The organism is Nocardiopsis sp. NPDC006139, assembly GCF_040614155.1.
Classification (GTDB): Bacteria; Actinomycetota; Actinomycetes; order Streptosporangiales; family Streptosporangiaceae; genus Nocardiopsis; species Nocardiopsis changdeensis.
Map to the genome: position 1 here is coordinate 1 of NZ_JBEXTT010000032.1, position 55,723 is coordinate 55,723.

At 73.5% G+C, this 55,723-nt stretch carries 53 protein-coding genes and 3 tRNA genes (1 of these 56 cut by a window edge); 14 read left to right on the forward strand and 42 right to left on the reverse strand.

The genetic code is table 11. The features are described 5' to 3' along the window. From ABZ249_RS29505 to ABZ249_RS29520, 4 genes are all read right to left on the reverse strand, one after another. Positions 1-2,098: ATP-dependent DNA helicase (locus ABZ249_RS29505; RefSeq protein ID WP_355269322.1), on the reverse strand; the 2,098-nt coding region annotated here is incomplete at its 3' end. A 64-nt stretch (positions 2,099-2,162) separates the two neighbouring features. Next, positions 2,163-2,636 carry an SRPBCC family protein gene (locus tag ABZ249_RS29510; protein WP_220559672.1) on the reverse strand — a complete coding sequence of 158 codons (474 nt, stop codon included), beginning with the start codon at positions 2,634-2,636 and terminating at the stop codon, positions 2,163-2,165. Then, the gene (locus tag ABZ249_RS29515; RefSeq protein ID WP_220559671.1) at positions 2,633-2,986 is read right to left on the reverse strand and encodes a metalloregulator ArsR/SmtB family transcription factor; all 354 of its coding nucleotides are present in this window, start codon (positions 2,984-2,986) and stop codon (positions 2,633-2,635) included. Before ABZ249_RS29515 ends, ABZ249_RS29510 begins: the two co-directional genes overlap by 4 nt. Before the next feature lie 120 nt (positions 2,987-3,106). Beyond that, on the reverse strand, positions 3,107-4,036 hold the full coding sequence (locus ABZ249_RS29520; RefSeq protein ID WP_355269324.1) for a helix-turn-helix transcriptional regulator: 930 nt from the start codon (positions 4,034-4,036) through the stop codon (positions 3,107-3,109). Positions 4,037-4,140: 104 nt separating this feature from the next. On the opposite strand from ABZ249_RS29520, the gene ABZ249_RS29525 reads away from it, so the two are divergent. Then, a complete protein-coding gene (locus ABZ249_RS29525) occupies positions 4,141-5,628 on the forward strand; it encodes an MFS transporter (protein WP_355269326.1) in 1,488 nt (495 codons plus the stop codon). Positions 5,629-5,850: 222 nt separating this feature from the next. Here the strand turns inward: ABZ249_RS29525 and ABZ249_RS29530 are convergent. From ABZ249_RS29530 to ABZ249_RS29550, 5 genes are all read right to left on the reverse strand, one after another. Next, a tRNA-Ala gene (locus tag ABZ249_RS29530) sits at positions 5,851-5,923 on the reverse strand. 113 nt (positions 5,924-6,036) lie between these two features. Further along, entirely contained in the window at positions 6,037-6,885 is an 849-nt protein-coding gene (locus ABZ249_RS29535; RefSeq protein ID WP_355269328.1) for an energy-coupling factor transporter transmembrane component T, read from the reverse strand. Beyond that, positions 6,872-8,590, reverse strand: coding sequence for an ATP-binding cassette domain-containing protein (locus ABZ249_RS29540; RefSeq protein WP_355269330.1), 1,719 nt, complete (start codon positions 8,588-8,590; stop codon positions 6,872-6,874). The genes ABZ249_RS29535 and ABZ249_RS29540 overlap by 14 nt, the downstream gene beginning before the upstream one ends. Then, positions 8,587-9,513: a cell division protein FtsQ gene (locus ABZ249_RS29545; RefSeq protein WP_355269332.1), complete on the reverse strand. Its 927-nt coding sequence runs from the start codon at positions 9,511-9,513 to the stop codon at positions 8,587-8,589. Before ABZ249_RS29545 ends, ABZ249_RS29540 begins: the two co-directional genes overlap by 4 nt. 39 nt (positions 9,514-9,552) lie before the next feature. After that, complete coding sequence (locus tag ABZ249_RS29550; RefSeq protein ID WP_355269334.1) at positions 9,553-11,244, reverse strand: HAD-IA family hydrolase; 1,692 nt, start codon at positions 11,242-11,244, stop codon at positions 9,553-9,555. Positions 11,245-11,418: 174 nt separating this feature from the next. Between ABZ249_RS29550 and ABZ249_RS29555 the strand changes: the two genes are divergently transcribed. Both ABZ249_RS29555 and ABZ249_RS29560 read left to right on the forward strand, forming a co-directional pair. Then, complete coding sequence (locus ABZ249_RS29555; RefSeq protein ID WP_355269336.1) at positions 11,419-12,423, forward strand: LacI family DNA-binding transcriptional regulator; 1,005 nt, start codon at positions 11,419-11,421, stop codon at positions 12,421-12,423. Beyond that, complete coding sequence (locus tag ABZ249_RS29560) at positions 12,420-12,599, forward strand: hypothetical protein (protein WP_355269338.1); 180 nt, start codon at positions 12,420-12,422, stop codon at positions 12,597-12,599. The genes ABZ249_RS29555 and ABZ249_RS29560 overlap by 4 nt, the downstream gene beginning before the upstream one ends. A 51-nt stretch (positions 12,600-12,650) precedes the next feature. Here ABZ249_RS29560 and ABZ249_RS29565 read toward each other — a convergent pair whose 3' ends face one another. Genes ABZ249_RS29565 through ABZ249_RS29575 form a run of 3 tightly spaced genes read right to left on the reverse strand, consistent with a single transcriptional unit; the run spans position 12,651 to position 15,312 of the window. After that, positions 12,651-13,457, reverse strand: coding sequence for an ABC transporter permease (locus ABZ249_RS29565; RefSeq protein ID WP_220559663.1), 807 nt, complete (start codon positions 13,455-13,457; stop codon positions 12,651-12,653). After that, positions 13,454-14,440 carry an ATP-binding cassette domain-containing protein gene (locus ABZ249_RS29570; RefSeq protein WP_355269340.1) on the reverse strand — a complete coding sequence of 329 codons (987 nt, stop codon included), beginning with the start codon at positions 14,438-14,440 and terminating at the stop codon, positions 13,454-13,456. The genes ABZ249_RS29565 and ABZ249_RS29570 overlap by 4 nt, the downstream gene beginning before the upstream one ends. Continuing rightward, positions 14,437-15,312: an alpha/beta hydrolase gene (locus ABZ249_RS29575; RefSeq protein ID WP_355269342.1), complete on the reverse strand. Its 876-nt coding sequence runs from the start codon at positions 15,310-15,312 to the stop codon at positions 14,437-14,439. Before ABZ249_RS29575 ends, ABZ249_RS29570 begins: the two co-directional genes overlap by 4 nt. Positions 15,313-15,664: 352 nt before the next feature. On the opposite strand from ABZ249_RS29575, the gene ABZ249_RS29580 reads away from it, so the two are divergent. After that, positions 15,665-16,162 (forward strand): SRPBCC family protein, encoded by a 498-nt coding sequence (locus ABZ249_RS29580; RefSeq protein ID WP_355269344.1) that lies wholly within the window; start codon positions 15,665-15,667, stop codon positions 16,160-16,162. 238 nt (positions 16,163-16,400) lie between these two features. Here the strand turns inward: ABZ249_RS29580 and ABZ249_RS29585 are convergent. Then, positions 16,401-16,473, reverse strand: a tRNA-Ala gene (locus tag ABZ249_RS29585). 163 nt (positions 16,474-16,636) lie between these two features. Here ABZ249_RS29585 and ABZ249_RS29590 point away from each other — a divergent pair. Continuing rightward, positions 16,637-16,930 (forward strand): co-chaperone GroES, encoded by a 294-nt coding sequence (locus ABZ249_RS29590; protein WP_220565614.1) that lies wholly within the window; start codon positions 16,637-16,639, stop codon positions 16,928-16,930. Between the two features lie 52 nt (positions 16,931-16,982). On the opposite strand, the gene ABZ249_RS29595 is transcribed toward ABZ249_RS29590, so the two are convergent. Then, positions 16,983-17,579: a TetR/AcrR family transcriptional regulator gene (locus ABZ249_RS29595; protein WP_220559661.1), complete on the reverse strand. Its 597-nt coding sequence runs from the start codon at positions 17,577-17,579 to the stop codon at positions 16,983-16,985. Positions 17,580-17,729: 150 nt separating this feature from the next. On the opposite strand from ABZ249_RS29595, the gene ABZ249_RS29600 reads away from it, so the two are divergent. Beyond that, positions 17,730-19,502 (forward strand): ABC transporter ATP-binding protein, encoded by a 1,773-nt coding sequence (locus ABZ249_RS29600; RefSeq protein ID WP_355269422.1) that lies wholly within the window; start codon positions 17,730-17,732, stop codon positions 19,500-19,502. Positions 19,503-19,574: 72 nt separating this feature from the next. Here the strand turns inward: ABZ249_RS29600 and ABZ249_RS29605 are convergent, their stop codons facing one another. Both ABZ249_RS29605 and ABZ249_RS29610 read right to left on the reverse strand, forming a co-directional pair. Beyond that, a complete protein-coding gene (locus tag ABZ249_RS29605) occupies positions 19,575-19,991 on the reverse strand; it encodes a nuclear transport factor 2 family protein (protein ID WP_220559660.1) in 417 nt (138 codons plus the stop codon). Between the two features lie 39 nt (positions 19,992-20,030). After that, entirely contained in the window at positions 20,031-21,074 is a 1,044-nt protein-coding gene (locus ABZ249_RS29610) for an FAD-dependent monooxygenase (RefSeq protein WP_355269347.1), read from the reverse strand. Between the two features lie 53 nt (positions 21,075-21,127). Between ABZ249_RS29610 and ABZ249_RS29615 the strand changes: the two genes are divergently transcribed. Further along, positions 21,128-21,676, forward strand: a complete 549-nt coding sequence (locus tag ABZ249_RS29615; RefSeq protein WP_355269349.1) for a TetR family transcriptional regulator C-terminal domain-containing protein — start codon at positions 21,128-21,130, stop codon at positions 21,674-21,676. Positions 21,677-21,685: 9 nt separating this feature from the next. On the opposite strand, the gene ABZ249_RS29620 is transcribed toward ABZ249_RS29615, so the two are convergent. From ABZ249_RS29620 to ABZ249_RS29635, 4 genes are all read right to left on the reverse strand, one after another. Next, entirely contained in the window at positions 21,686-22,597 is a 912-nt protein-coding gene (locus ABZ249_RS29620; protein ID WP_355269351.1) for a carbohydrate ABC transporter permease, read from the reverse strand. Then, entirely contained in the window at positions 22,594-23,442 is an 849-nt protein-coding gene (locus ABZ249_RS29625; protein WP_355269424.1) for a sugar ABC transporter permease, read from the reverse strand. Before ABZ249_RS29625 ends, ABZ249_RS29620 begins: the two co-directional genes overlap by 4 nt. 165 nt (positions 23,443-23,607) lie before the next feature. Further along, complete coding sequence (locus ABZ249_RS29630) at positions 23,608-24,918, reverse strand: ABC transporter substrate-binding protein (protein WP_355269353.1); 1,311 nt, start codon at positions 24,916-24,918, stop codon at positions 23,608-23,610. A 208-nt stretch (positions 24,919-25,126) separates the two neighbouring features. Then, complete coding sequence (locus tag ABZ249_RS29635; RefSeq protein ID WP_355269355.1) at positions 25,127-25,549, reverse strand: VOC family protein; 423 nt, start codon at positions 25,547-25,549, stop codon at positions 25,127-25,129. A 99-nt stretch (positions 25,550-25,648) separates the two neighbouring features. Between ABZ249_RS29635 and ABZ249_RS29640 the strand changes: the two genes are divergently transcribed. The 4 genes from ABZ249_RS29640 to ABZ249_RS29655 all read left to right on the forward strand — a co-directional run bounded on the left by ABZ249_RS29640 (position 25,649) and on the right by ABZ249_RS29655 (position 28,901). After that, positions 25,649-26,647: a WYL domain-containing protein gene (locus ABZ249_RS29640; protein ID WP_355269357.1), complete on the forward strand. Its 999-nt coding sequence runs from the start codon at positions 25,649-25,651 to the stop codon at positions 26,645-26,647. A 115-nt stretch (positions 26,648-26,762) separates the two neighbouring features. Further along, entirely contained in the window at positions 26,763-27,470 is a 708-nt protein-coding gene (locus tag ABZ249_RS29645; RefSeq protein WP_355269359.1) for a helix-turn-helix domain-containing protein, read from the forward strand. A 50-nt stretch (positions 27,471-27,520) separates the two neighbouring features. Then, complete coding sequence (locus ABZ249_RS29650) at positions 27,521-28,339, forward strand: alpha/beta hydrolase (RefSeq protein ID WP_355269361.1); 819 nt, start codon at positions 27,521-27,523, stop codon at positions 28,337-28,339. Position 28,340: 1 nt separating this feature from the next. Continuing rightward, a complete protein-coding gene (locus tag ABZ249_RS29655) occupies positions 28,341-28,901 on the forward strand; it encodes a dihydrofolate reductase family protein (protein ID WP_355269363.1) in 561 nt (186 codons plus the stop codon). Between the two features lie 25 nt (positions 28,902-28,926). On the opposite strand, the gene map is transcribed toward ABZ249_RS29655, so the two are convergent. The 6 genes from map to nadD form a co-directional block, all read right to left on the reverse strand. Further along, the gene (gene map / locus ABZ249_RS29660) at positions 28,927-29,703 is read right to left on the reverse strand and encodes a type I methionyl aminopeptidase (RefSeq protein ID WP_355269365.1); all 777 of its coding nucleotides are present in this window, start codon (positions 29,701-29,703) and stop codon (positions 28,927-28,929) included. An 83-nt stretch (positions 29,704-29,786) separates the two neighbouring features. Continuing rightward, a complete protein-coding gene (locus tag ABZ249_RS29665; protein WP_355269367.1) occupies positions 29,787-30,290 on the reverse strand; it encodes a pyridoxamine 5'-phosphate oxidase family protein in 504 nt (167 codons plus the stop codon). Positions 30,291-30,691: 401 nt separating this feature from the next. Further along, positions 30,692-30,764: transfer RNA gene (locus tag ABZ249_RS29670), tRNA-Ala, on the reverse strand. 80 nt (positions 30,765-30,844) lie between these two features. Next, entirely contained in the window at positions 30,845-31,468 is a 624-nt protein-coding gene (locus tag ABZ249_RS29675; RefSeq protein WP_355269369.1) for a histidine phosphatase family protein, read from the reverse strand. Positions 31,469-31,508: 40 nt separating this feature from the next. Further along, positions 31,509-31,907: a ribosome silencing factor gene (gene rsfS, locus ABZ249_RS29680; protein ID WP_355269371.1), complete on the reverse strand. Its 399-nt coding sequence runs from the start codon at positions 31,905-31,907 to the stop codon at positions 31,509-31,511. Positions 31,908-31,924: 17 nt separating this feature from the next. Continuing rightward, positions 31,925-32,542: a nicotinate-nucleotide adenylyltransferase gene (nadD, locus tag ABZ249_RS29685; RefSeq protein ID WP_355269373.1), complete on the reverse strand. Its 618-nt coding sequence runs from the start codon at positions 32,540-32,542 to the stop codon at positions 31,925-31,927. A 354-nt stretch (positions 32,543-32,896) separates the two neighbouring features. On the opposite strand from nadD, the gene ABZ249_RS29690 reads away from it, so the two are divergent. Further along, positions 32,897-33,946, forward strand: a complete 1,050-nt coding sequence (locus ABZ249_RS29690; protein WP_355269375.1) for a M48 family metallopeptidase — start codon at positions 32,897-32,899, stop codon at positions 33,944-33,946. A gap of 81 nt (positions 33,947-34,027) precedes the next feature. Here the strand turns inward: ABZ249_RS29690 and ABZ249_RS29695 are convergent, their stop codons facing one another. The 4 genes from ABZ249_RS29695 to ABZ249_RS29710 form a co-directional block, all read right to left on the reverse strand. Further along, complete coding sequence (locus tag ABZ249_RS29695) at positions 34,028-34,759, reverse strand: alpha/beta hydrolase (RefSeq protein WP_355269377.1); 732 nt, start codon at positions 34,757-34,759, stop codon at positions 34,028-34,030. A gap of 119 nt (positions 34,760-34,878) precedes the next feature. Then, a complete protein-coding gene (locus ABZ249_RS29700) occupies positions 34,879-35,850 on the reverse strand; it encodes a hypothetical protein (RefSeq protein ID WP_355269379.1) in 972 nt (323 codons plus the stop codon). A gap of 284 nt (positions 35,851-36,134) precedes the next feature. Beyond that, on the reverse strand, positions 36,135-37,409 hold the full coding sequence (locus ABZ249_RS29705) for a glutamate-5-semialdehyde dehydrogenase (protein WP_355269381.1): 1,275 nt from the start codon (positions 37,407-37,409) through the stop codon (positions 36,135-36,137). 173 nt (positions 37,410-37,582) lie between these two features. After that, a complete protein-coding gene (locus ABZ249_RS29710; RefSeq protein ID WP_220559642.1) occupies positions 37,583-38,029 on the reverse strand; it encodes a type II toxin-antitoxin system PemK/MazF family toxin in 447 nt (148 codons plus the stop codon). Positions 38,030-38,218: 189 nt separating this feature from the next. Between ABZ249_RS29710 and ABZ249_RS29715 the strand changes: the two genes are divergently transcribed. Both ABZ249_RS29715 and ABZ249_RS29720 read left to right on the forward strand, forming a co-directional pair. Continuing rightward, positions 38,219-39,043 carry an SDR family NAD(P)-dependent oxidoreductase gene (locus ABZ249_RS29715; RefSeq protein ID WP_355269384.1) on the forward strand — a complete coding sequence of 275 codons (825 nt, stop codon included), beginning with the start codon at positions 38,219-38,221 and terminating at the stop codon, positions 39,041-39,043. Continuing rightward, positions 39,040-39,789, forward strand: a complete 750-nt coding sequence (locus ABZ249_RS29720; RefSeq protein ID WP_355269386.1) for an SDR family oxidoreductase — start codon at positions 39,040-39,042, stop codon at positions 39,787-39,789. The genes ABZ249_RS29715 and ABZ249_RS29720 overlap by 4 nt, the downstream gene beginning before the upstream one ends. Positions 39,790-39,834: 45 nt before the next feature. Here ABZ249_RS29720 and ABZ249_RS29725 read toward each other — a convergent pair whose 3' ends face one another. From ABZ249_RS29725 to mreD, 12 genes are all read right to left on the reverse strand, one after another. Continuing rightward, positions 39,835-40,722 carry an alpha/beta hydrolase gene (locus tag ABZ249_RS29725; RefSeq protein ID WP_355269388.1) on the reverse strand — a complete coding sequence of 296 codons (888 nt, stop codon included), beginning with the start codon at positions 40,720-40,722 and terminating at the stop codon, positions 39,835-39,837. Positions 40,723-40,808: 86 nt separating this feature from the next. Further along, a complete protein-coding gene (locus ABZ249_RS29730; RefSeq protein WP_355269390.1) occupies positions 40,809-41,330 on the reverse strand; it encodes a hypothetical protein in 522 nt (173 codons plus the stop codon). 75 nt (positions 41,331-41,405) lie between these two features. Then, positions 41,406-42,569, reverse strand: a complete 1,164-nt coding sequence (gene proB, locus ABZ249_RS29735; protein ID WP_355269392.1) for a glutamate 5-kinase — start codon at positions 42,567-42,569, stop codon at positions 41,406-41,408. A 92-nt stretch (positions 42,570-42,661) separates the two neighbouring features. Then, a complete protein-coding gene (gene obgE, locus ABZ249_RS29740) occupies positions 42,662-44,026 on the reverse strand; it encodes a GTPase ObgE (RefSeq protein WP_355269394.1) in 1,365 nt (454 codons plus the stop codon). A gap of 132 nt (positions 44,027-44,158) precedes the next feature. Then, positions 44,159-44,419, reverse strand: a complete 261-nt coding sequence (gene rpmA / locus ABZ249_RS29745; RefSeq protein WP_073380480.1) for a 50S ribosomal protein L27 — start codon at positions 44,417-44,419, stop codon at positions 44,159-44,161. 13 nt (positions 44,420-44,432) lie between these two features. Next, entirely contained in the window at positions 44,433-44,744 is a 312-nt protein-coding gene (gene rplU / locus ABZ249_RS29750) for a 50S ribosomal protein L21 (protein ID WP_220565608.1), read from the reverse strand. 355 nt (positions 44,745-45,099) lie between these two features. After that, positions 45,100-48,171 carry an Rne/Rng family ribonuclease gene (locus ABZ249_RS29755; protein ID WP_355269396.1) on the reverse strand — a complete coding sequence of 1,024 codons (3,072 nt, stop codon included), beginning with the start codon at positions 48,169-48,171 and terminating at the stop codon, positions 45,100-45,102. Positions 48,172-48,332: 161 nt separating this feature from the next. Continuing rightward, complete coding sequence (locus ABZ249_RS29760) at positions 48,333-49,088, reverse strand: TIGR03936 family radical SAM-associated protein (RefSeq protein ID WP_355269426.1); 756 nt, start codon at positions 49,086-49,088, stop codon at positions 48,333-48,335. 873 nt (positions 49,089-49,961) lie between these two features. Further along, positions 49,962-51,899, reverse strand: coding sequence for a TIGR03960 family B12-binding radical SAM protein (locus tag ABZ249_RS29765; RefSeq protein ID WP_355269398.1), 1,938 nt, complete (start codon positions 51,897-51,899; stop codon positions 49,962-49,964). 91 nt (positions 51,900-51,990) lie between these two features. Continuing rightward, positions 51,991-53,160, reverse strand: coding sequence for a rod shape-determining protein RodA (gene rodA, locus ABZ249_RS29770; RefSeq protein WP_355269400.1), 1,170 nt, complete (start codon positions 53,158-53,160; stop codon positions 51,991-51,993). A 3-nt stretch (positions 53,161-53,163) separates the two neighbouring features. Continuing rightward, positions 53,164-55,272, reverse strand: a complete 2,109-nt coding sequence (mrdA, locus tag ABZ249_RS29775; protein WP_355269402.1) for a penicillin-binding protein 2 — start codon at positions 55,270-55,272, stop codon at positions 53,164-53,166. A 2-nt stretch (positions 55,273-55,274) separates the two neighbouring features. Then, a protein-coding gene (gene mreD / locus ABZ249_RS29780; RefSeq protein WP_355269404.1) for a rod shape-determining protein MreD crosses the window boundary here: on the reverse strand, positions 55,275-55,723 show its 3' portion. Its footprint extends 124 nt past the window's final position; only the last 449 of its 573 coding nucleotides appear in the window; its start codon lies off the right edge, out of view; the stop codon is at positions 55,275-55,277.

Below are 55,723 nucleotides of genomic sequence, written 5' to 3' on the forward strand. Positions count from 1 at the left end.
CTACGCCGACCGGTCGAACGGCCGCCAGGAGATCACCCCGATCCACCCGGAGCTCAAGGACGCCCTGGAGCCGATCCTCGCCGAGACCTTCCACCACCTGCGGGTCGGTGGTGCCCCAGTACGGCGGCAGCGAGGCGCGCAGGAACCCGCCGTAGCGGGCGGTGGCCAGCCTCGGGTCCAGGACCGCGATGACGCCCCTGTCCTCGGTGGAGCGCAGCAGGCGCCCCGTGCCCTGGGCCAGCAGCAGGGCGGCGTGGGTGGCCGCCACCGACAGGAAGCCGTTGCCGCCGTGGGCGGCCACGGAGCGCTGGCGGGCCGAGGCCAGCGGGTCGTCCGGGCGCGGGAACGGGATGCGGTCCACGATCACCAGCGACAGCGACGGTCCCGGCACGTCCACCCCCTGCCACAGCGACAGGGTGCCGAACAGGCAGGCGTTCTCGTCCTCGGAGAACCGGCGGACCAGCTGGCCGGTGGAATCCTCCCCCTGGCACAGCAGCGGGTGGTCCAGGCGCTCGCGCAGTTCGTCGGCGGCCTGCTGGGCGGCGCGCATCGAGGAGAACAGCCCCAGGGCGCGGCCGTCGGCGGCCTCGATGAGCTCGGTGATCTCGTCCAGGTACGCCGGGGAGAGCCCGTCCCGGCCGGGCGGTGGCAGGTGGGCGGCGACGTAGAGGATGCCGCTGCGGGCGTGGTCGAACGGGGAGCCGACGTCCAGCGCCCGCCACCGGGGCTCGCCCGCGGCGCGGTGCGGGCCGTCCTCGGCGTCGCCCCCGCCGGTCGCGGCGGCGCGCTCGGCCTCCGCCCGCTCCTGGCCGACCTCCCGGCCCAGCCCCCACTGGCGGGCCAGCGAGGAGAAGGAGCCCCCCAGGGTGAGGGTGGCGGAGGTGAGGACCACGGTGCGGTCGCCGAAGAGCTTCTCGCGCAGCAGCCCGCCCACGGCCAGCGGGGCGACGCTCAGCGCGGGACGGCGCCCCGGGGCCTTGGTGAGCCACACGACGTCGGTGCGGTCGCGCAGCGCGGGCTCGAAGGACTCCAGGACGCGCACCGCGGTGTCGTGGACCTCGGTGAGGGCGGCCAGGGCCAGGCGGCGCTCGCTGGCGGCCTCGGCCTCCTGCTCGCCGGGCGAGGGCCCGATGGCGGTGACGCACGCCGCGGCGGCGTCGCGGACGACCGCGACCGCCCCGGCCAGCCCCTCGTCGATGTGGTCGATGCGCCCCTCGGGGGCGTCGGCGAACATCAGCGCCAGGCCCTCGCCGGCCTCGGTCAGCCGCTCGGCGACCATGGGCTCGATGAGGCGGCCGGCGCGTTTGGCGGCGATGGTGACGGTGCGCTCGGCCAGGGTGCCGGTGGCCACGGAGGTGGCCCGGTCGACCAGCTCGTGGGCCTCGTCGATCATGATCGTGTCGTGCTCGGGCAGGATGTGGTTGCCCTGGGTCATGTCGATGGACAGCATCGCGTGGTTGGTGACCACCACGTCGACGCCCTTGGCCTCCTCGCGGGCGAACTCGGCGAAGCACTCCTGCCCGAAGGGGCAGATTCGGGCGCCCATGCACTCGTTGGCGGACACCGAGACCTGCCGCCAGGCCAGGTCGGTGACGCCCGGGACCAGCTCGTCGCGGTCGCCGGTGGCGGTCTCCTCCGCCCACTCGTGCAGGCGGGCCACCTGCTTGCCCAGGGAGGACAGCTGGCGGGGGTCGAACAGCTCGGCCTCGTCGGAGTCGTCGGCCGCGGTGTGCAGGCGGTTGCGGCACAGGTAGTTGCGGCGGCCTTTGAGGACGGCGAACGTGGGCTCGCGGCGCAGCAGGGGCTTGAGCGCCCCGGCCAGCCGCGGCAGGTCGCGGTCGATGAGCTGGTTCTGCAGGGCGATGGTGGCGGTGGAGACCACGACGGAGGTGTCCTTCTCCATCGCGCGCCGGATGGCCGGGACGAGGTAGGCCAGGGACTTGCCGGTGCCGGTGCCCGCCTGGACGACGAGGTGCTCGCGTCTGTCGACGGCGTCGGCGACGGCCGCCGCCATCGCGGACTGGCCGTCGCGGCGGCGGCCGCCCAGGGCGGCCACGGCGGTGTCGAGCAGGGTCGGGACGTCGGGGAGATCTGCCACGGATCGACAGTACCGGCCGCCGGGGACGGACCGGGCCCTGTCCACAGGCCCGGCCCGCCGCGGGTCACCCGAGCTCGCGGAGCAGCTCGTCCAGGGCGTCCATGGACTGGCCGAGGCCGTCCTCCATGCCGGAGGCGATCATGCCGTCCCGGTCCTCGACGCTCTGGTAGACGGAGACGTTGGTGTAGAGGGTGCGGCCGTCCCCGGCGTCCTCCAGGGTCATGGTCTCCATGGCCACGTGGCCGGGCATGCCCTCGAACTCGAAGGTCTGCACGACCCGCTCGGGCGCGGTGACCTCGTGGTAGACGCCGCGGAAGGCGTACTCCTCGCCCTCGGCCCTCTCGACGAACCGCCAGCTGCCCCCGGTGCGGGGCTCGGCGTGGTCGATGACGGTCTCGGAGGTGGGCAGCCCCCACCAGGCGGCCAGGTGCTCGGGCTCGGTCATGGCCCGGAACACCAGCTCGCGGGGGGCGTCGAAGCTGCGCTTGATGACGATGTCCTGCCGGCCGGGCTCGGCGATGATCTCGAGGTCGCTCATTGTCCTTCTCCCTGGTTCTTCGCTGCCTGTTCCCTGATCCTGCTGATCTCGGCGTCCAGCCTCCCGAAGCGGTCCTCCCAGCGGCCGCGGTAGCGGCCGAGCCAGTCGGAGACCTCGCGCAGCGGCGCGGTCTCCAGCCGGCAGGGGCGCCACTGGGCCTCCCTGCCCCGGGTGATGAGCCCGGCGCGTTCAAGGACCTTCAGGTGTCGCGAGATCGCCTGGAGGCTGATGGGGAACGGTTCCGCGAGTTCGTTGACGGTCGCCTCGCCCTCGGCCAGCCGGGCGAGCAGAGCCCGCCGCGTCGGGTCGGCCAGAGCGGCGAAGGTGAGACTCAACGGGTCGTCCGCCATCCGTGTATTCAACCTCCTTGTTGATCAACCGATGTGTTGATCATCGCACCCGGCACCGACAGAACGGGGAGCGGTACGGTCTCCTCCCGGCAAAATCTCGAAAGGGGTCCCGATGGCCCTTCACGCCGAGGGGGAACCGGCGGGGAGGGAAGGGGGCCGCGTTCCGGAGCGACCGGCGGGCGGGGCGCCCACAGGGGCGGCCGCCCCGGCCGTTCCGGCGGCGAGCAGGCTCAGGGCGTCGGCGGAGGCGGCGTCCTGCGGGGTGTAGATCTCCAGCCGGTGGTCGGGACTGTCCGGCTGGATCCACACCTGGTAGTCCACGTCCACGTCGCCCAGCACCGGGTGGCGCAGGTTCATCGGCCCCGTCGTGCAGTCGGCGACCTCGACCCGCGCCCACAGGGACGCGAACTCCGCGCTGTGCATCATCAGCTCGCCGATCAGCTCCGCCAGCCGGCCGTCCGTGGGGTACCGGCCGCTGGCCAGGCGAAGGTAGGCGACGTGGGCGCGGGCCAGCTCCTCCCGGTTGCGGTACAGGTCCCGGGTGTGCGGGTCCAGGAAGAACAGCCGCGCGTTGGTGGGGCGCCGGGACGGCTCGTCGGGGGCGCCGAAGTCGACGTGTTCGGCGAACAGGGCGTGCCCGGTGCGGTTCCACGCCAGCACGTCGCCGCGGCGGCCCCACACGATCGCCGGAACGCTCTCGCCCAGCGACCGCAGCAGGGTGAGCACCCGGGCGTCCGGGCGCTCCGGCCGCGGGCGGACCATGCGCAGGGCGGCGGGGCGGCGGGCGAGGTTGTGCAGGTGGGCCGTCTCGTCGGCGTCCAGCATCAGGACCCGGGCCAGGGCGTCCAGGACCTGGGCCGAGGCGGTGCCCGCCTGGTCCTGTTCGAGGCGGGTGTAGTAGCCGGCGCTGACCCCCGCCAGCTGGGCCAGCTCCTCGCGGCGCAGGCCCGGGACGCGCCGGGCGGTGCCGTAGGTGCGCAGGCCCACGTCGTCGGGGGTGACGCGGTCCCGCCGGGTCTTGAGGAAGGCTCCGAGGCTGTCCGTTCTCATGCCCCTGAGCGTAGGCGGCGGGCGGGCCGGCGTGCCTGCACCTGCCGGGTGTACCCACGGCGGGTGTCTGGTCGCGGCGGCGGGGCGGCGGCACTGTTGCCGCCATGGGAACGAATCGAGAACGAACGAGCGCACGGACCTGGTTCGGCCTGCTGGTCGTGCTGGGGCCGGTGCTGCTGGTGGCCATGGACGCCTCGGTGCTGTACCTGGCGATGCCGCGGGTGATCGCGGACCTGGAGCCGGGGGCGGACCAGGCCCTGTGGATCCTGGACTCCTACAGCTTCGTGGTGGGCTCACTGCTCATCGCGTTCGGCAACCTGGGGGACAGGTACGGGCGGCTGCGGCTGCTGATGATCGGGGCCGCGGTGTTCGGCGCCGGCTCGGTGGGGGCGGCGCTGTCCCCCACGCCGGAGGCCCTCATCGGGTTCCGGGTGCTCATGGGGCTGGGCGGGGCGACGCTGCTGCCGTCCTCGCTGGCGGTGATCGGCGAGCTGTTCACCGACCCGCGGCGCCGGGCGCAGGCGATCGGGGTGTTCGCGGCGACGTTCGCGGCCGGGTTCGCCGTCGGGCCGGTGGTGGGCGGGATGCTGCTCAGCCGGTTCGACTGGGGGTCGGTGTTCCTGATCAACGCGCCGGTCGTGGTGGCCTTCCTGGTCCTGGCACCGCTGGTGCTGCGCGAGGTGCGCGCCGGGCGGCCCGGCCGGGTGGACGCGGCGAGCGTGGTGCTGTCGGCGGGCGGGCTGCTGCTGGCGGTGTACGCGGTCAAGGGGATCGCGGCGCACGGGGTCTCGGCCGTGACGGTGGCGACCGGGGTCGCGGGGGCGGCGCTGCTGGTGTGGTTCGTGCGGCGCCAGCGCACCCTGGACCACCCCCTGGTGGACCTGGGACTGTTCCGGGACCGGGTGTTCGCCCTCGCCATCCTCACGAGCGTGTCGACGCTGGTGGTGTGGGCGGCGTCGATCTACCTGACCGGTGTGTACCTCCAGTCGGTGCTGGGGCTGCCGGTGCTGACGGCGGCGCTGTTCGCCCTGCCGGGGGCGGCGGTGCTGACCCTGAGCTCCATCGGGACACCGGTGCTGGTCCGGTGGATCGGAGCCCGCCCGGCCCTGGTCCTGGCGCACGCGAGCATGGGCGCGGGCCTGCTCCTGCTGCTGGCGCTGGCATCGGACGGCGGGGTGGTGCCGTACGTCGCGGCGACGATGGTCGCGGGCGTGGGGTACGGGATCTCGTTCAGCCTGGTCGCCGACATCGCGGTGTCGGCGGCGCCCCGGGAGCGGGCGGGCGCCGCGGCCGCCATGGCCGAGACCGGGAACGAGATCGGGCACGCGCTCGGGATCGCCCTGCTGGGGTCGCTGGCGGCGTTCGTGTTCCGGCTGCTGGGGCCGGGCACGGCGGGCACCCTGGACGAGACGCTCCGGACTCCGGGGCTGACGGCCGCCGCCGCGGACCAGGCCCGGGAGGCGTTCGTGACGGGCCTGCACGTCACCGTCGCCGTGGGCGGGCTGCTGGCCCTGGGGCTGGCCGTGCTGGCCGTGCGCCTGCTCCCCCGGTCCGCACCGGCCGCCGAGGCGCCCGAGCCGGTCGCCCGCTGAGCCGCGGCCGGGGGTGACCCGGCGGAAACGACGAGACGGCCCTGCCGGCGCGTGGAACGCGCGGGCAGGGTCGTCTCGGAGTCGAACGGGTCCGGCGGGACGTCACCCGCCCTCGTGGGGCGAGGCCCCACATCGGGGGTCCGGGCGTGAACCCGGCGGAAACGACGGAACGACCCGGCGAGGCGGACGAAGTCCACCGGGCAAGGTCGTTCCGGAGTGGAGTGGAGCTATGGGGATTCGAACCCCAGACCTCCTCCATGCCATGGAGGCGCGCTACCAACTGCGCCATAGCCCCGTGCGGGTGCCGTCCGGGTCTCCCCGGCGACATGGTCGAGTCTATCGGATCGCGGGGGGTGCCGTGACCCGGCCGGGTGTCGGGCGGCCCACACCGCCCGGCACCGGCGGCGGTCAGCGGACCTGGACGGGCATCGGGTAGGCCTGCCCGAGGCCGAAGCAGCCGGCGACGAGCAGTGCGGTCACGGCGATGAGCAGTACGTCCCACCGGTCGGCCCTGAGGTGGGAGAGGCGGATGCGGCGCCCCGCCGGGTGTTCGGCGGCGTAGGTGAACCCCTTGGTCTCCAGCGCCTCCACGGTGGTGCGGGTGCGCTTGGCGGTGTTGAGCATCAGGGGGTAGAACGCCGCCACCACGGTGGTGGCCAGCCGCACGGCGGCCCGCCACCCCAGGAACCCGGGCGGGGGCGGCGGTGCCGCGCGCAGCCGGTACCCGTCGACGACGGTGTGGAACTCCTCCATCAGCACCGGCAGCATCCGGTACCCGTAGCTCACCCCGAACGCGACCATGGCGGGCGCGTGCAGGGCCAGCAGCGCGTCGGACAGCTTCTCCGGGTCCAGGGACACGAACGCCGCCATGCTGGCCAGGCTGACGGTGGCGAGCTTGAGCGTGAGCTCGGACAGCGCCAGCACGGTGCCCAGGTCCCCGCCGAAGAACCAGGACGCGACCAGCAGGTACACGCTCTCCAGCACGAACCCGATGAGGAACAGCCCGAGGATGAGCGGCCCGACCCGGCTGAGCACGACGGCGGCCGCGCACACCAGGAACAGCCCGGCGAGCACGGTCAGGTCGTGGGTGAGCCAGGGCACCACGGCGAAGACCAGGTACCACCCGATGACGAACCGGGGGTCCCGGGAGGCGAGCAGTCCGCCGCGGGTGGCGTAGGCGGTCCGCAGGAGTTCGAGTTTGACCCACTCGACGGAGAGGGTGTCCCGTTCCCTGCGGTGGCGTTCAGCGGTGGCCATCGGCGGTCCCCTCGGTGATCGGGCGGCGGCCGAGGAGGTCGGCCACGGACAGGGGCGGCGGCTCCAGCCCCAGTTCCAGGCCGAGCCGGACGACCTGGGGCGGGACGAGCCCGGCGGCGGCCATGAGCCCCGGGTCGGAGAACAGCGCCGCCGGGGTGGTGTCGGCGGCGATCCGGCCGCCGTCCAGGACGACGACCCGCTGCGCCCAGGTGGCGACCAGGTGCATGTCGTGGGTGGCGACGACGGTGCAGCGGATGGTGTCGGCGAGCGCGTCGAGCATGGCGATGACGGCGTCGCGGCTGGCGGTGTCGAGGCTGGAGGTGGGCTCGTCCAGCAGCAGGAGGGCGGGCCGCACGCCCAGCCCGATGCCGAGGGTGGCGCGGCGCTGCTGGCCGCCGGAGAGCAGGCGCCCGTCGCGGTCGGCGAGGCCGGTGAGCCGGATGCGCTCCAGGATGGTGTCCACCAGCGCGTCGGTGTCGGGGACCCCGTGCGCGGCGGGGAACATGGCGATGTCCTCGCGCACGCTGTCCTTGAGGAACATCTGCTCGGGCCGCTGGTACAGGTGGCAGACCCGGTGGGCGAGGTCGGCGGGCCGCACGGTGCGGGTGTCGACGCCCTCGACGCGCACGGTCCCGGCGCGGGGCACCTTGAGGCCGGTGAGCAGGCGCAGCAGGGTGGACTTGCCCGCCCCGTTGCCGCCGACCAGGGCGACGCGCTCGCCGGCGCCCAGGGTGAGGTCGACGCCGCGCAGCACTTGCGTGAGCCCGCCGCCGACCTCGCGGTACCCGTGGTGGACGCCGGAGAGCTCGGCCACGGCCTCCCCCGGCGGCGGCGCCGGCGGTGCCGGGGCGGCCCCGCCCAGGGGCACCCCGCGCAGCGCCCGCGCGGCCTCGGGGACGGTGAGCGGGACCGGCGCCCCGGGGGCCAGGACCCGCACCGCACGGGCGATCTGCGGCGCCGGGATGCCGTGCCGGTCGAGTTCGTCGTGCCGTTCCAGGGCCTCGCGCACCGGCAGGTGCCACACCGGTGCGCCCTCGGCCATGAGGACCACCGAGCGGGCGTACCGGGCGACGAACTCGGCGTGGTGCTCGATGACGACGACGGTGGTCCCCCGCCGGGTGTTGAGGTCGGTGAGCGCCTCGTAGATCCGTTCCGCGCGGACCGGGTCGAGTTCGGCGACGGGCTCGTCCACCACGACGACCTCGGGCCGCAGCGCCAGCACGGAGGCGAGCGCCACCAGGTGCTGCTGCCCGCCGGACAGCTGCCAGGTGAACCGGTCGGCGAGGTGGGCGAGGCCGAGCAGCTCCAGGGCCTCCTCGGTGCGCTCGGCGTGGTCGGCGAGCCCGAAGTTGACGGGAGCGAAGGACACCTCGTCGCGGACGGTGGGCCGCACCAGCTGGTTGCCGAAGTCCTGGTAGACGTAGCCGACCAGGTGGGACAGGGCGGCGACGGAGGCGGTGCGGGTGTCGGTGCCGCACACGCGCACGGTCCCGTCGAAGTCGCCGGACCAGTAGTGCGGGACGAGCCCGTTGAAGGTCTTGCACAGGGTGGTCTTGCCGGAGCCGTTGCCGCCGATGACGGCGGTGATGTCGCCGCGTTCGACGCGCAGGTCCACGCCGGTGAGGGTGTCCCGGGCGGCGCCCGGGTAGCGGAAGCGCAGCCCTCGGACCTCGACGGCGGGTGCGGCGGGGTCGCCGCCGCTCACCGCGGCCCCTCCCCGTCCCGGACGTCCTGGGCGGCGCGCTCGCGCCGGGAGTGGACGACGAACCGGACCGCCATGACCGCGGCGGCCAGCACGATGGCCGCGGCCGACGCCCCGATCCACAGGAACCGCTGCCCGTACCGGTCGATGAAGTCGGGCTGCCACACCCCGAAGTTGTCGAAGATCTCGGAGGTGAACGCCGCGATCATCGACACGAACGCCAGCACCAGGGCCAGCAGCAGGAACGCGCCGGTGCCGCGCTCGGCCAGCGTGTGGGGCCGGGCGGGGTCGCGCGGGGCCAGTCCGAGCAGGGGCTCGATCCTGCCGTACAGCCGGGGCGCCAGCGCCATAGCGGGCAGGGCGCCGAAGAGGATGCCGCTGATGACCAGTTCGGTGGTGAACCCGACCGCCTCCAGCAGCAGGATCGACTCGGGCAGGCCGGGCACGAACTCGGCGTCCTCGACGCCGACCATGACCTTGCCGATGTCGACGACGGCCGACAGGAGCTTGTCGACGAACACGACGGTGACCCCGGCCAGGAACAGCTGCCCGCGGCGGCGCGGGTCGCGGACCAGGCAGCCCGCGATGTACACGCCCAGGAACATCTGGAGGTACCCCTCCAGCTCCCCGATGCCGGAGAAGTCGCCCATGAGCAGGTCGACGAAGACGATCTCGCCGAGCGGGGCGCCCAGGGCCGCGTAGAGGGGGTGGAACAGGGAGGCCATGACGACCGGGACGAAGGCCAGGTAGGACACGGACAGCTCGACCGGGCCGAGCCTGCCCTCGGGCAGGACCTCGGTGATGATGTTGGCCAGGCCGAACAGCGTCATGCTCAGGACGAAGACCATGAGCTTCTGTCCGGAGTTGAGCGCGGGCGGCCGGGACGGCTCCCGGACGTCGGGGGGCCGGGGGGCGGGGGTGGCCATGGTGGGTGACCTTTCGGGGGGAGGGGGAAGGAGGGTCTCTCAGGTGGCGAGGGGCACCGGGGTGCCCGTCCACAGCCGGAGCAGGTCGCCCGTCTCGTCGATGACGTGGTCGGGGCGCAGCAGCGGGTCCCGGCCGGTGCGCGCGGCGTCGATGCGCTCGTCGGAGGCGGAGCCGCCGCGCACGATGACCGCGGTCCCGACTCCGGCCCGGCGGGCGGCGGCGGTGTCGCGCCAGGGCTTGTCTCCCACGAACCACGCGCGCGCCGGGTCGGCGTCCAGGGCGGTGAGGGCGGAGCGGACGGTGGCGGGGTCGGGTTTGCGGTGGCCCAGCTCGTCGGAGTAGACGTGGGCGCCGATGAGGTGGGCGATGCCGAACCGGTCGAGTTCGTCGCGGACGGCGCGCCCGCAGACGGTGTTGGAGACGACCGCGACGGGGATGCCCCGTTCGGCGCAGTGCTCCAGGACCTCGCGGACGCCGGCGCGCATCCGGGCCAGGCTCTTGGAGTCGGCGTACTCCAGGGTGAGCTGCGCGGATTCGGCGTACAGGAAGGCGCGGACGCGTTCGGGCAGGTCGCGGCCGACCATGTCGTGCCAGAACGCGCGCGGGGTGATCTCGGGGATCGGCCCGTCCTCGTCGTGCCCCGCCTTCCAGTCGCGGTAGCGGTCGCGGCCGGCGCGCACCAGGGCCAGCATGTCCTCGGTGGTGGCGGCGTAGCCGACGCGTTCCAGGCGGCGGGCCAGGGAGGCGGCGAAGTCGCGCTGGACGTCGGGGGTGGCGCTGGAGACGGCGATGACCCCGCCCTGGTCGAGCAGGAGCGCGCCGGGCTCCCCGGGGTCCAGGGCGCGGCGCGCCGCGGCGGGGCCGTGCGCCCGGGGCCGGACCACCCGGACCGGGTCCTGTTCCGTGTCCTCTCCGGCGGTCCGTGCCGGGGCGGCGTCGGCCGCCTGGGCCGGGACGCTGTGCCAGAGCGGGTCCACCAGCCCCTCGGGGGTGTCGAAGACCGCGTCGGCGCTCTCCCGTACCGGGTAGGGCGGGGTGTCGGTGTGGTGGTGGCGGGTGAGGACGACGGCGGCCGCCCCGGCCCTGCGCCCGGCGACCACGTCGCGGTCCTGGGTGTCGCCGACGTACCAGCAGTGCCCGGGATCGGTGCCCAGGGCGCGGGCGGCCAGGGCGATCATCTCCGGGTGGGGCTTGCGGATACCGACCTCGTCGGAGTACACCTGCACGCCGATGGCGTCCTCCAGCCCGGCTTCGCGCAGCAGTGACCGGTGGGCGCGGCCGGAGTGGGCGTTGGAGACGATGCCCACGCGCACGCCCAGGGTGCGGGCGGCGTGCAGCAGGTCGCGGATGCCGGGGCGGAGGCGGTGCTCGGAGAGCAGGGTGGACATGTCGGCCAGCAGCGGGCCCGCGCTGCCGGCGAGGGTCTCCCGCACCGGGTCGGGCAGGTCGGAGGCGAGGAAGTCGGTCCAGATCTCGCGGTGGGTCAGCTCGCGCGGGGTGCGTCGGCGGCCGGCGGCGTTCTTCCAGTCCTTGAGCGCCGCCAGGCCCGCGTCCAGGGAGGCCCGCAGTTCGGCGGCGGGCACGTCGTGCCCGGCGCGCAGCAGGGTCTCGCGCAGGTGCAGGGCGACGGCGGCGCGGCCCTCGGGCGGTTTGCGGGTCTGGAAGACGACCCCGCCGAAGTCCAGCAGCAGGGCGTCGGGGCGTCGGCGCAGGGCGGGGATCGGGTCCAAGGTGTCTCCTGCCGGTCGGGGCCCGCCGCGGCGGCCCGGAGAGTGCGTTCACCGGTGACGGTAAACAGGGGCCGGAGCCGGGGGAAGGACTTTCGGTGGCCGGTCGGGAAACGGGTCTGGAACGTTCCAGTCGGTGGCGGGTGGGGCGCTCCGATCCGGGACACAATGGTCGTTGTGACAGGAACCAGACCCGGGCGCCGTCCCACCATCGTCGATGTCGCCGCGGCCGCCGGGGTGTCCAAATCCCTGGTGTCGCTGGCGCTGCGCGGGGATCCCGGTGTGAGCGAGGAGACGGGGGCGCGCATCCTGGCCGCCGCCGACCGGCTCGGCTACCGCTCCAACCGCCTGGCCCGCGGGCTGGTGCAGGGGCGCACGATGATCCTGGGCGTGCTGCTCACCGACCTGGCCAACCCGTACCACACGGAGGTCGTGGCGGGCGTGGAGGAGGCCGCGGAGGGCCGCGGGTTCACGGTGCTGCTGGCGCACGGCCGCCGCGCCCGGGGGCGGCTGGAGCACCAGCTGGACTCCTTACTCCAGCTCAACGTGGACGGGGTCGTGGTGGTGAGCTCCTGGGTGGGCGCCGCGGCCCTGGCCGACGCGGCACGCAGGGTGCCGGTGGTGATGGTGGGACGGCCGCGGGAGTTCGCCCCGGGGGTGGACACGGTCGCCAACGACGACGAGGCGGGGGCGCGGGCGGCGGTCCGGCACCTGCTGGAGCTGGGCCACACGCGGATCGGGCACCTGTCCGGCAGCGGCAGCCCGTCGTCGCGCTCGCGCGAGGCCGGGTACCGGGAGACCATGCGGGAGGCGGGGCTGGCCGGGGAGGTGCTGGTGCGCCCGGTGGGCGGCGACCGGGAGCGCGCGGCCGCGGAGCTGCTGGCGCGTGGGCCCGGCGCGGTGTTCGCGGTCAACGACCTGGCGGCGCTGGCGGTGCTGGACCACGCCCCGCCGGAGGTGTCCGTGGTGGGCTACGACAACACGTCCCTGGCGGAGGTGACCCGCCCCCGGCTGACCAGTGTGGACCAGCCGCGCGCGATCATGGGGAGGCTGGCCACCGAACTGCTGTGGGAGCGCATGGGCGGCCGCACCGGGGACCGGCACGAGGTGCTGGCGCCGGAACTGGTGGTGCGCGATTCCACCGCACCGCCCGGGCAGCGGCGAGGAGGGGGTACGCCATGACGGATCCGGTCGACGTCCTGCGGCGCTGGGAGGAGCACGGGGGTGTGTGGCGGGTGGTCGCGCGCACGGACTCCGAGGTGACGGTGTCGCTGTGCCGGTGCGACGGCGGCGAGGAGGCGGAGCGCCTGATCTCGGGCGATCCCGGCCTGCTGGCCTTCGTGGACGCGCACGGGTGAGGACCGCGGCCGCCCCCGCGGACCCCGGTCCCCACCACCGCGCTGCCCCCGCTACCGGGCGGCCGCCCGGTAGCGGTGCACCGCCAGCGGGACGAACACCGCCAGCAGCACCAGCGGCCACACCAGCGCCATGAGCAGGGCGTTCTGCGCCACCCAGGAGTCGGACACCACCCCGGGCGAGCCGAACAGGTCGCGGGCGGCGATCACCGTCGCCGACAGCGGGTTCCACTCCGCCAGCGGGGCCAGCCAGCCGGGCATGCTCGACGTGGGCACGAACGTGTCCGCGACCATGGCCAGCGGGAAGACCAGCGAGAAGAACTTCATGGCGGCCTCGGGGCTGCGCACCACCAGCCCCAGGTAGATGCCGATCCAGGTGAAGGCGAGCCGCAGCCACAGCAGCAGCCCCAGGGCGGCCAGCGCCGAGAGCCAGCCCTCGTTCCAGCGCCACCCGATGAGCAGGCCCATCCCGGCCAGCACGGCCAGGTCCACCACCCCGGAGACCACGTCGGAGACGCTGCGCCCGGCCAGCAGCGCCGACGGCGCCATCGGCAGGGTGCGGAACCGGTCGATGACGCCCCTCCCGGCGTCGGTGACCACGGCGATGGTGGTGTTGCCGATGCCGAAGGCCATGGTGAGCGCGAAGAGGCCCGGCATCAGGAAGTCCCGGTAGTCGTCCACACCGGCAGCGGCGCCCATGGTCTCGCCGAACACGAACCCGAACAGCAGCACCGCCAGCACCGGGATGAGCAGGGTGCCGATCAGCTCGTCGGGCTTGTGCACCAGGTGGGACAGGTAGCGGCGGGCCACCACCCCGGTATCGGACAGCGCCCATCCCAGGCGCCTGGCCATCACGGTCATCGCGGACCCTCCCCGGTGGTCGCGTCCTCTCCGGTGCGGCGGCCGGTCAGGCTGAGGAACACCTCGTCCAGGCTGGGCCTGCGCAGCGCGATGTCCTCCACCTCCAGCCCGGCCTCGTCCAGGGCCCGCACCACCTTGGCCAGCTCACTGCCGCGCCCGCCCACGGGTGCGCGCACCGTCTGGGTGTCGGGGTCGACGTCGAGCGGGGCGCCGCACACCCGGCCCAGCACCTCCACGGCCTTGTCGACCTCGGAGGGGTCGGTGACCACCACCTCCACGCGGCTGCCGCCGACCCGCCGCTTGAGCTCGTCGGGGGCGCCCTCGGCGATGACCCGGCCGGCCTCCATCACCGACACCGTGTCGGCCAGCCGGTCGGCCTCCTCCAGGTACTGGGTGGTGAGCAGCACGGTGGTCCCCCGGTCGACGAGGTCGCGCACCGCCCGCCACACCTCGGCGCGGCTGCGCGGGTCCAGGCCGGTGGTGGGCTCGTCCAGGAACAGCACCTGCGGGTCCAGGATGAGGCTGGCCGCCAGGTCCAGGCGGCGGCGCATGCCGCCGGAGTAGTGGCGGACCGGGCGCTCGGCGGCGTCGGTGAGGCCGAACCGCTCCAGCAGCTCCGCGGCCCTGGCCTTGGCCTCCCTGGGCCGCAGGTGGTGCAGGCGGGCGAACATCTCCAGGTTGCGCCGGCCGCTGAGCACCTCGTCCAGGGCGGCGTACTGGCCGGTCAGGCCGATGCGCTCGCGCACCCGGCGGCTCTGGGAGGCCACGTCGTGCCCGGCCACCCGGACGCTGCCCTCGTCGAACCGGACCAGGGTGGACATCACCCGGACCGCGGTGGTCTTGCCCGCGCCGTTGGGCCCGAGCAGGGCGTGCACCGTGCCCGGGCGCACGACCAGGTCGAACCCGTCCAGGGAGGGCCGGCTCCTGGACGGATAGGTCTTGCGGACCCCCTCGGCGAGGATCACCGGTCCGTCGGCGGTCACCGGGTGATCCTCCCCCCCGGGACGGCGGCCGCCCGCTGCGCGGGCAGGGCGGCGGACCGGGCCGGGGCGACCGGTCGGGGCAGCGGGGTGCGGGCCACCGGGTCGACCAGGGTGACCTCCTCGTAGCGTCCCAGGGCGATCCGGGCCATGTTGCGCACCGACTCGCTGCCCTCGGTGTAGTAGGCGCAGTGGCCGGGGATGTCGCCGGTCTCGATGCGCAGGCCCCCGAAGCCGGGGCGCAGCGGGGTGGGTCCGTGGCCGATGTCGCCGAGGCGGCCGCGCGGGAAGCGGCGGATCCAGTCGTCGCGTCCCTGGGCGACCCAGAGGTTCCCGGAGTAGCGCAGGTCGGCGGTGGAGGAGCCGCCCATGCCGGGGCTGCCCAGGGCGATGCAGTCGTCGACGCGGCCCTCGGCCAGCGCCAGGCCGCACACGACGGTCCCGTAGCTGTGCCCGACCAGGGTGATGTGGGCGTCGCCGGGCAGGTAATGGGTGAGCCGGACGAGGTCGGGGGCGGCCCGCCGGGCCGGTCCGCGCATCGCGCCCTCGAAGAATCCGCGGGGGGTGTCGTAGCCCATCCACACCACGACGGCGAAACTCTCCCCCGTGGCGATCTCGCCCATGGTCCGCAACAGGGTCGCGCCGTTCACCCGGGGGCGGGTGGGACGGCTCGGGTCGAAGTAATTCCCCAGGTAATTGTCGTTTCCGGGGACGAGGACGATGATGTGATCGGCGGTCGCCGGATCACCCAGGGCCTCGACGATGCGCCCGTCGCCGGACTCGTCGTAAGCCAGCAGTCGAAGGCCGTTCCACTCCTGCTCCTCGTAGTGCAGAGGCGCCAGGGGCGGCGCGGTCCGGGGGCCCGCCGTGATCATGATCCTCCGTCGGATCGAGGGATTCTCTAACGGTTTCGACGTTAGATGCGCGGGTCGCCGCATTCGATGGTGCCGACTCCCGATTCACCGTCCACCCACGCCCACCCCGCGGGTGGTGGTGGCACTACCGACGAAAGTGGTGAAGGCCGCGTGAGCTGCGATTCCTCCATTCTTCGCGGGAGATCCGCAGGTGAATTGTCCCCTCTCTCCATTCGCGTGTCCGAAACCGGCCGCCGACCGTTCACCGCCCGCACACCGTTCGAACGTCCGGGGAAATTCCGGGGAATCGTCCGGTACCGGACCGCTCGGCCGCACCCTCGATTCCGTCACCCCCGCCGGTTAGGGTCGGCCCATGGGACCACGACCGACAGGGCGGCTGGCGGCGACCGACACGGGCCGCGACCTGGTACTGACCCGCACCTTCAGGGCACCGATCGAGGACGTGTGGGCGAGCGTCACCGACCCCGACAGGACCGCGCTGTGGTTCGCGTCGTGGACCGGTGAGCCCGGGCCGGGCCGGACGGTCCGCTACCGCCTCACCCTGGAGGAGGGCGCCCCGGAGGGCGACCTGCGCATCGACGCCTGCGAGCCGCCCCGGCGACTGGCGGTGAGCAGCGAGGACGAGTACGGCTCCTGGCGACTGGAGGCCCTGCTGTCGGCCGAGGCGGGAACGACGACGCTGACGTTCGTCCACCACCTGGATCCGGACACCGACCTCGGGTCGATCGGGCCGGGCTGGGAGTACTACCTCGACGCGCTGGCGGCCTCCCGCGAGGGGGAGCCGCTGCCCGCCTTCGACTCCTACTTCCCGTCCCAGCAGGCCTACTACGCGGCCCTCACCCCGACCTGAGCCACCCCCGCACACATGTGAGGTCCGCCACTCCCCTGCCGGGGATCACCTTGGAAAGCACGCCGCGGGCGCAGCCCGCACACGATGTAAGACCAGGCACCGCCGAGGCCCACGATGCACGCGGCCCCCGCCACAGGGGGTCACCTCGGGGGGTTCAGGGGGTCTCCCCCCGGCAGGCACGACGAAGACGACCCTGCGAGCGCGTCCAACGCGCGAGCAGGGTCGTCTGAGAGTCGAGTGGAGCTATGGGGATTCGAACCCCAGACCTCCTCCATGCCATGGAGGCGCGCTACCAACTGCGCCATAGCCCCTGGTGCGCCGCTCGGTTACCCCGGTCGGCGATGGAATTACTGTACCGAAGGTTAAGAGGTGGTTGAGCCAGGGGGGCGGTCCCGTGGCCGGTGGTGGCGGCGGACGGCCCGGGCCGGGGGCGAATACCCTGGGGGTGTGCCCGAATCAAAGCTTGAAATCCAGATGCTCCACGACCGCCTGCTGGTGAAGACGGTCCCCGACAAGAGCGAGCGGCGCAGCAGCGCGGGTCTGGTCATCCCGGACACGGTGAAGCTGGCGACGCGGCTCGCCTGGGGTGAGGTCGTGGGCGCCGGCACCGGCGCCCGCCATGTCAAGACCGGGGACCGGGTCCTGTTCGACCCGGAGGAGCAGGGCGAGGTCGAACTGAACGGCGAGCGGTACATCATCCTGCGCGAGCGGGACGTGCACGCGATCGCCAAGGAGGCCCCGGAGCGGGGTACCGGCCTGTACCTGTAGCACCCGTCGCCTCCGGGGCCCGCGGGCTCCCGGAGGTCCGCTCCGTATCGGGTCAGTCGTCCCGCCCGGGCCGCCGCTCCACCGCTTTGACGAGCGAGTGCAGGCACAGGGTGAGCGCTTCGTAGGCGGGGACCCTGGCCGTGGTGACGTAGGTCCAGCCGGCGTACAGCCCGGACCACAGCAGCTGTTCGGCCCACAGCGGGGTGATCCTGGGGTCGATGGTGCCGTCCTCGTGCCCCCGGACGATGAGCGCCTGCAGGGCCAGGTCGGCGGCGCTGCACTCGTCCTGGTCGCGGGCGTCCTCGGTGAGGTCGTCGGAGCCGAACGCCAGCATGATGACCTTGCGCAGCGTGAAGTACTCGGCGACGAGCCGGGTGAACGCCTCGATGGCGGTCCCCTCGGTGGTGCGCGCCCGCTCGCAGGCCTCGTTGGAGAGCTCGTCCGCGTAGTCGCGCAGGGCTTCGATGAGGTCGGCCCGTTCGGCGAAGTAGCGCTGCAGCGTGCTGCGGGCGACCCCGGCGGCTCTGGCCACCTGGGACAGGGGTGCGGCGGGGTTGTCTCCGAGGACCTGCACGGCCGCGTCCAGGATGGCGCGGCGGGTGCGGGCACGGGTCCTCGTCTCTTCCTCTGAGGTTGCGCTCTTCACCATGCGCTCATCCTAGGCTTGCGGGTATTTGGTTGACAATAATCGGTCACATATGACCTAATTTCAAGCATGGCTGATCGCATTGAGACAAACGATGCCCCGATCCCGGCGGAGTCCCCGCCCGGGGAGGAGCCGCGCTTCGCCCAGTTGAAGGTGCTGTGGTCGTTCGTGCGCCCGCACCGCCGCAAGCTCCTGCTGGGCCTGGTCCTGGCACTGCTCGGCTCCGGGCTGGAGCTGGCCAACCCCATGGTGGTCAAACTCGTCCTGGACACCCTGGCCGAGGGGGGCGGGCTGACGCTGCCCATCGTCCTGCTGCTGGGCCTGTTCGCCGTCGGCGCGGTGCTGGGCATGTACCACTGGATCCTGATGGGCACCGTCGCCGAGAAGGTCGTGCTGGACGCGCGCACCTCGCTGGTGCGCCGCTACTTCCGGGCCGCGCTGATCCCGCTGTCCCGCCGCTCCTCCGGCGAGCTGGTCACCCGGGCCACCTCCGACACCGTGCTGCTGCGCGAGGCCGCGTCCACGAGCGTCATCAGCCTCATCAACGGCGCCGTGCTGCTGGTCGGCACGCTGGTGATGATGGCGGTCCTGGACCTGGTCCTGGTCGCCGTCACCGCGGCCGCGGTGCTCATCGTGACGGTCCTGTTCCTCACCCTGATGCCCGCCCTGGCCAAGGCACAGGAGAAGGCACAGAACTCCCTGGGCCTGATGGGCGGCGTGCTGGACGGGGCGCTGCGGGCGATCCGCACCGTCAAGGTGAGCCGCGCCGAGGAGCGCCTGGGCGACACGATCCTCGTCCACGCCCGCGAGGCCGCCGAGCACGGCGTGCGGGCGGTCCGCCGGGAGGCGGTGGCCTGGACGATCGCGTTCAGCGGCATCCAGCTGGCGATCATCGCCATCCTCGGCGTGGGCGCCCTGCGGGTGGCCTCCGGCGACATCGGCGTGTCCACCCTGATCGCGTTCCTGCTGTACGCGTTCACGCTGCTGAACCCGGTCATGGAGCTGTCCCAGAGCGTGAGCACGCTGCAGTCGGGCATCGCCGCGGCCAAGCGGATCCGCGAGGTGGAGGCGATCCCGCTGGAGCCGGCCGCCGAGGCGCCCGCGGGTCCGGCGCCGGCTCCGCTCGGCGGCCGCCCCGCCTCCGCCAACGGGCACGGCCCGGACGCCCTGCTGGAGCTGCGGGGGGTGACCGCCCGCTACGCCCCGGGCGCCGCGCCCGCGCTCCGGGACGTGGACCTGGTGATCCCCCGGCGGGGGCACACCGCGATCGTGGGCCCGTCGGGGGCGGGCAAGACCACGGTGCTGTCGCTGCTGCTGCGCTTCCTGGAGCCGGAGGGCGGCGAACTGCGGGTGGGCGGCACCCCCTACCGGGAGCTGACCCCCGAGCAGGTGCGCGCGCACTTCGCCTACGTGGAGCAGGACACCCCGGTGGTGCCGGGCACCCTGCGGGACAACCTGCTGTTCAGCCGCCCGGAGGCGACCGAGGAGGAGATCCGCCGGGTGGTCGGGGACGTCCGCCTGGCCGACAAGATCGACGCCCTGGAGGAGGGCCTGGACACCCCGCTGGACGCCACTGCGTTCTCGGGCGGCCAGCGCCAGCGGGTGGCCCTGGCCCGGGCGCTGCTGCGTTCGCCGGACGTGCTGCTGCTGGACGAGGCGACCTCGCAGGTGGACGCCATCACCGAGGCGGCGATCACCGAGAGCGTGCGGCGGCACGCCGACCGGGCGGCCGTGGTGACGGTGGCGCACCGGTTGTCGACGGTGATCCACGCCGACCGGATCATCCTCATGGAGGAGGGCGGGGTGCGCGCCCAGGGGACGCACACCGAGCTGCTGGAACGCGACGAGCTGTACCGCGACCTGGTCGCGGCGCTGCACATCGCCGAGGTCGGGGCCGAGGTGCCGGAGCCGACCGCGGCCGGCTGAGCCGCGGGTGCGTTCGGCCGCGCCGCCCCGGCCCGGGGTCCCCGGGCCGGGGCGGTCCCGTGTCCGGGCCGGTCAGGGCGCGGCGGGCGCCCCGGCCACGCCGAACGGGTTGTCGATGACGTACCGCCACAGCCCGTCGGCCCCGCGCCGGGCCACGTCGGTGGCGGTGCCGCGGATGTCGACCTCCCGCCCGTCGGGGCCGGTGCCGCGCACCTCCCAGTCGACGATGAGGAAGGCGATGTCGCCCGCCTGGTGGACGTGCCGGGGGCTGACCGCGATCGGCACGCCCAGGGACATGAACCGGGCGTTGCCCTCGCGCCGCGCGGCCCCGGTCAGCGGGGCGGCCGGGTCCAGGACGAGGATCCCGTCCTCCTCGTAGACGCGTTCCACCAGGTCGGGGTCGCCGGAGTTGAAGGCGCTGGCGAACACGGCGGGGTGTTCGCGCACGTCGGTGGTCAGGGGCAGTACGTCGGTCTGTGATCCGCTCATGCCCCCAGCCAACCGTGCGGCCGCGCCCGGGTAAAGCGGTTATCCCAGGAGCGCCCCGACGGTGCGCAGGGTCCCGTCGCGCAGACCGGTGAGGCGGGTGGCGGTGGCGAGCCCGCTCATCGCCCGGGAGGCGCGCACGAGGCGGGCGGCCGGGCGGCGGCGCTCCCGGTCGTAGCGGGCCAGCCCCTGGTCGACGGCGGGGGCCTCGCCCAGCGCCCGGGCCAGGGCGGCCGCGTCCACCAGGGACTCGCAGGCGCCCCGCCCCAGGTTGGGCGCCATGGCGTGGGCGGCGTCGCCGATGAGGACGCGGCGCCCGTGCACGTAGGAGGCCGGGGCGGGCAGGTCGTAGAGGGTGCGCCGGTCGACGGCGGTGCCGGGCAGGGCGTCCAGGACCCGGGTGACCCCCGCGTGCCAGCCGCCGTACAGCCGGCGCAGCAGGACGAGGGGGTCCGCCCCGCGGTCGGGCGCCAGGTCGGCGCGCACGGCCGCGTACCAGTTGGCGGCGCGGCCGTCCATGGGGGTGACGCCGAAGAGGCGGCCGCTCCCCCAGGTCTCGGTGAAGGTCGCGACATGGCCGGGCACGGCTCCCCGGTAGGCGACGGTGCCCAGCCCCCGGGAGGCGGGCGCGGCGGGGAAGGCGCCGCGGCGGACGGCGCCGTTGAGGCCGTCGGCCCCGACGACCACGTCGAATCCGCCCACTCCGGCGGCGGCCTCCTCCGGGGTGACGGGGGTGTTCCAGCGGACCGTTCCCGCGGGCAGGGCGCCGACCAGGATCTCCAGCAGCGCGGAACGGGCGACCAGGCGGGCGGCGGGGGCGCGCCGGTCCAGGCGCACGAGGGTCCGTCCGGCGGGGTCGGCCAGCCGCGCGGCGGTGGGGACGCTCCCGGCGGCGCGGACCGCCGCCCCCAGACCGAGCCGGTCCAGGGCCTCCAGGGCGGGCGGCCACATGCCCAGCGCCCCGCCGATGTCGGGCGGGCCGGCGTGGCGTTCGCGCACCTCGACCTCCCAGCCCCGGTCCAGCAGGCCGCGGGCGGCGGCGAGTCCGGCGATACCGCCTCCGACGATGAGTGCTCTACCGTTCATGGCCCCACGCTACTACGATCATAGTAGCCCGTCACTACGTTTATAGTTCCCCCATGTCGGAGACTCGCGAACGCGCCCTGGACGCCGCCATCACCCTGCTCGGCACGGGCGGCGTGCACGCCCTCACCCACGGCCGGGTGGACGCCGCGGCGGGCCTGCCCAGGGGGTCGTCCTCCAACCACTTCCGCACCCGCGACGCGCTCGTCACCGCCGTCGTGGAACGGCTGGAGGAGCTGGACCGGCGCGACTGGGCGGCGATGGACCTGCCCGGGGAGCCGACGCTCGACCTCTTCCTGGACGCCGTCACCCGGTTCATCGAGGCCTCGGTGACCACCGACCGGGTCCGCACCGTCGCCCGTTACGCGCTGTCGGTGGAGGCCACCCACGACCCCCGGATCGCCGCCGCCCTGTCCCGGGGCGCGGCCCTCATCCAGGAGTGGGGCGCGCGCGTCCTCGCCGACCTGGGCGCGGCCGACCCGCAGGCGGCGATGCGCACCCTGATGGCCTACGCCGACGGGCTCATCCTGCGCGGGGTCACCCGCCCCGGGGTCGTCGAGCCCCGGGAGCGGATGGCCGCCGTGGTCCGCGCCTGCCTGGAGTGACCCCGGCGCTCAGCCCTTGACCGCGCCGGAGGTCAGCCCGGCCACGATCCGGCGCTGGAGCACCAGCGCGAAGAGGATCAGGGGGACCGAGACCAACACCGACGCCGCCATGACCTGGCCGATCGGGTTCTCGTACCCGACGCGCTGGAAGGTGCCGATGAACACCGGGACCGTCTGCACGTTGAGGTCGCGGGGCGCGAACGAGAACGCCAGCAGGAACTCGTTGGTGGCGTACACGAAGGTCAGGATCGACGCGGCGCCCACCCCGGGCGCCGCCAGCGGCGCCACCACCCGCCAGAACGCCTGGAACGGCGTGGCCCCGTCCACCTTCGCCGACTCCTCGACCTCGCGCGGGATGCCCGCGAAGAACGTGGCCAGGATGAAGATGGACAGCGGCAGGGTCAGCGCCACGTACGGGATCACCATGCCCGCGTAGCTGTTGAGCAGGTTGACCCCGGTCAGCGACTGGAGCTCCAGGTACATCTGGTACAGCGGGTTGACCAGCGCCACCGGCGGGAAGAGGGTCGCCACCAGGGTGACGGCCAGCAGCACGAACCTCCCGCGCAGCGGCAGCCGGGCCAGGGCGTAGCCCGCCAGCGCCGCCACCGGGATGCAGATGACCGTGGTCAGCGCCGCCACGATCAGCGAGTTGCGCAGCGCGAACTGGAACCCCAGGTCGAAGACCTGGCCGTAGTTGTCCAGGCTGAACGGCCCGTGCAGGATGTTGGGGTCGGTGAGCGCCACCGACCCGGTGCGCAGGCTGGTCATCGCCATCCACAGGAACGGGAACAGGCACCACAGCAGCACCACCGCGAGGCCCAGCAGCTTGAGCGCGTTGACCAGGGCCGGCGGTGTCCCCCGCCGTGTCCGGTGCGCCTCGCGCACCGCCTCGCGGGCCCGGTCCTGCTCCGAGATCGTCACCGCTTCACCTCCCGTGCCGTGTCGCCGACCATGTGCCGCCCCATCCGGGAGATGAACGCGAGGCCGACCAGCATGACGATCACGAAGGTGACGGTGGACAGCGCGCTCGCGTACCCGAGGCGGGGCTCGGCGACGAGGAAGCGCTGCGCGTACACCGACAGTGTCGCCAGCGAGTTGGAGTACCCGGCGAACACGTACGCGAAGTCGAACATGCGCAGCGCGTCCACCGTGCGGAACAGCAGCGCCACCACGATCGCGGGGCGCAGCAGCGGCAGCGTGACGGACCGGAAGCGCTGGAGCACCCCGGCGCCGTCCATCTTGGCCGCCTCGTAGTAGTCCTTGGGGATCGTCTGGAGCCCGGCCAGCAGCAGCAGGGCCACGAACGGCGCGGTCTTCCACACGTCCGCGGCGATGATGCCGACCATGGACCACGCCGGGTCGCGCAGCCAGTTGACGTCGGTGCCGAGCACCGCGTTCACGAACCCCGGGTTGTGGTCGAACATGTACCGCCACACCTGGGCGGCGACGGCGGTGGGGATCACCCACGGCACCAGGATCACCGCCCGGGTGAGGCCGCGGCCGACGAACGCCTGGTGCATGATCAGCGCGAAGCCCAGTCCGATCACGAACTCCAGTGTCACCGAGGCCACGGTGAAGACCAGGGTGTTGAGCGCCGCGTTGTAGAAGCCGGGGTCGGTGAGGGCCCGCGCGTAGTTGCCGAACCCCGTGAAGTCCTGGTTGAAGCCCCGGATCTCGTAGAGGCTCATCAGGACGGCGTAGAAGACCGGGAAGAGCGCGATGACGGCCATGAAGGCGAACGAGGGGGCCAGGAAGATCCTCCCCATGGCCCGTTCGCCCAGGCCGTGGCCCGGGTTCCGGCGGGGCCCCCGGCCGCCGCCCCGGGAGGTCCGGCCTCCCCCGCCTCCTCCGTCCCCGCCCCCGCGCGGCCGGGGCACCCGGCCCGTGCGGTCCTGCGCCGTGTGTCCGCTGCTCTGTCGTGTCGCCATGTCCTACTCCTGCCGGAGGGCGTCGTCCGCGGCGCGTTCCACGGCCTCCAGGGCGGGCCCGGGATCGGCCTGGCCCAGGAAGGCGGGGTGGAGCTCGTCCTGGATCGCCAGGGAGAGCGAGTTGTACCCCGGGACCGGGGGCCGGGCGTGCGCCGCGGCCAGGATGTCGCCGAGCATCCGGAAGTTCGGGTCCTCCGAGTCCTCGTAGACCGACTCCATGGTGGGCGGCAGGCTGTTCTCGGCCAGCAGGGCCTGGGCCCCGGGGTCGGTGGCCGCCCACAGGACGAACTCGCGGGCCACCTCCTTCTCGTCGCTGAGAGTGCTCACGGCGTTGTTGAGCCCGCCCAGGGCGCTGGTGGTGCCCTCGCCGTCGAAGGTCGGCAGCGGGGCCACGGCGAAGTCGTCCGCGACCGCGCTCTCCTCTCCGGCCTCGCCCGACAGCAGCGGCACGGCGTAGGGCCAGTTGCGCATGTACACCGCCTCACCGGCCTGGAACAGGGCCCGGGCGTCGTCCTCCACCATGGAGTCGTAGCCCTCGGCGTAGAAGCCGGTGGCGTGGGCCCGGGTCATGAAGTCCAGGGCGGTGGAGGCGGCGTCGCCCTCCAGGAAGGTGCTCCGGGTCTGCCCTTCGTCGAACAGCTCGCCCCCCGCGGCCCAGAACAGCTCCAGGTAGCTGACGACGAACCCCTCGTAGCGGTCCCCCTGGCCGACGAAGCCGGAGATCCCCGCCTCCTCGGCGGCCTCCGTCCCGGTCTCGTACAGCTCCTCCCAGGTCCGGGGCGGCTCGTCGATGAGGTCGGTGCGGTAGTAGAGGAAGGCCCCGTTGGAGGAGTACGGGAGGGCGAAGAGCTCCTGTCGCCACTGGGCGGTGTCGACGGCGCCGGGCAGGCTCACCCCCTCGACCTCCGGGCGCAGGTCCTCCAGGCTCTCGATGTAGCCGAAGTCGGCGAACTCGCCCGTCCAGATCACGTCGAGCCCCAGGACGTCGAACTGCCCCGCCCGGCTCTGGAGGTCCTGGAACATGGCCTGGCGCTGCTCGTCGGCGGTGGGCGCCAGGAAGAAGACCTCCACCTGGCGGTCGGGGTGGGTCTCGTTCCACAGGGCGGCGACCTGCTCGTGGGCGGCCCGGTCGGCGCCGGTGACGGCCCAGACGATCCGGGGGTCGTCCGCCAGGCCGGCCCCTCCGCCCTCCTGCCCCGGCGGCGCGCCGCACCCGGACGACAGGACCATCAGCAGGGCGGCGGCTCCGGCCGCGAGCGGACGCGCGGCCCGCGTCCGGCGCCCCCGCGGTCCGCGGCCCGGCAGGAAGAACATGGGCCTCTCCTTCCACTCCCGGTGACGGTACGCGTTCGGTCGAGCGTGTTCTGGAGTCATCTCCCCGGAAACGGCACGGAAACATCCTCGCGCGCGGTGTGGAAAAGCGAGGGCAAGTCTTCGCACGGGGTTCGGACGGAAAAGGCGGCCCGCGGGACGGCGGTGGCGGCGGGCCGCGGACCCGGTCCCCGACCGGGCCCGCGGTGTGTCAGGCGCCGTGGGCCGCGGGGACGTCCAGGACCCAGGTCAGGCCGAAGCGGTCCCGGAGCATGCCGTAGGCCCGCGCCCACGCGGACTCCCCCAGGGGCTGCACGACGGCGGCGCCCTCGCTCAGCTTCTCCCAGTACCCGGCGACCTCCTCGACCGAGTCGCCGCGCACCGACACGAAGTAGGGCCGCTCCCCCGGGCTCCACGGGGTGTGCCCGGGCACGTCGTAGGCCATCAGGCGGAAGCCCGCGGGGGACTCCACCTGCCCCCACATGACCTGGTCGGCCTCGGCCTCGTCGGTGACACCGCCGGCGTCCCGGTAGGTGGTCACGGCGAGGTCGCCGCCGAACACGTCCCGGTAGAACTCCAGCGCCGCGCGGGCGTCGCCCCGGAAGTTGGCATGGGTCGTCGTGGTGATGGACATGGTCGCTCCCTTGTTCCGGGCCGCCGTCCGGCGGCCCCGCGGACAAGGTCGCAGGGGAAGCGGACAGGGGGTGGCCTCTTCCCCCGGCAGGATCAGGGCGTGCAGAAGACCTCCGTGCGGCTGCTGAAGCTGCTCTCGCTCCTCCAGGTCCGCCGGGACTGGCCGGGCCCCCTGCTGGCCGAGCGGCTGGGCGTCAGCCCGCGCACCGTGCGCCGCGACGTCGACAGGCTGCGCGAGCTCGGCTACCCCGTGGCGGCCGCCAAGGGCCCCGACGGCGGCTACCGCCTGGACGCGGGCGCCGAGCGGCCCCCGCCGCTGTTCGACGACGGGCAGGCGACCGTCCTGGCCCTGGCGCTGCGGCTGGCTGCGGCCGGCCCCGAGGGCTCCGACCTGGCGGAGGACGCGGTGCGCGCCCTGCACACCGTCCGCGGTCTCGTGCCCGCGCGGCTGCGCCGCCGGATCGACACCCTGGACGCCTCGGCGGCCGAGGACCCCGGCCCCCGACCGCCGGTCGGCGGCGGCGTCCTGGCCGCGCTGGGCTCGGCCGTGCACGCCCGCGAGGTGCTGCGCTTCGACTACGCCGCGCCGGGCCGGGACGGCGGCCCCCTCGGGCCCCCGCCGCGCCGGGTGGAGCCCCACCACCTGGTGGCCCGGGGCGGGCGCTGGTACCTGTTGGCCTGGGACCTGGACCGCGGCGACTGGCGCACCTTCCGGGCGGACCGCATCACACCACGCCCGCCCACCGGTCCCCGGTTCTCCCCGCGCGAGCCGCCGGGCGGGGACGCCGCGGCCTTCGTCGCCGCCCGGTTCCGGGGCGCGGACGGGACGGGCGTCCCGCCCTGCCGCGGCGAGGTGCTCCTCGACCTGCCCGCGGCCGCGGCGGCCCCCTACATCGGCGACGGCACCGTCGAGGAGGCGGGCCCGGACCGGTGCCGGCTCGTCCTGTACTCGTGGTCGTGGACGGGCCTGGCCGCGGCGGTCGGCCGGTTCGACGCCGGGTTCGAGGTCGTCGGTCCGGACGAACTGGCGGACGCCTGCGCCCGCCTGGCCGACCGCTGCACGGCGGCCACCCGCCGGAGAGCGGGCGGCGCCCTCTGAACCACGCAGCGCCCCCGCGCCGCCGGACCGTCCAGGGGCGGATCCCCGGTCGCCGGTGGCCCCGTGTCGGTGCCCGCGGCGATGATGGCACCACGGACCGGACCCGGAGGAGACCATGGCGATCGAGAGCCTGCACAGGATGTCGGACTCGCCCCACGTGGCGTGCGTCTGGCGGGGGCGGGCGTCGGGGTTCGAGGCCATGACCTCGGTCGCGACGTCCACCTGGGAGCTCGTGTTCTGGGAGGAGGGGGGCCGCGGGCACGCGGCCGTCCGCGGGCCCGAGACCGCCGCGTCCAGCGTGGAGCTGGCGGGCGACTCGGAGTCGCTGGGCATCACCTTCGCGCACGGGACCGTGCTGCCGCACCTGCCGCGGCTGGTCGACTCGGCCGTGGAGAGCCCGCACGTCACAGAGCGCACGTTCGTGCTGGGCGGCCGGGAGTGGGAGGTCCCGGGCTTCGACGACGCCGAGGCCCTGGTGGCACGGCTGGCGCGGGCGGGGGTGATCTCCCGCGACCCCCTCGTGGACGAGGTGGTCTGGGGCGGGATCGCGCGGGTGGGGACCCGGTCGGTGCAGCGGCGCGTCGCGGCCGCCACCGGGCTCACCCAGGGGGCGATCCGGCAGATCGAACGCGCCCGGGAGGCGGCGCTGCTCCTCGGCGAGGGCACCGCGCCGCTGGACGTGGTGCACCGGCTGGGCTACTACGACCAGCCGCACCTGGCCCGCTCGCTCCAGCGGTTCATCGGGCGGACGGCCACCCAGTTGCAGGAGGGGCGGGGGACGATGTCGCTTCTGTACAAGACCGGGCCCCCGGCCGGTTCCTAGTCTGGGGTCACAGCGGTGGGAGGCCACCGCGGACGACAGAAGGGCTGGACATGTCCGAGGGAACGGTCACCTCCGCCGACGGCACCGTCATCGCGTACAGCGCGTGGGGCGAGGGCGATCCGATCGTCATCATCGACGGGGCGACCGCGCACCGCGCGACGACCCCGGAGAACGCGGCGGTCGCGGAGCTGCTCGCTGACGGCTTCAGGGTGGTCAACCACGACCGGCGCGGCCGGGGCGCCAGCGGCGACACCGCGCCGTACACGGTGGAGCGCGAGTTCGAGGACCTGGCGGCGGTGATCGACAGGGAGGGCGGCGGGCGGCCCGTGACGGTGTTCGGCTGGTCCTCGGGCGGGCACCTGGCGCTCAACGCGGCGCAGGCGGGCGTGCCCGTCGCGCGGCTGGTGCTGTTCGAGCCGCCGGTCGTCGTCGACGACTCCCGACCGCCGCTGCCGGACGACTACGTCGAGCGGCTCGACGCGGCCGTGGCCGCCGGACGGCCGGGGGACGCGGTGGAGCTGTTCATGACGGCGGCCGTGGGGATGCCGCCGGAGTTCCTCGGCGACGTGCGCGGGAGCGAGATGTGGCCCGGGTTGGAGGCGATCGCGCACACGATCGCCTACGACGGCCGCAACCTCGGCGACACCATGTCCGGCCGGCCGCTGCGCGCCGACCTGTGGGACGGGGTCGACGTCCCGGTGCTGGTCCTGCACGGCGACCGGACCTGGCCCTTCCTCGCCGCGGGCGCGCGGGCGGTCGCCGGGCACCTGCCGACCGCCACCCTCCAGGTGGTGCCGGGCGAGAACCACAGCGCCGCGCCGGAGGTGCTCGCGCCCGTGCTGCGGGCGTTCGCCGGGAAGGAGGGCTGACATGGGACGGCTCGTGGTGACCGAGTTCGTCTCGCTGGACGGTGTCGCCGAGGCGCCGGGCGGCGAGGACTTCAGGTACCCGAACTGGAGCTTCGAGGTGGACCGCGGGGAGGGGGAGAAGTTCAAGGAGGACGAGGCGTTCGGGGCGCGGGCGCTGCTGCTGGGGCGCCGGACCTACGAGGGGTTCGCGTCCGCCTGGCCCGAGTACGAGGGGGCGCTCGCGGACAAGTACAACGGGATGCCCAAGTACGTCGTCTCGAACACGCTCACCGAGCCGCGGTGGAACAACACGACGGTGCTCTCGGGGGACCTCGTATCGGAGGTGACGGCGCTGAAGGAGGAGGTGGACGGCGAGATCTCCGTCCCGGGCAGCCTCTCCCTGGTGCGGGGCCTGGTCGGGCACGACCTCGTGGACGAGATCCGGCTCATGACCTTCCCCCTCCTCCTGGGGCACGGCCGCAGGCTGTTCGGCGAGACCGCCGACAAGTCGGCCTGGAGGCTCGCCGAGGCGACGGTCTACGGGGACGGCGTGCTGGTGACGGTCCACCGCCGCGCCCGCTGACCCGCTCGGGCGCGGCGGCCGGTCCTCACCCGCGCGCCGACCGGGTGAGGACCTCGGCCCCGTCCTCGGTGATGGCGACCGTGTGCTCGCTGTGCGCCGTCCGGCAGCCCGTCGCGCTCCGCAGCGTCCACCCGTCGGCGTCGGTGACGAGCCGGTCGGTGTCCTGCATGACCCACGGCTCCAGCGCCAGCATCAGGCCGGGGCGCAGCTTGTACCCGGTGCCGCGCCGCCCGGTGTTGGGGACGTGCGGGTCCTGGTGCATGGTCGAGCCGATGCCGTGGCCGCCGAACTCGGTGTTGATCGGGTATCCGGCCTCCCGGAGGACCGAGCCGATGGCGTGGGAGATGTCGCCGATGCGGGCCCCGGGCCCGGCGACGGCGATCCCCGCCTCCAGCGCGCGCTCGGTCGCGTCGATCAGCGCGACGCTCTCCGGGGGCCGCGACTCGCCCACGATGAAGCTGATGGCGGCGTCGGCGGCGACGCCGTCCACGGAGACGGCCAGGTCCAGGGACAGCAGGTCGCCGTCGGCGAGGGCGTAGTCGTGGGGCCGCCCGTGGAGCACGGCGTCGTTGACGCCCGTGCAGATGTAGTGGCCGAACGGCCCGCGCCCGAAGGAGGGCGCGTAGTCGACGTAGCAGGACTGCGCCCCGGCCTCGAGGATCATCTCCCGGGCCCACCGGTCGATGTCCAGGAGGTTCGTGCCGACCTCGCAGCGGCTCCGCAGCGTCCGCAGGATGTCCCCGACCAGGGCGCCGGTGACTCCGGCCCGGGCCAGCTCGGTGGGGTTGAGGATCTCGATCATGGGGCGCCCTTCCCGCGTCTCAAATAACTATACCGGCCATACTATACCGCTCCACGGGTTCGAGGGTCCTCGCGCCGCCGTTCTCAGGCCGATCCGCTCCGGCGTTCGTCCCGCCGCCTCACCAGCTCCTCGACCGCGCTGGGCAGGGTCGTCTCGAAGTCGATGAGCTTGGCCCAGGTGGGGGTGATGACGATCCGCACCATGCCGTCGTAGAGCGAGCGGACCTCGGCCTCCCACTCGACGCGCTGCTCGGGCGTCATCTCGTAGGTGCCGTTCATCCGGAGGTACTCCTCCGGGATGCCGTCGACCTCGTCCAGTTCGGCGCGCCCGCGGAGGAGCAGGATCCTGGGCGGGTGGACCTCGGTGTCGATGGTCAGGGCGACCATGGGGTTCACCCGCAGGGAGCGCAGCTTCGGGGCGTTCTTCGTGGTGCACAGGACGATCTCGGAGCCGTTCCAGGTGAACGCGATCGGGATGCTGCGCGGCGTGCCGTCCGTGGCGACGTAGGCCAGGCGCGTGATGTCGCGGGCCAGCAGCTCCCGGCTGACGGGTCGGTCCAGGATCTCGGCGATCTCGTTCGGTCGCATGACGGTCACCCCTTCGTCGGTGTCCCCACTCCTACCCGGGGACGGAACCCCCGCCCCTTCCCGACACCCGAACCGCACACCACCGAGATCCCCCGACGCCCCACCACAGCGGGCCACCTCGAAGAAACCCCCGCGGGCACAGCCCGCACACGATGCAAGACCGCCCACCGCCAAGGTCCCCCGACTCACGCGGCCCCGCCACAACGGACCGTCTCGGAGAAGACCCCGCGGGCGCAGCCCGCACACGATGTAAGACCAGGCACCGCCGAGATCCACGATGCACGCGACCCCCGCCACAGGGGGTCACCTCGGGGGGTTCGGGGGGTCTCCCCCCGGCAGGCACGACGAAGACGACCCTGCGAGCGCGTCCAACGCGCGAGCAGGGTCGTCTCGGAGTCGAGTGGAGCTATGGGGATTCGAACCCCAGACCTCCTCCATGCCATGGAGGCGCGCTACCAACTGCGCCATAGCCCCTTGTGGGAGTCGGACCTCGCACTGTCGTGCGCTGCCGACTCCCACACCATAGCGGAATCCGGTGCGAACGTCGAAACGGATTACGCGTCGTCGCTGAGCACGACGGGCTCGGGCAGGCTCGCCGCGTTGTGCTCCATGAGCCTCCAGTGCCCCCGGCGCTGCTGGAGCACCGACCAGCAGCAGTTGCTGAGCGGTCCGAGGATCTCGCGCTGCTCGTCGGGGATCCCCAGCATCCGGGAGATGCCCACGCGCAGCGCCGCCCCGTGGCTGACCACGACCAGCAGCCCCCCTTCGGGGGTGCGTGCCAGCGCCTTGCCCACCGCCGTGTGCATGCGGTCCCCGACCTCGGCGATCGGCTCGCCGTCGGGGATGTCCATGCGCGGGTGCCGGTCGGGCCAGCGCTCGGCCAGCTCCTTGCCGGTGAACCCCTCCCAGGATCCGCCGAACCGTTCGCGCAGGCCCTTGTCGAACTCGACGGGCAGTCCCGTCGCGCGGGCGAGGTAGCCCGCGGTGTCGGCGGCCCGTTTGAGGTCGGAGGCCACGATCAGGTCGGGTTCCAGGGTCGCGAGCAGCCGCCCCGCCCGGTCGGCCTGGGCGTGCCCCACCTTGTCGAGTTCGATGTCGGTCTGGCCCTGGAAGCGGTTCTCCATGTTCCACGCGGTACGGCCGTGCCGCCAGAACAGCACGCGACGGGTGTCGGTCACCTTGGTGCGTCTCTCCACTCGGGGGTGTTCCGGGGGCCTGCTACTGCTCGTCGAGCGGGGTGCGCTCGGCGCCGCGGGCGTTCTCGGGCAGTTCGATGGTCGGGCAGTCCTTCCACAGCCGCTCCAGGCCGTAGTACCCGCGCTCCTCCTCGTGCTGGATGTGCACGACGATGTCGGCGTAGTCCAGCAGCACCCAGCGGCCGTCGCGCTCGCCCTCGCGGCGGACGGGCTTGGCGCCCGCCTTGAGGCGCAGCTGGTCCTCGATCTCGTCGACGATCGCGCGGACCTGGCGGTCGTTGGGCGCCGAGCAGAGCACGAAGGCCTCGGTGATGACGAGCTGCTCGCTGACGTCGTAGGCGATGATCTCCTGGGCGAGCTTGTCGGAGGCGGCCTCGGCGGCGACCTTGACCATTTCCAGCGCCCTGTCGGTGGCTGTCACGTTGTGCTTGCTGCCTTTCAGCTTTCTCGGTAAAGCCCGGTCTTGTTGATGTAGCGGACGATGCCGTCCGGGACCAGGTACCAGATGGGCTCGCCCTTGCGGACGCGCTCGCGGCACTCGGTCGAGGAGATGGCCAGTGCGGGGACCTCCACCAGGGAGACCTTGCCCTCGGGCAGTCCCGAGTCGCTGAGCCGGTGACCGGGCCGGTTACAGCCTACGAAATGCGCGAGCTCGAAAAGTTCGTCCGCGTTGTGCCAGCCCAGGATGGCACCCAGGGCGTCGGCCCCGGTGATGAAGAACAGCTCCACTTCGGGGCCGTAGGCGGCCCGCAGTTCGCGCAGTGTGTCGATCGTGTAGGTGGGCCCCTCGCGGTCGATCTCGATGCGGTCGACCCGGAACTGCGGGTTCTCCGCCGTGGCGATGACCGTCATCAGGTAGCGGTCCTCGGGCGGGGTGACCTTCTCCGGGTCCTTCTGCCAGGGTCTGCCCGTGGGGACGAACACCACCTCGTCCAGTTCGAAGAGGTGGGCGACCTCACTGGCCGCGACGAGGTGGCCGTGGTGGATGGGGTCGAAGGTGCCGCCCATGATGCCGACGCGGGGGGGCCGTCCCCGCTGTCCGTTGTCCTCGTGCACCACTCGACTGCTCCGTTCCTCGGTCCGGCGTGCCGGAATCGGCCAACCGAGATTAGCCGACGCCGCCGGAGGACACCGCCCCCGTCCCCCGGTGCACAGGCACAACGACGGTGCGCCCCGCTTCCTTCCCGCGGGCCGGGGCGGGCCCCGTCCCTGAGGCGCCCCCGGGATCCCCCTGACCTTCCCCCGATACCGCCGACGTCCCGTCCCCCTCTCCGGCCGCCCCCTTCACCGCCGCCACCTCGGGTTCCGCACCGGCTCCCTCCGGGGTCCGCACCCCCGCCCGGGAAACGCGTCATATCTCGTTGCCCCGAAACCGTGGCCAAGCGCGACCCCGGCGCATAGCATGCCGGTATGTCCAACTCACCAGATCGCGTCCGTGTCCGGCTCTCCGACATCTCGCCCCGCGCCTACGAGCATCCCGCCGACCGCGGCGCCCTGGTCGCGTTGCGCTCCCTACGCGGGTTCGACGAGGTCTTCAAACGCCTCTCCGGCCTGTTCAACGAGCGCGCCCTGCGCCTGATGTTCCTGTCCAGTGCGGTCCGCGTCGGCCCCACGCAGTTCCCGCACGTGTACGACTACGTGCGCGACGCCGCCTACGTCCTGGACATGGACGAGGTGCCCGAGCTCTACATCCAGATGAACCCCAAGCCCAACGCCATGGCGATCGGCAGCCACAAGCCGTTCATCGTCATGACCACGGGCCTGTTCGACCTCCTGGAGGCCGACGAGCAGCGGTTCGTCATCGGCCACGAGGTCGGCCACATCCTCAGCGGCCACGCCGTGTACCGCACCATGCTGCTGGCCCTGATCCGGCTGGCCACCCGGGTGGCGTGGGTGCCGCTGGGCTACATCGGCCTCCAGGCCATCGTGGCCGCGCTGGAGGAGTGGTACCGCAAGTCCGAGCTGTCCTGCGACCGCGCGGGCATCCTCGCCGCCCAGGACCCCGAGGCGGGCAAGCGCGCGCTGATGAAGCTGGCGGGCGGCTCGCGCCTGGCCGAGATGAACCCGGACTCGTTCCTGGAGCAGGCCCGCGAGTACGAGAGCGGCGGCGACGCCCGGGACGGCCTGCTCAAGCTGCTCAGCCTGGTCGGGCAGACCCACCCGTTCGCGGTGGTGCGCATGGCCGAGCTCGACCGCTGGGTGAAGGAGGGCTCCTACCAGCGCATCCTCAACGGCGACTACCCGCGCCGCTCCACCGACAAGGACGCCCGGGTCGGCGAGGAGGCGCGCAACGCCGCCAAGTCGTACAAGGAGTCGTGGGAGCGCACCGGCGACCCGCTGCTGGGCACCCTGCGCGACGTCGCGGGCAGCGCGGCCAGCGCGGGCGGGAAGATCTTCGACACGGTGGCCGACCGCTGGCGCAACGGGTCGGCCGGCCAGAACCGGAACTCCGACAACTAGGCCCCGCGGGGCGGATGGACGGGGGCGGCCCGGCGGGCCGCCCCTTCGCCCTTTCCGGGCCCGGCAGAGCGCCCTGCCCGGTCAGACCCCCAGGTGGGAGCGGACCTCGCCCCAGGCGGCGTGCCCAGGGTCGATGACGGCGAAGTGGTCGGCCCCCGCCGGCTCCCGGTACTCCACCCGGTCGCCCGCCGCCCGGGCCGCCGCCGTGTAGTCGCGGCTGTGCTCGACCGGGACCCGCTGGTCCGCGTCGCCGTGCACCACCAGCTGCGGCCGTCCGATCGGGACCCGGTGCAGCGGCGAGGACTCCGTGTACGCCCCCGCGCCGGGGCGCGGCCCCAGGAACGGTCCGACCGCCCCCTCGCCGAGCCCCGCCCGGGCGCAGCGCTCCAGGTCGGTGATGGGCGCCAGGGCGACCACCCCGGTGACCGGGGTGCCGGGGTCCAGGGCGTTGAGCAGGGCGAGGTGGCCGCCCGCGGAGTGGCCGACGGCCGTCACCCGGGCGCCGTCGTACCGCTCGGGCGCCGCGCGCAGGGCGCGGCCGATCCACCGCAGGGCCGCGTTCACGTCGTCGAGGGTCTGCGGCCAGCCGCCGCCGTCCTCCCCCGTGCGCCGGTACTCGACGTTCCACACCGCCCACCCCGCCGCGGTGAGGTCGCGGGCGAGCGGGTCCATCAGGGAGGCGTCGTGCAGGTCGCGCCACCAGCCGCCGTGCAGCAGCACGGCCACCGGGGCGGGGCCCGTCCCCCCGTCCGCGGGGTCCCATCGGTGGGCGATCCCGCTGGGGTGGTCGCCGTAGCGTTCGGTGGTGGGCATGGGGTCTCCTCGCGACGCCGTCGTCGCCCGCACCGTAGCAGGCCGCGGACGGGGATCGGCGCCGCCGGCACTGTGCCGGCGGCGCCGATGCGCGTGGAGGGGTACCGCTGTCCTCGGCCCTAGAAGGCCGGGCCGGCGGCCATGGCCTCGTCGACGGTCTCGGCGCGGGCGGCCTCGACCTCCTCGACCAGGCCCTCCTGGTGCGCCTCGAACTCCTCCGTCACGGCGGTGCTGAAGGAGCGCAGCGCCACCTCCTGGGTGAGGATGTCACCGCGCACGCGGTTGTTGTCGCCGACCTGGGCGGTCGGGGTGTTGCCCGACGCGGCCAGGTCGCCGCCGATGATGTTGTTGTCGATGTAGGCGCCACCGGAGATGCCGGTGACGGTCAGCGTGCCGTCGATGTAGTTGACCGACGAGCAGAAGCCCTCCTGCTCGCCCGCCCCGACGGCCACCGGGCCGGCGCCGTCGGTGTAGGACGCCGCGCCGAGGACCTCGCTGTCGCAGAGGATGCCGCCGCCGGTGGAGCCGCTGACGGTCAGGGCGCCGCGCACGACGGAGTCGTAGATGTCGACGTACTCGACGCCGGTGCCCTTGACGGCACCGCCGACCCGGGAGCCCTCGACGTAGACGGCGCCGGTCTCGGCGTTGATGCTCTTGACGGAGGAGTCGACGACGAACGCGAAGCCGTCGTTGGCCGCGCCCTCGACCGGCACGGTGCGCAGCGCCTCACCGGCGGTGCTGTCCTCCAGGTAGCTGCCGTACGAGCCGCGGTTGACGACGCGGCCGTCGACGGTGGTCTCGGAGGCGTCGAAGTAGCCGTCCTGCTGGACGATCACCTGGCCCTGGATCTCACCGCCCAGGATGTGCAGGTTCGCGCCCTTGCGGACGGTGACGTCGCCCTGGATGACGGTGCCGTCCAGGAAGCAGCTCTTGCCGGCGGGGACCGCGAGGTCCGTGGGCAGCGTGACGGCGCCGCCGTGGCCCGAGCAGAGCGTGACCAGGTCCGCCTGAGCGGGAGCGGCCATGAGCGTGACACCGCCGACGGCCAGGGCTGCCGTGGCCGCGGCCGCGACCGAGCTCCGGATCTTCATGCGGGGGGATTCCTTTCGTCGTGACCGTGGGGGTGACGCTCCCGGGGTGCTTCGAGCGGGGTAAGAGCGTCGTGAGACACCCCAGTGAAATTACCGACCTCTCGTCGCTTTGGGAATACTCGCTGAGAGAAGATTCGCTTCTGTCCAGGTTTCCTCTGGGAAAACGTTCCAGGTGACAACGGAGGCCGGGCACGATCGGCGACCGGCCCCGGCGGACCGGTCCGGACACGCCGCGGGCCGCCCCCGGACGCCGTCCGGAGGCGGCCCGCACGGGCGGCGGCGGCTCACTTCACATGGCCGTCACCGGTCACGACGTACTTGGTCGAGGTCATCTCGGTCAGGCCCATCGGACCGCGGGCGTGCAGTTTCTGCGTGGAGATTCCGATTTCCGCGCCGAAACCGAATTCACCGCCGTCGGTGAACCGGGTGGAGGCGTTGACCATGACCGCGGCCGCGTCCACCCGGGACACGAAGTACCGGGAGGTCTTCAGGGAGTCGGTGACGATGGCCTCGGTGTGCTTGGTGGAGTAGCGGCGGATGTGCGCCAGCGCCTCGTCCACGGTGGGCACGACCCGGACCGCCAGGTCCAGGGACAGGTACTCCGTGGCCCAGTCCTCCTCGGTGGCCTCCACGACCTCGGCGGGCGACCCGTGGGCCGCGGCGACCTCGCGCACCCGGGCGTCGCCGTGCACGGTCACCCCGGCCTCCGCGAGCCCGGCCAGCACCCGCGGCAGGAACTCCTCGGCGACGGCCTCGTGCACCAGCAGGGTCTCGGCGGAGTTGCACACCGAGCAGCGCTGGGCCTTGGCGTTGACGGTGATGGCCACCGCCTTGTCGAGGTCGGCCTCGGCGTCCACGTACACGTGGCACAGGCCCTCCCCGGTCTCGATGACCGGGACGGTGGAGTCGCGGACCACGGCCTGGATGAGGGAGCCGCCGCCGCGCGGGATGAGGACGTCGACCAGGCCGCGGGCGCGCATCAGCGCCAGGGAGGACTCCCGGGTGCGGCCGGGCACCAGCTGCACGGCGTCGACGGGGACCCCGGTGCCGGCCAGGGCGTCGCGGATGACGCCGACGATGGCGGTGTTGGAGTCGTAGGCCGAGGAGGAGCCGCGCAGCAGGGCGGCGTTGCCGCTCTTGAGGCACAGGGCGGCGGCGTCCACGGTGACGTTGGGGCGGCCCTCGTAGATGATGCCGACCACGCCCAGCGGAACACGGATCTGGCGCAGGTCCAGGCCGTTGGGGAGCACCCCGCCGCGCACGGACTCGCCCACCGGGTCGGGCAGCTCGACGATCTCCCGGACGGCGTCGGCGATCGCCTCGATGCGCTGCGGGGTCAGCGTGAGGCGGTCGATCATGGCCTCGGAGGTGCCGTCCTCGCGGGCCCGCGCCACATCCTGGGCGTTGGCGGCCGTGATCTCGTCGGCCCGCTTGACCAGGGCGTCGGCGATCGCCTCCAGGGCCGCGTCCTTGACCGCCCGGCTGAGCGGGGCGAGGTCGGCCGCCGCGTCCCCCGCACGTTCGGCTACCGCGCGGACCTCGCGCTCGATGTCACTCATGGCGTTACTCTCTCGGGATCGGGGAGGGCCCCGCACGCCCGGGTCCTGCCGCGTCGAAGGACCGGGCCGGGGTGAGGCTCCAGCCTATCCGCCCGGCCCCCGCACCGCTCGGAGAATTCCACGGGGTGGGACGGCGCCCGGTCCGGCCCCGGGGCCGGACCGGGCGCGCGGGTTCAGGTCCAGCCGTAGCGGCTGCGCAGGACGTCGGCGACCAGCCAGAAGACCTTCTCCTCCAGGATGGCGGCCTCGCGGCGGATGTCGTCCTCGTCGAACTCGAACAGGCGGTCCACCCGCAGGAAGGAGTCGCGGCCCTCGCGGTCCCAGGGGCCCGAGCCGATGGGCAGCCAGTCCTGGCGCTCCCACTGCTCGGGGCGCTGGGAGGACAGCATCAGCCCGTGCAGGCGGCGGCCCCGGCGGCCCACCACCAGCAGCGGCCGGTCCTTGCCCCGCGAGGGGTCCTCCTCGAAGGGGACCCAGGTCCACACGATCTCGCCCGCGTCGGCCAGACCGTCCCGTTCGGGGGCGTAGACGAGCCTGGTGGCGCTCTCCGAGGTGGGGATCTCCCGTACCTCGCCGCGGTGGGGGTGGTCGTCGCTGCGGTGCATCGTCCGTTCGCTCATCCCCGCATGATAGGGCCCGGGTCGGGCGCGGGCGCCCGTGCGCGGGACCGGCCCGGGGCCGCCGAACGGCGTTCACTAGGATCGTGGGCACGGCGCCCCGCCGCGAGCCGGGGCGCCCGCTGACGGACCCGGCCCGGCGCACCGGGTTCCCGTCGTTCGACAGCGGACCGATGGAACACGGAGCCGGATATGACCACCTCCCCCACCCCCCGCACCGTGCTGGTGACCGGCGGCGCCTCCGGACTGGGCGCGGCCCTGGTCGCGGAGTTCCGCGCGCGGGGCGACCGCGTCCTGGCGACCGACCTGGCGGAAGGGGCCCCCGCGGGCCTGCCCGCCGGAGCCGACTACCTGCGCCTGGACGTCACCTCCGACGACGACTGGGCCGGCGCCCTGGCCTGGGTCGAAGAGCACTGGGGCGGCCTGGACGTCCTGGTCAACAACGCCGGGGTCGCCGCGGGGGGCCGCATCGACGTCCTGGGCATGGACGACTGGCGCTGGATCACCGAGATCAACCTGTTCGGCGTGGTGCGGGGCTGCCGCACCTTCACCCCGCTGTTCAAGCGCCGGGGGTCGGGCCACATCGTCAACACCGCCTCGGCCGCCGGGCTCGTCCACCCGCCCGCGATGAGCTCCTACAACGCCACCAAGGCGGCCGTGGTCGCGCTCAGCGAGACCCTGCTCCACGAGCTCCACCCGTTCGGGGTGCGGGTGTCGGTGGTGTGCCCCTCGTTCTTCCGCACCAACCTGGCGTCGTCGCTGCGCGGCAGCGACCCGGAGGTGGAGCGCAGCGCGGTCGCGCTCATCAACGGGTCGCACCTGGGCGCCGAGGACATCGCCGCCCGCGTGGTGCGGGCCGTGGACCGGGGCACCCACCTCATCCTCCCCGACGCGCAGGCCAGGGGCGCGTTCTTGGCCAAGCGGCTGGCCCGCCCCCTGTACGACCGGGCCATGCGGGCGGTGGCCGGGCAGATGCTCAAGCGCGTCGGCGGCGCCACCCCGAAGGAGCGGGCGTGAGCAGGGGGACCGTCGTCATCACCGGGGCCAGCTCGGGGCTGGGGGCCGAGATGGCCCGCCAGTTCGCCGCGCTCGGCTACGACCTGGGCCTGTGCGCCCGGCGCACGGACCGGCTGGAGGGGCTGCGCGGGGAGATCGCCGCCGCCCACCCCGGCCGGCGCGTGGTGCTCAGGGCCCTGGACGTCACCGACGACGGGGCCGTCTTCCGGGTCTTCGGCGAGTTCGCCGCCGAGCTGGGCTCCGTGGACCGGGTGGTCGTCAACGCCGGGCTGGGCAAGGGCGCGGCACTGGGCACCGGCCGGTTCGACGCCAACCGGCAGACCGCCATGACGAACTTCGTGGGCGCGCTGGCCCAGGTGGAGGCGGCCCTGGAGATCTTCCGGGAGCAGGGCCGCGGCCACCTGGTGGTGATCTCGTCCATGTCGGCGCTGCGCGGCATGCGCCGGTCCATGACCGTCTACGCCGCCACCAAGGCGGGCGTGTCCGCCCTCGCCGAGGGGGTGCGGGCCGAGGGCGTCCCGGGCGTGGACGTGTCGGTCGTCCACCCCGGCTACATCCGCTCCGAGATGAACGAGCGGGTCGAGCAGAGGACCCGGTTCATGGTCGACACCCGGACCGGGGTGCGCGCCATGGTCGCGGCCATCGAGAAGCGCAGGGCCAAGGCGTACGTCCCCGCCTGGCCGTGGGCGCCGATCGGGTTCCTGATGAAGCGGCTGCCGCTGTCGGTGGTGCGGCGCCTGACCTGACCCCGCGCCCGCGGCGCCCGGTCCGGCGCCGGGCTCCGCGGGCGCTCACAGGTCCCGGACGGTCCGCAGGATCTCGGCCCGCGCCGGGCCGCCCTCGGGGACGGGGACCAGCGGGTAGACGTGGAAGGCGTCCTCCTCCTCGCTGAGCCGGACCGTACCCCCGACCTCGGCCACCAGGTCCCGCAGCCGGCGGGTGTCCGGCAGCAGCACGTCGCGCGTGCCGATGTAGAGGTCCATGGGCGGCAGGGTCGCCAGCTCCCCGTACACCGGGCTCAGCCGGGGCAGGGACAGGTCGTCGCCGCCCGACCAGGACTTCGCCGCCTCCAGCATCCCCACCGGGCTCAGCCAGGGGTCGCGCTCGTCCACCTCGGCGATCTCGGGGTTGGACATCGTCAGGTCGGCCCACGGGGAGATCAGGATCAGCCGCGCCGGTTCGGGCAGCCCCGCGCCGGTCAGGGTCTGGGCCAGGGCCAGCGCGAGCCCCCCGCCCGCGGAGTCGCCCGCGAACGCGGTCCGCTCCGGTGCCACGTCCGCCGACAGCTCCCGGTAGACCTCCGTCAGGAACGGGAAGGCCTCCCGGTAGGTGTGCTCGGGGGCCAGGCCGTAGAGCGGCACCTCCACCCGGCAGCCCGTGTCGGCCATCCGGGAGACGAGCACCCAGTGCCACGCGGAGATCTCGGTGACGTAGGTCCCGCCGTGCACGTACAGCACGGCCTTCACCGGGTTCTCGGTGTCCTTGGGCAGGACGGTGTAGACGGGGAAGCCGGCGACCGTCCGCAGGCCGATCCAGTGCCGCTGGGAGACCCAGTGCGGCGGCGCGGGGTCGTCCTTGGGCTCGTACAGCCACTCCCGGGCGCCCTCCACCGAGCCCATCGGGCGCTTGCGCGCCACACGCAGCGCCAGTGACAGCAGCCGCGCCATCAGACTCTGCATGGGGAACTCCTTCTCCGAACGTGCACGAACCCGACTTTTCCATACCCCCGTCACCGGGCGGGGGAGGCGCGGGCCCGGAATCCGGGTCAGTCGAGCTCCCCCATGTGGATCACGCAGGCCCACCGGTCGGTGAGCAGGAGGTGGTCGACCCAGGCGAAGTCGTACGCGCAGCAGTCGCCCACCCGGCCGGTCGCGGTGAAGGAGCGGCGCACCTCCCCCAGTTCGGCCTCCACCTCGTCCGCGACGTCGGACAGGATCCCGGCCACCTCGGACATGATCGCGGCGTGGCCGGGGATGGGGGACTCCCGCGAGTCCCGCGCCCGGCCGGTCGCGTTGCGCACCAGGCTCCTGCGCCACCACCCCCGGTCCGGGGTCAGCGTGCGAATCTCCACCCGGGCCTTGGGCCACATCGCCCGGTACACCCGGAGCAGGGTCGCCTCGGGGTCCGCCCCCTCGTGGTAGGGGACCACCCCGGTGCAGGACAGCTCCAGCGAGGTCAGCAGGCCGGTGCGGGTCCACACCGGCTGGAGCCGTTCGTGGGCGTGGTCGGCGACGGCCCCCGCCAGACGGCGCCAGCGGTCCCGGGCCTCCCGTGCGCGTTCGCTCATGCCGGTGTGACGGCGCCACCGCCCCCGCGGTTCCGCGGGCGGCGGTGTCACGGGGCGGGCGTCACGCGGCCGCCGTCACAGGACGACGAGGTCGTCGCGGTGGACCAGTTCGCGCTCGTAGGAGGGGCCCAGCTCCCGGGCCAGCCACCGGGTGGAGCGGCCCATCAGGTCGGGCACCTCGGCGGAGTCGTAGTTGACCAGGCCGCGGGCCACCACGGCGCCCTGCTCGTCGCGCAGGTCCACCGGGTCCCCGGCGCTGAACTCCCCGAGCACGTCCACCACCCCGGCGGGCAGCAGCGACGCCTTGTCCCGGACCACCGCGGCCACCGCGCCCGGGTCCAGGACCAGGCTGCCGCGCCCGGCGGTGGCGTGGGCCAGCCACAGCTGGCGGGCCGAGGGGCGCCGCCCCGAGGCGGCGGCGAAGAGCGTGCCGACCCCCTCCCCCGCCAGCGCCGCGCGGGCGTTGGCCGCGGAGGTCAGCAGTGTGTTCACACCCGCCTCGGTGGCGATGCGCGCCGAGGCCACCTTGGTGACCATGCCCCCGGTGCCCACCCCGCGCTTGCCCGAGGAGCCGATGTCGATGCCCTCCAGGTCGTCCGGCCCGGAGACCAGGCCCACCACCCGGGAGCCCGGATCGGCCGGGTTCCCGTCGTAGAGGGCGTCCACGTCCGACAGCAGGACCAGGGCGTCGGCCTTCATCAGGTGTGCGACCAGGGCGGCCAGCCGGTCGTTGTCGCCGAACCGCAGCTCGTGGGTGGCCACGGTGTCGTTCTCGTTGACGATGGGCAGGGCGCCGATGTCCAGCAGGCGGCGCAGCGTGCGCTGGGCGTTGCGGTGCTGCACCCGCCGCATCAGGTCCTCGACGGTGAGCAGGATCTGGGCGGTGTTGATGCCGTGGCCCGCCAGCTCCGCAGTGTAGGCGGCCAGCAGCAGCCCCTGTCCGACACTGGCGGCGGCCTGCTGGGAGGCCAGGTCGCGGGGGCGCGTGCGCATGCCCAGCGGGGTCATGCCGGCGGCCACCGCGCCGGAGGAGACCAGGATGACCTCCTGGCCCAGGGCGCGGCGGGACGCCAGCACCTCGACCAGGTCCCGGATGCGGCCGGAGTCGATCCGGCCGTCGGGGGTCGTCAGAGACGACGACCCCACCTTGACGACGACCCGGCGGGCGGCGGCCACGGCCGCGCGCCCGCGGGCCTCTTCCCGGGAGCCGGTCTGTTCCAGTTGTTCTGCGCTGTGCACCGTATGGGGGCTTTCCATCCGAGGGCGCGGTCCGGGCGGCGGAGCCGCGCCCGTCTCGCCTGTGCGGCCGGGCCGATGCTTCCCCGCGCGGTTCAGCCCAGCCGGGCGTCGGTCCCGCGCGGGCCGGACGGGACGGCCTCGGCGTCCAGGGACGGGTCCCAGTCGAAGACCACGGAGTCCTCGTCGGTGCCGATGTGGACCTCGGCGCCCTCGGTGGCCCCGGCCTTGGCCAGCTCCTCCTCGATGCCCAGGCGGTTGAGGCGCTCGGCGAGGTAGCCGACGGCCTCGTCGTTGGAGAAGTCGGTCTGCCGCACCCAGCGGGCGGGCTTCTCGCCGCGGACCTGGAAGGCGTTGTCCCCCAGCGGGACGACCTCGAAGGGCACGTCGCCGACCATCTTGGGCCGGATGACGATGCGGGTGGGCTCGGCGGCGGGAGCGGCCTCACGGGCCGCGGAGACCTGCTCGGCCAGGGCGAAGGACAGCTCGCGCAGGCCCTCGCGGGAGGCCGCGGAGACCTCCAGCACCCGGTAGCCGCGCTCGGTGAGCATGGGCGCGACGAGCTCGGCGAGTTCGCGGGCCTCGGGCACGTCGACCTTGTTCAGGACGACGATGCGCGGGCGGTCGGACAGGTCGACGCCGGTGGCCTCGCCGTAGGCGGTCAGCTCCGCCTCCAGGGCCTCCAGGTCGCTGACCGGGTCGCGGCCCGGCTCGTAGGTGGCGCAGTCCAGGACGTGCAGGAGGGTGGAGCAGCGCTCGATGTGGCGCAGGAACTCCAGGCCCAGTCCCTTGCCGTCGCTGGCGCCGGGGATGAGGCCGGGCACGTCGGCGATGACGTACTGGGTGGTGCCCGCCTCGACCACGCCGAGGTTGGGGATCAGGGTGGTGAACGGGTAGTCGGCGATCTTGGGCCGGGCGGCCGACATGGCGGCGATGAGCGAGGACTTCCCGGCGCTGGGGAAGCCCACCAGGCCGACGTCGGCGATGGTCTTCATCTCCAGGCGCACGTCGAACGCCTCGCCCTCCTCGCCCTTGAGGGCGAAGCCGGGGGCCTTGCGCTTCTTGGAGGCCAGCGCGGCGTTGCCCAGGCCGCCGCTGCCGCCCTGGGCCAGCACCAGGCGGGTGCCGTGGCCGACCAGGTCGGCGACGACCTCGCCGTCCATGCGGGTGACCACGGTGCCGTCGGGGACGTACAGGACCAGGTCGTCGCCGTTGGCGCCGCTGCGGTGGCCGCCCATGCCGGGGGTGCCGTTCTGGGCGTTGCGGTGCGGGCGGCGCTGGTAGTCCAGCAGGGTGGCGGTCTGGGAGTCGACCTCCAGGACGACGTCGCCGCCCCGGCCGCCGTTGCCGCCGTCCGGTCCGCCCAGCGGCTTGAACTTCTCGCGGTGGACGGAGGCGCAGCCGTGCCCGCCGTTCCCGGCCTTGACGTGCAAGACCGCCTCGTCGACGAAGTCGGGCATGGTTCTCCTCGGTTCACTGCTCCGGCCGCGGGGCGGCCCGATGGGAAATGTGTGCGTCACCTGGTGACAACACCAGAGGCGGGCCAGTGTTCCCTGGCCCGCCCCTGTGCACAACGAACGTTCGCGCGCGACCTACTCGGCGGCGGCGGGAACGATGTTCACGGCCTTGCGGCCGCGGAAGTTGGCGAACTTGACCTCGCCGGCGACCAGCGCGAACAGCGTGTCGTCACCGCCGCGGCCCACGTTGGCGCCGGGGTGGAACTTGGTGCCGCGCTGGCGGATGAGGATCTCGCCGGCCTGGACGGCCTGGCCGCCGAAGCGCTTGACACCGAGGCGCTTGGCGTTCGAGTCGCGGCCGTTACGGCTGGACGATGCGCCCTTCTTGTGTGCCATCTCTCAGATCCTCCTACTTCGCCGAGATGCCGGTGACGCGGACCTGGGTGTGCTTCTGGCGGTGACCCTGGCGCTTCTTGTAACCGGTCTTGTTCTTGTACTTCAGGATGTTGATCTTGGGGCCCTTGGTCTCGCCGAGAACCTCGGCGGTGACCGTGTAGCCGCTCAGCTTGTCCGTGTCGCTGACGACGTTGCCGTCCTCCACGACGAGGATGGGCTGCCACGTGATGGTGGCGCCGGCCTCGGCGGAGACCTTGTCGATGTTCAGGACGTCATCGACGGACACCTTCTCCTGACGGCCGCCCGCCCGCACGATCGCGTACACCGCGTAACTCTCTTCCTGCTCGCTCAACGAATAATGCTCGGGACCAATCCCCGAGACATGTGTTCGGGGTCCGGGTCCGGCCGGGTGCCCTGACGGGCGGGCCGGGAGGACCGCCCCGTGTGGGAACCCGGGGAGTCCTCGTTCCACGATCCACTGTTGCCTGTAGCGGGGCGCGGGGATCTGAGGGAAACAAACCCTGCGTGGAGAGCACTTGGTGTCGGGGCGCGCGATCACGAGGAGCGCGCCGACGCACCGTCCATCAGGTTACCATCGCCCCGCCACGGGCCTGCACACGTGCCGCGGTCCGGGCCGGGGGCGAACCCCGGCCCGGACCGGGCCCACGTCCCGGCCGGCCTCAGCCGGCGTCCACGGCGGTGGACGGGGCCGCCGCCCTGGTCCGCCGGGTGCGGCGGCGCTTGGGCCGCTCTCCGGCCTCCTCGTCGCCCTCGGCCGGCGCCGCGGCCTCGGTCACGGTCTCCGGCTCGCCCACGGCCTCGGCGGCCGCACGGGCGGTCCGCCGGGTCGCGGTGCGACGGGTCCGGCGCGGGGCCGGGGCCTCCTCGGCCGGCGCCTCGTCCGCGACCGCCGCGGCGGCCTCCTGCGGCTCCTCTGCGGCGCGGGGGGCCTCCGCGGCCCCGTCGGCCGCCTCGGAGTCCGGAGCGGTCTCGGCGGCCTGCTCGGCCGCCGTCTCGACCACCGTGTCCTCCGCGGCCTTGCGCGAGCGCGTGGTGCGCTTGCGGGTCCGCTTGGGCTCGGCCGGCTCCTCCGCCTCGGCCTCGGCCTCGGCGGCCTTCCTGGTCCTGGCCGACTTCTTCTCCGACTTCTTGGCCGGCTTGTCGGCCTTGGCGGCGGGCTCGGGGGCCTCCTCCGCTGCCGGGGCCTCGGGCTCGGCGGGCTCGGGCTCCTCGGCCGCCGTGTCCGGCACCGCGGGGGTCTCGGCCGGTTCGGCCTCGCCCTTGCCCTTGCCCTTCTTCTTGCGGCCGCCGCCACCGCCGTTGCCGGCGGCGGCGCCCTTGCCCTCCACCGGTTCGGTGGACAGGATCAGGCCGCGGCCGCTGCAGTGCTCGCAGGTGTGGGAGAAGGCCTCCAGCAGGCCCTGGCCCACCCGCTTGCGGGTCATCTGCACCAGGCCCAGCGAGGTGACCTCGGCCACCTGGTGCTTGGTGCGGTCCCGGGACAGGCACTCCAGCATCCGCCGCAGCACCAGGTCGCGGTTGGACTCCAGGACCATGTCGATGAAGTCGATGACGATGATGCCGCCGATGTCGCGCAACCGGAGCTGGCGGACGATCTCCTCCGCCGCCTCCAGGTTGTTCTTGGTGACGGTCTCCTCGAGGTTGCCGCCCTGACCGGTGAACTTGCCGGTGTTGACGTCGACGACCGTCATCGCCTCGGTACGGTCGATGATGAGCGAACCGCCGCTGGGCAGCCAGACCTTGCGGTCCAGCGCCTTGTTGATCTGCTCGTCGATCCGGTAGGCGGCGAAGACGTCGCGGTCCTCGGTCCAGTGGGAGGCCCGCTCGGCGAGGTTGGGCGCCACGTGCTCGACGTAGTCGTGCACGGTGTCCCAGGCCTCGTCGCCGGAGACCACCAGGCTGGAGAAGTCCTCGTTGAACACGTCCCGCACGACCCGGATGGTCAGGTCGGGCTCGCTGTTGAGCAGGGCCGGGGCGTTGGCCGACTTGGACTTGCGCTTGATGGACTCCCACTGGTTGGCCAGGCGGGAGATGTCGCGCTCCAGCTCCTCCTCGCTGGCGCCCTCGGCGGCGGTGCGGACGATGACGCCCGCTCCGGAGGGCATGACCTTCTTGAGGATCTGCTTGAGGCGGGCGCGCTCCTTGTCGGGGAGCTTGCGGCTGATGCCGGTCATCGAACCGCCGGGCACGTACACGAGGTAGCGGCCGGGCAGGCTGATCTGGCTGGTCAGGCGGGCGCCCTTGTGACCGATCGGGTCCTTGGTGACCTGCACCAGGACCGACTGGCCGGACTTGAGCACCGACTCGATGCGCTTGGGCTGGCCCTCCAGGCCGAACGAGTCCCAGTTGACCTCGCCCGCGTACAGGACGGCGTTGCGGCCCTTGCCGATGTCGACGAAGGCGGCCTCCATCGACGGCAGCACGTTCTGCACCCGGCCCAGGTACACGTTGCCCACGTAGGAGCGGTGGGTGGCGCGGTCGACGTAGTGCTCGACGAGGATGTCGTCCTCGAGGACGGCGATCTGGGTGCGGTCGCCGGTGCGGCGGATGACCAGGTCGCGCTTGACGGCCTCGCGGCGGGCCAGGAACTCCGACTCGGTGACGATCGGGGCGCGGCGGCGGCCCTGCTCGCGGCCCTCGCGGCGGCGCTGCTTCTTGGCCTCCAGGCGGGTGGACCCGCGCACGGCCTGGACCTCGTCCGAGATGGGCCGCTCCTGGCGCGGCTCGCGGACCCGGACCACGGTGTTGGGCGGGTCGTCGGAGGTGGCCTCACCCCCCGCGCCGCCGGAGCGACGGCGCCGACGGCGGCGGCGCCGGCTCCCGCCGCGCTCGTCCTCCTCGGCGGTGTCGGCGGAGTCCTCGGGCTCGGCCTCCTCGGCGGCGGCCTCGGCCTCGTCGGGGACCTCGGTGTCATCGGCGTCGTCGCCGGAGCGCGAGCGTCCGCGGCCCCGTCCGCCGCGGCGGCGACGGCGGCGGCCGGGCCGCTCCTCGGCGGAGTCCTCCGCGCCGGTCTCCTCGGCGATCTCGTCCTCCGCGGCGTCCTCGTCCGCCTCGTCCTCCTCGGCGCCACCGTCCTCGGTGTCGGCCTCGACGGGCGCGGGGGCCGCGGGCGGGGCGGCGGCCACGGGCGGCTGGAAGAGCATGGAGGGCGCCTGGAAGACGGTGCCGACCTGGGCGGTCTCCTCCTGCTCCCCCTCGTCCCCGTCCTCGGGGACGGCGGTGGTCTCGGGCGCGGCCTCGGGCTCGGCGGCGGCGCGCGTGCGCGAACGGCGCGCACGGGTCCGGGGCTCGGGCTCGGCGGCCGCGGGGGGCTCGGCGGCGGCCGCGCGGGTGCGGCGCGTGCGGGTCTTCTTGACGGGCTCGGCGGCCTCGGCGGCCTCGTTCCCGTCCTTCTCCTCCTGCCCGGCCGGGGCCGTCACAGGGGTCGCGGGGACGTCCAGCGGCCGGTCCTCGACGCGCACCGTGCGTCGCCGCACCGGGGTCGCGGAGGTGACCTTGACAGTGCCGCCCTCACCGGAGCCCGCGAGCGTGGTCACGGGCTTGGCCGGGGGGACGAAGACGTCGTCCGGCTCGGGGGGCGGTCCTGCCGCGCGGCGCACGCCCTTGGCCGGTGCGGGCGTGGTCACGCGCACCTCGCCTCCCCCCACGGGGGACGTCGCCGCCCTCGTTTCGGTTGTTTCAGTTGTACCCACGGTGTCGTCTGCACCGTTGTTGGGCTCGTTGTCGAGCATCCGGGCGGTCTCCCGTCAAAGTCCCCGGGCGCGCCGCGACCTCTCGGTCGGCGGCGCGGCTCACGGGAACTGTCGTCGCAGTGTCAGCGCCGACGGCACCGGGGTGCCGTCGGGGCAAAGTCCTGTGGTGGCGCCCACGTTCCCCGCTTCGGGGCCGCTCATCAGCGCGGTCCCGTCATGGGCGCCGACGGCTGTGGTGCGCTGTCGCCCCGCTCCTCGGCGTCGTCCGCCGGTCCGGAGTCGTTTCGGTCCACGGCGAGCGGGTCAGCGATCGCACCTGTCGCCTCGTTCAGCGGCCCCTGCGCCAGCCGGGTCACCGTCACCGGTGACTGCGGCGCGAGGTCGGCCACATGGCGGAGGCCGGTCAGCACGTCGTCCGGTCGAACGGCCGGTGTGGTGTGCCGTACGACCATCCGAAGTATGGCATATGTGGTGTCCTGCTCCCTCGGGGCGCGCCCAGGATCACGACACACGTCGATTCCGACCACCGCCGGCCGGGTGTCGAAGCGGCGGCGACCCTTCTTGGTCATCCGCTCCACCTCGACGGTCTCGGCCGCCAGGTAGGCCCCGACGGCGCGTTCCGCCTCGTCGGTTCCCACCCCGTCCAGTTCCACCCGCCATACGGAGGCCTGGAGCCGCTCGGCCAGTCCCGGCACGCGGGCCTCGACGACCTCGATGATGTCGATGCCGTCCGGCATGGCCGCGTCGATGTCGGTCCCGACCCGGGCGGGCTCCCGCTCCTGGGCGAGGGTGAGTTCGAGATACTCCGCCTCACTGGCGACCCCGGTGGGGGCGGCGCCGGTGTAGGAGACCTTCGGGTGGGGCGAGAAGCCGGCGGAGAAGGCCACCGGTACGTCCGCCCGGCGCAGGGCTCGCTCCAGCGCCCGGGCGATGTCCCGGTGGCTGGCGAACCTCATGCGTCCGCGCTTGGCGTAGCGGACGCGGAGCCGTTGTCCGGATGCGGCGGTGGAGGGTGAAGTGGTGCCCTCGGGTGCGGGGGGCAGCTCAACTCCTTTCCTCATGCCCCTCGGAGCGGCCGCGGGGCGGCCGGTGAGGGACTGTTCCTCGTCCTGTTCAGCGTACGGTGCGCGGTGGTGCACCTGGACCGGCGAACCGGCGGGTGCTCCGTTGCACGTGCGTCCGACAGGACCACGCATCCCGTATCTGCCCCACTGACCTGCGCTCGAAAAGTCCCGATGGGACTCCGGACGGGCCGCTGCGGGGTTTGCGCGCCGGGTGAACAAGTGTTCACCACCGGAACGCGGGGGGCCGGAAAAAAAATCCGAAGAAAATCCCGGACCCATGGCAACCCCCCCACGGGGCCGCGAGTCCTATTACACGTACGGCCCGGCGCGAGCGGGGCGCCGGGCCGTACACCTTCTCCCCCGGGCGCTCCCCTTCACAGGGTCGAGGACCGCCGCACAGGCGGCGCCCGGAGCGGGCATCGTACTCCACCGCCTCCGCGCCCCCGTCGGGCGCCTCCCCCTCCCGAGCCGGAGCACCCGATACGCCCACATGGCCGGATCCGGCCGCGCGACGCGGGCGGGGACCGCCGGGCACACCGAAGGGCCAGCACCGATCCGTTCCCTCTGCGCACCGGGCCCTGGCCCGGTCCGGAAGCGGCGGTACAGCTGACAGACCCTGGCCCGCTCCCCGTTCCACCCCTGGCCCCGGACCGGAAACGGCGGTACGGCTGACGGAACCTGACCCGCTCCCCCTCCGCTCCGGGGCCCGGGCCCCGGGGCGCATCCCGGCCGCCGGCGCCGGGGCGCCGGCGGCCGGGGCAGGGGTCAGATGACGGTGAGCGGGAGGGTCGGACGGCCCTCCGCCGGGGCGTTGATCTGGATCTCGGTGCCCATGCTGGGGCACACGCCGCAGTCGTAGCAGGGGTTCCAGCGGCAGTCGTCGACCTCCAGCGACTCCTCGCCGTGCAGGGAGTCCTGCCAGTCCTGCCACAGCCAGGAGCGGTCCAGTCCCGCGTCCAGGTGGTCCCAGGGCAGCACCTCGTCCTCGTCCCGCTCCCGGGTGGTGTACCAGTCCACGTCCACCGGGTACCCGGCCAGGCCGGTCTCGGCCGCCTTGGTCCAGCGGTCGTAGGAGAAGTGCTCGCTCCAGCCGTCGAACCGGCCGCCCGAGCGCCACACCTCCTCGATGACCCGGCCCACCCGGCGGTCGCCCCGGGAGAGCAGCCCCTCGATGATCGACGGCCGCCCCTCGTGGTAGCGCAGCCCGATGGCCTTGCCGTAGGCGCGGTCCGAGCGCAGCCGGTCGCGCAGCTTGCGCAGCCGGGCGTCCACCACCTCGTGCGGGGTCTGGGCCGCCCACTGGAACGGGGTCTGCGGCTTGGGCACGAACCCGCCGATCGACACCGTGCAGCGGATGTCCCGGCGCCCGGTCACCTCCCGGCCGGTGCGGATGACCTCGGTGGCCAGGTCCGCGATGGCCAGCACGTCCTCGTCCTCCTCGGTGGGCAGCCCGCACATGAAGTACAGCTTGACCTGCCGCCACCCCGCCGCGTAGGCGGCGGTGACCGTGCGGATGAGGTCCTCCTCGGTGACCATCTTGTTGATGACCCGGCGCATCCGCTCGCTGCCGCCCTCCGGGGCGAAGGTCAGCCCCGAGCGGCGGCCGTTGCGGGTGAGCTCGTTGGCCAGGTCGATGTTGAAGGCGTCCACCCGGGTGGAGGGCAGCGACAGCCCGGTGTTGGTGCCCTCGTAGCCGTCGGCCAGCTCCTTGGCGATGTCCTTGATCTGGCTGTGGTCGGCGCTGGACAGCGACAGCAGGCCCACCTCCTGGAAGCCGGAGTTCTTCACCCCCTCGCGGACCATGGAGGTGACGGTCTCCTTGTTGCGCTCGCGCACCGGCCGGGTGATCATCCCCGCCTGGCAGAAGCGGCAGCCGCGGGTGCAGCCGCGGAAGATCTCCACGCTGTAGCGCTCGTGCACCGACTCCGCGGTGGGCACGATCGGCTTCTTCGGGTAGGGCCACCGGTCCAGGTCCATGACGGTGTGCTTGAGGACCGTCTCGGGCACGCCCGGCCGGTTGGGCGTGTACGCGGCGATGCGCCCGTCCTCGTGGTAGTCCACGTCGTAGAAGCGCGGCACGTACACCCCGCCCGTGGCGGCCAGCCGCAGCAGCAGCCCGTCGCGTCCCCCCGGCTCCCCCTCGTCCTTGAACTCGCGGACGATCTCGGTGATGGCCAGGCTGATCTCCTCGCCGTCGCCGAGCACCACCGCGTCCAGGAAGTCGGCCATGGGCTCGGGGTTGAACGCCGAGTGCCCGCCGGCCAGCACGACGGGGTGCCCCTCGCGCCGGTCCTCCGTGCGCAGCGGGATGCGGGCCAGGTCCAGCGCGGTGAGCAGGTTGGTGTAGCCCATCTCGCTGGCGAAGCTGACCCCGATGAGGTCGAAGGCGCCCAGCGGCCGGTGGGAGTCCACGGTGAAGTGCTCGACCCCGTGCTCCCGCAGCAGGGCCTCCATGTCCGGCCAGACCGCGTACGCGCGCTCGGCCAGCACCCCCTCGCGCTCGTTGAGGACCTCGTACAGGATCTGCACGCCCTGGTTGGGCACCCCCACCTCGTAGGCGTCGGGGTACATCAGCGCCCAGCGCACCCGGGTGTCGTCCCACTCCTTGACGACGGAGTTGAGCTCACCGCCCACGTACTGGATGGGCTTGCCCACCCGGGCCAGCAGGGGCTCCAGTCGCGGAAAGAGGCTTTCGACGGTCATGGCCTCGAGACTTTCGATCGGCGGACGGGGACGGATCTGCCCTTTCAGGCTACCGGCGCCGCGACCCCCGGTCCCGGGTTCTCCACAGGCCCTATTCGAACCCCCGGTCCCGGGAGTTCACCCCGAGCACCAGTCCCAGCGCCAGCAGGTTGGCCAGCAGCGCCGTGCCCCCGTAGGAGACGAACGGCAGCGGAAGCCCGGTCACCGGGACGATCCCCAGCCCCATGCCGATGTTGATGAAGGTCTGGAACCCGAACCACGAGGCCACACCCACGCACAGCAGGCGCGGGTAGGGCTGGTCGCAGCCCAGGGCGATGCGCAGGATCCGCCACAGGATCACCGCGAACAGGCCGATGACCAGCCCTGCCCCGACGAACCCCAGCTCCTCCCCGGCGACCGTGAAGATGAAGTCCGTGTGCTGTTCGGGCACGAACCGGCCGTGCGTCTGCTCCCCCTGGAACAGCCCGGTCCCGTCGAACCCGCCCGATCCGACGGCGATGAGCGCCTGGTTGGAGTTGTACCCGGCGCCCTGCGGGTCCGCCGACGGGTCCACGAGCGTGGCGATGCGGTCCAGCTGGTAGGGCTCCAGCATGTCGAACCACCAGACGCAGAAGCCGGCCACCACTCCCGACAGCAGCATCCCGGCCACCCAGAAGACCGGGGCCCCGGACAGCGTCAGCATCCCCAGGAAGATGGCCCCCAGCACCAGCGTGGTCCCCAGGTCGGGCTGGAGCATGACCAGGGAGAGCGGTACCGCGAGCGCCAGCAGGCAGAACAGCACGTCCCTGGTCATCGGCCGGGTCTCGCCGTCGCGGGGCTCCCCCAGCAGGGTGGCCAGCACCAGGATGAGGCCCGCCTTGGCCAGCTCGCTGGGCTGGAACTGGAAGCCGCCCACCACGATCCACCCGCGCGAGCCGTTGATGACGGCGCCCAGCGGTGTCAGCACCAGGATCAGCGCGATGACGGTGACGACGTAGACGATGGGCGCGTACGCGCGGACCGTCCGGAAGTCGACGGCGGCCACGGCCAGGCACACCGCCCAGCCCACGGCCAGGTGGGCCAGGTGCCTGCGCAGGTGGTCGGTGGAGTCCAGCGGGTTCCCGCCGTCGCCGGGCTGGGTGGCCGACCACACCAGCAGGCAGCCGATGGCGCACAGCGCGGCCACCGCCAGCACCAGGACCCAGTCCAGCCTGCGGGCGGCGCCCGCGGCGGTCACCGCGGTGCGGCCCAGGTCGATCCTGCGCGGGACGTGTACGGTCATGGGTCACCGGTCCAGAGGGTCGATGGAGCCGTCGGAGCGGACCTCGGGCAGCTCGGCGCGGGGCTCGCCGCCGGGCAGGGCGGGCTCGTCGAAGTCGCCGAACCCGTAGATGCCCTCGTAGATCTTCCGGGCGATGGGCGCGGAGGTGGTGCCGCCGGTACCGCCCTGGGAGACGAACACGACCACTGCGAACTGCGGGTCGTCGGCGGGCGCGTAGGACACGAACCAGGACGACACCTGCCGGTTCTGGGCGTCGGCGCTACCGGTCTTGCCCGCGATGGACACCTTGTCCTGCGGGAAGCCCGCGAAGGCGCCGCCGCCGGTACCCGTCTTGGGGACCTCCTCCAGCGCGTTCTGGAGGTAGCGGATGGTCTCGTCCTTCACCGGCACCCTCCCGGCGACGACCGGCTCGATCTCCTCGACGACACTGCCGTCGGCCGAGACCAGGGCCCGGGCCACCCGGGGCTCGTACACGGTGCCGCCGTTGGCGATGGCGGCGTAGGCGCGGACCAGCTGGAGCGGGCTGACGAGCACGTCGCCCTGGCCGATCGCGAAGTTGACGGCCTCGCCGGCCCGCCACTGGAACCCCTCCACGCACTGCTCGTAGGCCAGGAGCTTGAGGTAGGCGGCGTGGGACGGGTTGGTCTCGGCCACCTCGGGGTAGCCCTCCTCGCCGCGGCGGCAGTTGTTCTCCCGGGTCTCCTCCCAGAAGGTGCGCTTCCACTCGCGGTCGGGGATGCGCCCGCTGGTCTCGTAGGGCAGGTCGATGCCGGTGGGGGCGCCGAACCCGTACCCGCGGGCCATCTCCGCCATGGCCTCCTTGGGCTCGCCCTCGGGTTCGAGGCCGCCGTCCTTGAGCCAGAGCTGGTAGCCGAAGTTGTAGAAGATCGTGTTGCAGGAGACCACGATGGCCCGGTGCAGGCTGATGGTGCCGTGCCCGCCGCCCGCGTAGTTCTGGTAGTTCTGCCCGGCGATGTTGACCGATCCGGGGCAGGCGTAGGTGCTGCGCAGCGAGTAGCCGTTCTCGACCGCGGCCGACAGCGACGACACCTTGAACGTGGAGCCGGGCGGGTACTGGCCCTGGACGGCGCGCGACAGCAGCGGCTCGCCGGCCTCGGTGCTGAGCAGCTCGTCGAAGGTCTCCTGGTCGATGCCGCCCTGCCAGATCGCGGGGTCGTAGGTGGGCAGGCTGGCCATCGCGATGATGCCGCCGTTGCGCACGTCCATGACGATGGCGGCGCCGGAGTCGGCCTTGTACCGGGGGCGGGCGCCCCGCATGCCCTCGGCGAGCGCCTCCTCCACGATCTCCTGCACGCCCATGTCCAGGTGGGTGACGATGTGCATCCCCGCCTGGGGCGGACGGTCGGAGATGACGTCCATGACCTCGCCGTGGTTGTTCACGCCCAGGGTGCGCACGCCCGCGATGCCGCGCAGCTGCGAGTCGTAGACCGCCTCCAGGCCGTCGCGGCCGACCTGGTCGATGCCGGTGAACTGGGTGCGCAGTTCCTCGCGCGCCTCCAGCTCCTCCTGGGTGACGGGCTGGAGGTAGCCCAGGACCTGCCCGGCCCGGGCGCCGTTGGGGTACTCGCGCACGGCGTGGGCCTGCGCGGTGATGCCGGGGAAGTCGTCGGAGCTCTCCATGATCTGCAGCGCGACGGACGGCTCGATGTCCTCGGCCAGGGTGACCGGCTGGTAGGGCGAGCCGGGCCAGCAGGGCCGCTCCACCTCGGGCCCGCACAGGCGCATGCGCTGCCGGAGCTGCTCCACCGGGACGTCGAGCACCTCGGAGAGGTCGGTCAGGACCTTCTCGCCGCCGTCGTCCATGCCCAGGAGCTCGTGGTAGTCGGCGGAGACCACGAGCTCGGTGCGGTTGGCGACCATGGGGCGGCCGGTGGCGTCGAGGATCTGGCCGCGGGTGGCGGGCACGACGAGCCGCTGGTGGTGGTTGGCGACGGCCAGGTCCCGGTAGTGGTCGGCCATCGGGATCTGGAGGTACCACAGGCGCGCGCCCAGGACGGCGAACAGGGCGACCACGAGGATCTGCGCGAGCACGAGGCCGGTGCGTCCCAGGCGCGGTCCGGGCAGGGCCGGGTCCACGGGAGGTCGTCGCACGGTCACCACCCCCGGGGGGACATGGGCCCCTGGACGGTGGCGAACTCGTGGTCCGACAGGGACTCGCGCAGCCACAGCAGGGGCAGGGTCACCAGCGGGGCGACCACCAGGGTGAGCGCCGCGCCGACGCCGACGGCGACCACGATGTCGGGCAGGCCCGTGCGCGGGTCGCCCATGAGCACGCCCAGCCCGGCGTAGGCCAGGCCGACGCCGAGCGAGGTGGCCAGGACGGCGCCCAGGGCGAACAGGCGCGAGGTGCGGGCGCCGACCCCGCCGGGCGCCCCGGTGTTGCGGTGGACCAGCGACACCAGGTACCCGGCCAGGCACAGGATCAAGGCGTAGCGGCCGATCGCGTGGTCGGCCGGGGGCAGCACGTCCAGGGCCAGGCCGATGCCGAACCCCCAGCCCGCGGCGGCGGCGGGGGCGGTGGTCAGGGCCAGGGCCACGATGG

Coding starts and splice junctions, on each gene's coding strand:
- ABZ249_RS29515 (WP_220559671.1), bottom strand. CDS start 2,986: ATGGCGGACGACCCGTTGAGTCTCACCTTCGCCGCTCTGGCCGACCCG.
- rpmA (WP_073380480.1), bottom strand. CDS start 44,419: ATGGCACACAAGAAGGGCGCATCGTCCAGCCGTAACGGCCGCGACTCG.
- ABZ249_RS29615 (WP_355269349.1), top strand. CDS start 21,128: ATGTCGGAGACTCGCGAACGCGCCCTGGACGCCGCCATCACCCTGCTC.
- ABZ249_RS29755 (WP_355269396.1), bottom strand. CDS start 48,171: ATGCTCGACAACGAGCCCAACAACGGTGCAGACGACACCGTGGGTACA.
- rodA (WP_355269400.1), bottom strand. CDS start 53,160: ATGACCGTACACGTCCCGCGCAGGATCGACCTGGGCCGCACCGCGGTG.
- ABZ249_RS29695 (WP_355269377.1), bottom strand. CDS start 34,759: ATGCCCACCACCGAACGCTACGGCGACCACCCCAGCGGGATCGCCCAC.
- ABZ249_RS29700 (WP_355269379.1), bottom strand. CDS start 35,850: ATGAAGATCCGGAGCTCGGTCGCGGCCGCGGCCACGGCAGCCCTGGCC.
- obgE (WP_355269394.1), bottom strand. CDS start 44,026: ATGCCCGACTTCGTCGACGAGGCGGTCTTGCACGTCAAGGCCGGGAAC.
- ABZ249_RS29520 (WP_355269324.1), bottom strand. CDS start 4,036: ATGAGAACGGACAGCCTCGGAGCCTTCCTCAAGACCCGGCGGGACCGC.
- ABZ249_RS29630 (WP_355269353.1), bottom strand. CDS start 24,918: ATGTTCTTCCTGCCGGGCCGCGGACCGCGGGGGCGCCGGACGCGGGCC.
- map (WP_355269365.1), bottom strand. CDS start 29,703: ATGATCGAGATCCTCAACCCCACCGAGCTGGCCCGGGCCGGAGTCACC.
- ABZ249_RS29710 (WP_220559642.1), bottom strand. CDS start 38,029: ATGAGCGAACGGACGATGCACCGCAGCGACGACCACCCCCACCGCGGC.
- ABZ249_RS29665 (WP_355269367.1), bottom strand. CDS start 30,290: ATGCGACCGAACGAGATCGCCGAGATCCTGGACCGACCCGTCAGCCGG.
- ABZ249_RS29610 (WP_355269347.1), bottom strand. CDS start 21,074: ATGAACGGTAGAGCACTCATCGTCGGAGGCGGTATCGCCGGACTCGCC.
- ABZ249_RS29565 (WP_220559663.1), bottom strand. CDS start 13,457: ATGACCGTGATGGCCAGGCGCCTGGGATGGGCGCTGTCCGATACCGGG.
- ABZ249_RS29715 (WP_355269384.1), top strand. CDS start 38,219: ATGACCACCTCCCCCACCCCCCGCACCGTGCTGGTGACCGGCGGCGCC.
- ABZ249_RS29510 (WP_220559672.1), bottom strand. CDS start 2,636: ATGAGCGACCTCGAGATCATCGCCGAGCCCGGCCGGCAGGACATCGTC.
- ABZ249_RS29525 (WP_355269326.1), top strand. CDS start 4,141: ATGGGAACGAATCGAGAACGAACGAGCGCACGGACCTGGTTCGGCCTG.
- ABZ249_RS29575 (WP_355269342.1), bottom strand. CDS start 15,312: ATGATCACGGCGGGCCCCCGGACCGCGCCGCCCCTGGCGCCTCTGCAC.
- ABZ249_RS29625 (WP_355269424.1), bottom strand. CDS start 23,442: ATGGGGAGGATCTTCCTGGCCCCCTCGTTCGCCTTCATGGCCGTCATC.
- ABZ249_RS29545 (WP_355269332.1), bottom strand. CDS start 9,513: ATGGCCACCCCCGCCCCCCGGCCCCCCGACGTCCGGGAGCCGTCCCGG.
- ABZ249_RS29655 (WP_355269363.1), top strand. CDS start 28,341: ATGGGACGGCTCGTGGTGACCGAGTTCGTCTCGCTGGACGGTGTCGCC.
- ABZ249_RS29605 (WP_220559660.1), bottom strand. CDS start 19,991: ATGAGCGGATCACAGACCGACGTACTGCCCCTGACCACCGACGTGCGC.
- ABZ249_RS29765 (WP_355269398.1), bottom strand. CDS start 51,899: ATGACCGTCGAAAGCCTCTTTCCGCGACTGGAGCCCCTGCTGGCCCGG.
- ABZ249_RS29730 (WP_355269390.1), bottom strand. CDS start 41,330: ATGAGCGAACGCGCACGGGAGGCCCGGGACCGCTGGCGCCGTCTGGCG.
- ABZ249_RS29535 (WP_355269328.1), bottom strand. CDS start 6,885: ATGGCCACCGCTGAACGCCACCGCAGGGAACGGGACACCCTCTCCGTC.
- ABZ249_RS29650 (WP_355269361.1), top strand. CDS start 27,521: ATGTCCGAGGGAACGGTCACCTCCGCCGACGGCACCGTCATCGCGTAC.
- ABZ249_RS29560 (WP_355269338.1), top strand. CDS start 12,420: ATGACGGATCCGGTCGACGTCCTGCGGCGCTGGGAGGAGCACGGGGGT.
- ABZ249_RS29635 (WP_355269355.1), bottom strand. CDS start 25,549: ATGTCCATCACCACGACGACCCATGCCAACTTCCGGGGCGACGCCCGC.
- ABZ249_RS29725 (WP_355269388.1), bottom strand. CDS start 40,722: ATGCAGAGTCTGATGGCGCGGCTGCTGTCACTGGCGCTGCGTGTGGCG.
- ABZ249_RS29580 (WP_355269344.1), top strand. CDS start 15,665: ATGGGACCACGACCGACAGGGCGGCTGGCGGCGACCGACACGGGCCGC.
- ABZ249_RS29760 (WP_355269426.1), bottom strand. CDS start 49,088: ATGAGGTTCGCCAGCCACCGGGACATCGCCCGGGCGCTGGAGCGAGCC.
- ABZ249_RS29645 (WP_355269359.1), top strand. CDS start 26,763: ATGGCGATCGAGAGCCTGCACAGGATGTCGGACTCGCCCCACGTGGCG.
- ABZ249_RS29590 (WP_220565614.1), top strand. CDS start 16,637: ATGCTCCACGACCGCCTGCTGGTGAAGACGGTCCCCGACAAGAGCGAG.
- ABZ249_RS29705 (WP_355269381.1), bottom strand. CDS start 37,409: ATGAGTGACATCGAGCGCGAGGTCCGCGCGGTAGCCGAACGTGCGGGG.
- ABZ249_RS29595 (WP_220559661.1), bottom strand. CDS start 17,579: ATGGTGAAGAGCGCAACCTCAGAGGAAGAGACGAGGACCCGTGCCCGC.
- ABZ249_RS29690 (WP_355269375.1), top strand. CDS start 32,897: ATGTCCAACTCACCAGATCGCGTCCGTGTCCGGCTCTCCGACATCTCG.